Below are 40,870 nucleotides of genomic sequence, written 5' to 3'. Positions count from 1 at the left end.
ATCCCGCTACGGGCGTCGCCTCGCCGACAGCTCGAATATTTATATGTCGGCATTGTTCAACTTCAAGTCGCAGTTTACCAAAGGGTACGACTATTCCATCGATAACTGGCGCAATACACCTACATCAAATTTTTTCTCACCCGCTTATTTCACACTGGCACCCGGTTTCGAATACCGGAAGGGCAACAACCTGAGCATATTCCTGTCTCCGCTGGCAGGAAGGCTTACGCTTGTAGATACCGTTTACACCAATCGCTCACCACAAGGCGCATTTGGTGTGCCTTACGGTAAAAATAAACGGTTCGAATTCGGGGCTTATTTCTCTGCCCGGTATTATGTCGAGATCAGCAAGACCGTTTCGTTCCGTACACGTCTGGACCTGTACAGCAACTATCTGGCAAAAGATGTGCTGAACGACAGTGGTGTAGTGGTGCGCAAGGATAATCCCGGCAATATCACCGTGTTGTCGGACAACCTCTTCAGCTTTAAATTCAGCAAACACCTGAGCATGTCTGTGGGTGTTGTAATGGTTTATGACAATGCGCAGCCCTACAAGGATACCTACGTAGATGCATCGGGTGCCGTTCAGAAAAAAAAGGAACCGATATCCGGGTTGGGATGGCTGCAACTGCGCCAGAACCTGCAGTTCGGTATCCAGTACAAACTGCCTGCACGCGACAAAGAAGCGAAATAAATAATGTGTAGTCGCGTTCCCGAGCATTCAGTAATGCAGGGGCGTCATATTTGACGGATAGCCCGAAAAGCCGTACTTTCGGCACCCGGGCTATCCGTTTCCGTTATACAATGGCTGAAACCTACCAGATAAAATTACCCCAGTTTGAAGGGCCTTTCGATCTGCTCCTGTTCTTTATAGAACGGGATGAGCTGGACATATACAATATTCCCATTTTCAGCATTACCAAAGATTTTCTGGCATTTATCAATGACACCGAAAGTCTGGATATCGAACTGGCCAGTGAATTCATTCTGTTCATCTCTACGCTTATGCGCATCAAAGCAAAGATGCTGCTGCCGCGCAGGGAAGTGGATGCGCAGGGGAATGAGATCGACCCGCGGCAGGAACTCGTGGACAAACTCCTGGAATACAAACGCTATAAAGAAGCCTCTGCGGAAATGGCGCTTATGGAAGCCGAACGGCAACTGGCGCAAAAACGCGGTAATATCCGTGCCGAGCTGGAATCACTCAGTGAAGAATACAGCGAGGGGACAGAGATACAGACCGTTTCGCTGTTTAAGCTGATGTCTTCCTTCGAGCGGGCAATGAAGCGTTTCAACGATCGCAATAATAAGCCGCAGCACGTTGTTATCAAATATAACTACAGTCTCGAAGGACAGCGTGTTTACCTGCTCGATCGTATGCAGACAGATACCAGACTGGCATTCGAAACATTGTTCGCCAGTTGTGAAAACCGTATACATGCGATCTTCACATTCCTGGCAATGCTGGAATTGGTACAACAGAAATATTTCAACCTCCTTGTCGGCAATGGCCGCAACAATTTTATTATTGAATGGAACGCGCAGCGTGAGGAACAAATGCCTGCAGATACTCAGGAAGATACTGCCGGGCAGCCTGAAGAACCCGCAGGTGAATAATCCTGCCGTTCCGGTATTTTCTTTTTATAATGACTGACTCCAACAAGATCGTTTTCTTTGGTACACCCGGCTTTGCCGTCGCTTCACTCGATGCTTTGCTCCAGGCCGGTATGAACGTCGCTGCTGTGGTTACGGCACCCGATAAGCCTTCGGGAAGAGGGCTGCAGCTGACTACAACTGCAGTAAAAGACTATGCCGTCGCACATGGCATCCCGGTCTTGCAGCCGTTGAAGCTCAAAGACCCTGCATTCGTGGAAGCCTTGCAACAAATAGGAGCCGCACTGCACGTGGTTGTAGCGTTTCGTATGTTGCCCGAAATTGTCTGGAACATGCCGCCGATGGGTACCATCAACGTGCACGGTTCTCTGCTGCCGCAATACCGCGGTGCTGCGCCGATCAATTGGGCTATTATCAATGGTGAGCGGGAGACCGGCGTTACCACATTTAAACTCAAACACGAAATTGATACCGGGGATATTCTGTTGTCCGACAGTACACCCATTCTTCCGGACGATAATGCCGGCACCGTGCACGATCGCCTGATGCTTATGGGCGGTGCATTACTCGTGAAAACAGTCAAAGGTCTGTTCGACGGCACAATCAAGGAGCAACCGCAGCCTGCGGACGCCGGTACGCTGAAGCACGCTCCGAAACTCTTTAAGGAAAATATGCGCATCGACTGGAACCAGGGCAGCGAAGCCGTGCGGAACTTTGTGCGCGGACTGGCTCCTTATCCCGCAGCATATTGCGAGTTTCAGGGCAAGACCATGAAGGTGTTTACAGTTTCCCTGGCAGATTATCATGAAACGCCTGCTCCGGGGAGGTTTGTGGTAGATAATGGCCGAATACTGGCAGGAACTGCAGACGGCTGGCTGAGCATAGACGAATTACAGTTGGAAGGCAAGAAGCGCATGGACGCAGGTTCTTTCCTCCGGGGATACAAACCTGCGTGATCACCTCACAATTTTCCGTACCCATATGCGGTAGTCTCCGGCAGTATCCAGTGGCCGGTACTGAGCAATAAACTCAGGTTTCGGCTGTAAGTCTTCATTGTCAGAAAATACCAGGTAAGACTGACCGGAAAAGTGACACGGCAGGTAAGCCGTATTGATCCGGCTATTGCCATAAGCCATCCACATAAAAGATTCTTCCGACAGCCATACCTGACTGTTCGGCGGAAACTGGCGGGCGCGCTCTGTGATGACCTGTTTGTGCCTGTTCGTGTCCTGGTCGTACAAGCGTGTATCCGCCCATCGTCCGTAAAAAAGGAACATACCCCATAATACAGCAACACTGCATAGTGCGGACAGGAATCCGGAAAACCTGTTCCGTTCAATTTTTCCGATAGCTATTCCGATACAGATAAAGCAGGACAACGTGAGCAATTGCATTTGCAGGCCGAGTATCCTGCCATAGGGCAGATGTCCCAGCAGCCAGGAAAGAAGGATAACCGACAGCAGGTGACAGGCGGGTAGCAGCAGAAGGCTTCCTTTCAAAGCTTTCGTGTATAGCAGCCATATTCCGCACAGCAGTGCCGAAACTGAAAAGAGGATACACAGTGTAAACGTGGGCAGCGAAATACTGTGCTCGAAAGCGTAAACACCGAGGTGGCCGGGCATATTTTCCCATAGATGCGATCGCAAAGCCTCGTCCGGTTTTACGTATTTGTTGCCCGTAAGTGCCTGCACTCCGGAAACGCACATCACGGGTACATACACCAACGCAGATCCGATAGCCGACAAACAAAGGCTGTAAAGCAATGCGCGAGGGAAACGCCTGTACAATACCGCTCCGGCAAGGATATACAACACTTCAAAGCCGGTAATATACAGGAATGAAGGCGCAACGAACATTCCTGCAACATTCGAAACCGCGAGTATCCCGTACCATATTCCCTTATCCTCCTGTTTTCCTGTCGCATAAATGCGGTACAGGCTGTAAGTGGCGGCGAAGCCGAGCAGGAACAATAGCGAGTAACCGCGGGCCTGATGCCCGAAACCGGCAACCATAAAGACCATCATGCCTATCAGCGTACTCCAAAATGCAAGTGACCTGTCTTTAAGGTGCAGTAACAGAACCCCAAGCAACAGCCATGCGTGGACCAGGTAAAACAACATTGCCAGCACACGCGCTCCGTAAATGCGTTGTGTTAGCGAACCCGGAATCAGGTGCGCAAACAGATTGAAGCCGATATGGTTATTCGGAAGCGGGTACTGGGTAAGCGTATACAGCAGCGGTTGCCCTGAAAAGTTGAGTGCAGAAAACACCTCATCCGTTGCAAATGCTTCCGCGCATAGCCAGTAAAGCTGCGGCAGGAGCAGGGCCAGGGTGACACCTGTAAATAGTAAAAGGTTTCTGCGGACGATCTGCAGAAACGATTGTATGGTTTTGTGCCAGGAGGCGGCAGGGCATCTGCGCAGCAACAGGAAAAAGACCGGCAGCATTAGCAGGGTGGCGATACAAATGATATTACCCTGACGTTTCACATCCGCCGAAAGCACCTCAAAAGCGGGACTCTTCATGCGATAATAGCATGAACCTTTGCTGTCATACCATTGCAACAGTTTGCTGCGGTCCGTCACCAGGTACAGCATACAGCCCGCTGACAACACCACTCCCGAAAGCAGCAGCAGCAGGTTCGGGAGGCGCTTCATTAAACGGGACGGCAGGGGCATGTAGCAGTGGAAATTTGTTCAAATATAATACAGCGAAGCTTGCCGTTACAGCCGCGTATTAACCCCTAAAATCCCCTTTCTTATTGGGAAATTATTAACCCTTATTCTTTTACATTTGCTAACGGTGATTATTACCTTTAGAAACCATATGTTACACTTCATGAAGTACAAGGTTGGAATTCCTTTGTTGATCATTGCGGCCCTGGCTGCTTTTTTTTCTTTTAAATATATCAGCGAGGATGGTCCGGATACACAATCCAGAAAAATACTAATTCAGAATGCCGTTGTCGGGTTGATACGCGAAGGACATTTCGCTCCACGGCAGATCGACGATTCCTTTTCCAATTCGGTGTTCAACCGGCTTGTGGAAACAGCCGATTTTGAAAAGAAATTCTTTACAAAAGAAGACATTGACCAATTGTCGAAATACCGTTACCAGTTGGACGACCAGATCCGCGACTCCAAGTTCGACGCGTACGAGCTGTTCGCCGGTATCTACAAAAAACGTCTCGATCAGGTGACAGGCTTCTATAAAAAAGCTATTAAAGGAGATTTTACATTCGATACGCCCGATTCCATTCAACTGAATAATGAGAAGATCGATTTTGCAGCGAATGATGCAGCTCTGGAAGATCGCTGGGACAAATATGTAAAATACCGCGTGCTGGCCAAATACATGGAGCTGAAGAAAATTCAGACCGATGAAAAGAACCGCCGCGATACCGCTAAAGTAAAAGATACTACGGTATTCGTGGTGAAATCAGATGCCGATCTGCTGAAATCTGCAAAGGGAAAAGTGGATACGAATCTGCAGAAGTATTTCACCAAACTCGGCAAAGCAAGTGAGGAAGATCGTTTCGCGATGTACATCAATGCGATCACGCACGCCGAAGATCCGCACACCGATTTCTTTCCTCCACGTGAAAAAAAGGCATTTGACGTACAGATGTCAGGTGAATTTTACGGTATCGGTGCGCAGCTGAAACTGGAAGACGATAAAGTGAAGATCGCATCTATTGTTCCCGGAAGTCCCAGCTGGAAGCAGGGCGAACTGAAGGCCAACGACGAGATCATCAAAGTGGGGCAGGGCGCTGCCGAGCCGGAAGATGTACAGGGATATGAACTGGAAGATGTGGTGCAGAAAATCCGCGGTGAAAAAGGGACCGAAGTGCGCCTTACAGTGCGCCGCATAGACGGTTCGATTAAAGTGATCCCGATCATTCGCGGTAAAGTGGCGCTGGAAGAAACATTCGCGAAATCGGCACTGATCAATACCGGTAGCGGAAAAATAGGATATATCTACCTGAGTGAATTCTACAGCAATTTTACCAGTTCCGACGGACGCCGTTCTGCCGACGATATCGCCAAAGAAGTGGCCAAGCTCAAAGAACAGGGTGTGAAAGGGATTATACTTGATCTGCGTTATAACGGCGGCGGATCGTTATACGACGTTGTCGATATGTCCGGTATTTTTATTGGTGCCGGACCGGTGGTACAGGTAAAAACGAGCGAGGCCCAGCCGATGATACTGAAAAGCAAAACTCCTTCGGTGACCTACGACGGACCTTTCATCATCATGGTAAACCAGGGAAGCGCTTCCGCATCTGAGATCCTTGCCGCGGCCATGCAGGACTACAAACGTGCCGTGATTGTCGGTAATACCACATTTGGTAAGGGAACCGTTCAGAAGCAGATCCCGATCGACGAAGTGATCAATGATGCAACACGCCTCAAGATGGCGATCAACAAAGAACCGGAATTAGGATCGCTGAAACTAACGATTCAGAAGTTCTACCGAGTTACCGGAGGTTCCACACAATTAAAAGGCGTTACGCCCGATATCAGCATTCCGGATGTGTACAGCGATATCGAGATCGGCGAACGTAAAGACAAGGCAGCGCTTCCGTATGATGAGATTCAGCCGGCATCCATACCGCAGCCCGTGGTAGTGGAAGGCCGTCAGCTGACTACAGACGGTGTTCAGATGAGCCACGCGAAATGGGCAGCTTCTTTCGACCTGAAAAAACTGCAGGCGCTCAGTGCAAAACGTATTGCTGCCAGCAAAGCGTTTGATAACGTCCGTACCAACGCAGCCCGCCTCAAAAAGCTTGAGGAAGACAATGTGGTGTACCTGGATGAAACACATTTCAAAAAAGAACAGGAGGAAGCAAGCGCATTGGCGAAAAAAATTGAGGAGGCAGATAAAGCCGTTACGCAACTGGACATCAGTAATTTGCCTTCCGACCTCACAAGACTGAGCGCAGATACGGCAGCTATGGAGCGCAATAAAAATTGGATCCGCCTGCTTAAGAAAGATATCTCACTCGCTGAAACCGTGAACATTATGAAAGATATGCAGTCTAAATAATTGTAATTCATTTCGTTTTTTATCAGGCCCTCCGATGCTTTTTAACATTTGGAGGGCTTTTTTTAGGGTGATCTTAAGTAAATTTGCCGCGGTTTTTTCTCCAAGGGGAAAATATTTGTTCATTTTAAAAAGCAATGCGACCTAATGAAAAAGACATTACTAAGCACCTTGCTCGTCACCATCCTGGCTGTCGTCGGTACCAGCTGCAATTCTGCACACGAACTGATGGAGCCGAAATCCCTTGTGCTTGCAAAACCCAGACTCGAGAATCTCAACAGCGTGGAAGCAGGTAGCGTGGCTACCGGTAAAAAAGCTCCGGGAGAACGCAACTTCGTAACCTCCCTGAACAAATTCCTGAATATCAAATACGCCAATATGCTCGGCGTACTGCCTCAGGTACTTACCAACGATCTGTTATATGACTTTATAGACGAATGGTATGGCACGCGTTACCGTTTAGGCGGTACCGATAAAAGAGGAATTGATTGCAGTGCATTTGTACAACGCTTATACGAACGCGTATTCAACATCAGTCTGTTGCGTACCGCGGCGGAACAATTCCACCTGTGCCAGTCGATCTGGGACAAAGAAGAACTGCGTGAAGGCGACCTGGTATTTTTCAATATCCACAATAAACGCATTTCGCACGTGGGTATTTACCTGATCAACGACTACTTCGTGCACTCCTGCACCAGTTCAGGCGTAATGATCAGCCGCCTTACCGACGCATACTGGCGCCGCTATTACGCAGGAGCCGGACGTATTCCCAAGAAACTGGCGCTGACGGATAAAGACGCACCTCGTTTTTAATCGACTGATTTTTTTAAAGAAGCGGCTCCGGCCGCTTTTTTTCTGCCCTTTAACGCCTGCAGCGTTTTTTGTGCGCGGTTCCTGAATGCAGCACTGCATACCTCGTGGTCCAGTGCATGCCGGATAAGCTGCGCAAGCGACTCTTTCAACTCCGGATAACGGTTGCAGAGATGCTCCAGCACCGTCATCGAAAAGCAGCGTACCGCAATTGCCTCTTTGGGATCTTCCAGCCAGGAAAAGCATAATTCAAGCGCCATCTCTTCGCAATCAGCCGGAATCGCGACAAATTGCAGGATACGCACCACATTCCGCTTTACGGTGCCATCCACAGCGCCTTGGCAGCAGTATTCCAGCATACGGTGAACATAAGGCGGCATTTTTTCCGGATGGGCATCGGCATACATGCTTAAAACCCAGGCTGCCCGTTGTACGGTGCGTTTGTCCCCATGAAGGAACAGATCGAAAAGCTCTTTAAAGTGTTGCTCATCCGAGCCCGCAAAGCCTGCAATGGCCGCAGCCTGTTCCTTTGAGTGCTCTGATAATAAAGCTTTCTGAATATCCATACAGTAAAGAATGCAATTATAATCCGGCTCAAAGCTAAATAAAACAAATATTTTTTCCGGTCCCGGCGTACGGAGCACGTTTCCTATTTTCGCTGCCGTTATTTTAATTACAGATAAGATGAGTCAAATAGAATTTGCAAAGCCGGTTGCCGCAAAGCTGGGCCTGGATCCGAGGTCGGTAGAGATAGTGCTTCAGTTATTGGGAGAAGGGGCAACGATCCCGTTCATCGCGCGATACCGGAAGGACAAGACCGGGGGACTGGATGAACTGCAGATACAGCATATAGAAGAAGAGGCAAAGCAACAAAGCGCTTTTGCCGAGCGTAAAGCATTTATTGATAAGGCAATCACCGAGCAGGGAAAGATGACCGATGCGCTGCGCCAAAAGCTGGAGACTGCAGCTACCATCGCGGAACTGGAAGATATCTATCTGCCCTATAAACCGAAACGTAAAACCAAAGCGCAAACAGCGCGCGAAAACGGGCTCGAGCCATTGGCCGATCTGCTCTGGCAACAGGAATCCGCAGATGTGCTTGCTGAGGCGGGCCGATTCCTGAACGAACAGGTGAAGACACCCGAAGAAGCCCTGCAGGGTGCGCGCGACATCATCGCCGAGCGTGTGAATGAAGATGCTGCCATACGCGCGGCAATGCGCCATTTCTTTGAACAACAGGCTCGGGTAGTCGCGAAAGTAATGAACGATAAAGAAGCGGCAGCGGCGAAATTCAAAGATTATTTCGATTTCTCCGAACCCGTTTCCAAAATTCCTTCCCATCGTACACTCGCGATCCTGCGCGGCTTTATGGAAGGTTTTCTGAAAATGGAGATCGCACCGGAAGAGGAAAAAGCGCTGGAACTGCTTGAGTCGAAAGTAATCGTACAACACAATCCTGCCGCAGATCAGGTTAAACGCGCGGTAAAAGATGCGTACCGCCGCTTGCTGCAGCCGAGCCTGGAAAGTGAATTCCGGCTGGCGCTTAAAACCGCCGCTGATGAGGAAGCGATCAACGTGTTTGCACAGAACCTGCGCCAGTTGCTGCTCTCCTCACCTTTAGGCGGAAAGCGTATCCTGGCGATAGATCCGGGCTACCGCACCGGCTGTAAGGTTGTTTGCCTCGATGAAACAGGAGCTTTACTCACTACAGGACTGATTTATATCCATGAGAAAAACCATCGCCTCTCAGAGGCGGAGCATATTGTCCGCGGAATGCTGCACCAGCACCGCATAGAGGCTTTTGCTGTGGGCGACGGAACAGCAGGCCGCGAAACGGAAAGGTTCATAAAAGAACTCAGAACGGGGTTGCCTGTCTACCTCGTAAATGAGGACGGCGCCTCGGTATATTCCGCATCCGAAATAGCAAGGGAAGAATTCCCCGACCAGGACATTACCGTGCGTGGTTCGGTGAGCATCGGACGCCGGCTTATGGACCCGCTTGCGGAGCTCGTGAAGATCGACCCGAAAAGCATCGGTGTGGGGCAATACCAGCACGACGTGAATCAGGTGCGACTGAAAGAGCGTCTTGATCAGACAGTTGCCAGTTGCGTGAATGCTGTGGGTGTGAACCTGAATACGGCCAGTAAGCATTTGCTGAGTTATGTTTCCGGAATCGGTCCCTCAATAGCCGATAATATTGTACGCTACCGAAGCGAAAACGGCAGATTTCTTTCCCGTAAAGATCTGCTGAAAGTGCCGCGTCTCGGTGCCAGGGCTTTTGAGCAGTGCGCCGGATTCCTGAGGATCAAAGATGGCTCCGAACCGCTGGACGCAAGCGCCGTGCACCCGGAGGCCTACCATCTTGTGGCGCGCATGGCGGCCGATCTGAACGTGCCGGTTGCGGAACTGATCGGTAATGAAGCGTTGATCAGGCAGATCGTTCCCTCGAAATACTGCGATGATCAGGTAGGGTTGCTCACCGTACAGGATATCATTAAAGAACTGCGTAAGCCGGGACTCGATCCGCGCGGAGCAGCACAGTCATTTGAATTTGCAGACATATTTTCTATTGAAGATGTGCGTGAAGGCATGATCATTCCCGGTGTGGTCACCAATCTCACCCGCTTCGGTGCATTTGTAGACATCGGCGTGAAGCAGGACGGACTTGTTCACGTTTCGGAAATGGCGCATCATTACATATCAGACCCGTCGGAAGTATTGCAGCTGAATCAGCAGGTGACGGTAAAAGTGACGGAAGTGGATATTCCCAGAAAACGTATCGGACTTTCCATCCGCCAGGCAACGGAAGCTCCGGCCAAACCGAAGGGTAAAGCCGCTCCGAAAAAGAATCAGGAAGCTCCGTCCATGAATGATGCATTGAGTGCGCTGCGCAAGAAATTTGGCAAATAGGCGCACAATGAATCTGTTCATTTTTCGTTACCTTCGTAAAGATTAGTAATATTCAATTTCCTGCTATGAAAAAGACCGTTTTCGCTCTGTTGCTTTGCCTGGTCGCCGCATCGGTGTCGGCCCAGCAGATATATAACAGCAGTGGTCGTAAAGTTGCACGCAAACCGGCTAAAAAAACCGGCTTTGATGTGGGCAACCTGGTTGTCGGTGGCGACATCAGGCTGGGTATCGGTTCCGGTGTAAGTCTCGGACTCGCGCCTATCGCCGGGTATAAGTTCAACGACATCTTTTCGGCAGGCCTGCGCGTCGGTTATGGATACGACCGTATCAAATACGATTTCAACTACCTGCCTTCAGGCGCAACCACCAACATTTTCAGTACCAATTCTTATTGTGCCGGAATCTGGGGCCGCGTCAGCTTCCTGCAGAATTTTTTCGTGCACGTGGAAGGACAGTATAATTTTTACCAGCGCTATTACATCGACGGGCTCACCAGCGAAATTCTGAAGGAAAATGTGAGCGCACCCAGTCTGTTGCTCGGTTTGGGCATCAAACAGCCTATCAGTGACAGGGTGTCGTTCAATATCACCGGCGTGTACGACGTGCTCGGAGATCCCAATAGCTATTATTCCCAGATGAACGGAATTGAGATCCGTATGGGTGTGCTGGTAGGCTTCTAAAAAATCATTCTTATATGAGAGAGGCCTTTGATCCCTCGGGATATCAGGGGCCTCTTTTATTATAAATTGCTGTATTGCTGCATGTTGCTTTTTATTATTCTCGCTTATTTCGCTTTATTACTAGGGATCGCTTTCTACACATCGCGGCACTCCAACAACGAATCATTCTTTATCGGAAACCGTAAGTCTAACTGGCTGCTGGTTTCCTTCGGTATGATCGGTACTTCCCTTTCCGGGATGACCTTTATTTCCGTTCCCGGTACGGTGGGTAAAGGCGGACTCGAATATTTCCAGGTGGCGATCGGGTACTGGCTCGGTTATTTTATCGTAGCCTATGTATTGTTGCCGGTGTATTACCGCATGCAGCTCACTTCCATTTACACTTATCTGGAGGCACGACTCGGCATCAATGCCTACAAAACGGGTGCTCTGTTTTTCATTTTGTCGAGAACACTGGGAGCCACTTTACGATTGTATCTCGTCATCAAAGTACTGGAAGCATTTGTGTTGCAGGGAATGGGTATTTCGTTCGAACTTACCGCAATCGTGATACTCGCGCTGATCGTGCTGTATACCTTGCGTGGGGGGGTGAAGACCATTGTCTGGACCGATACCCTGCAGACAACTTTTATGCTGTCTGCCCTGGTGATTGTGGTGGTCTATATGCTGCGCGAAATGGGTCTGGACATCAGCTCGCTCTGGGCATCTATGAAGGAGCATAACTACACACATCTGTTTGTGACCGATTACCACAAGCCGGGATTTTTCCTGAAGCAGGTGATCGGTGGTGCATTTATCACTGTGGCAATGACCGGCCTCGACCAGGAAATGATGCAGAAAAATATCAGCGTAAGCAATCTGCGCGATGCAAAAAAGAACATGCTGCTGTTTGGCTTCGTACAAATGGTGGTAGTGTTTATTTTCCTGCTGCTGGGTGCTTTGCTCTATCTGTATGCCGGAAGCCGCGGTATGGATGCTGCGGGTGATGCACTGTTTCCCACGATCGCGGTGCAGTCTGGTCTGCCTTTTTTCATCACGGTGATCTTCCTCATTGGTCTGGTATCCGCATTATTCCCCAGTGCCGATGGCGCGCTCACCGCGCTGACGTCTTCCTTCTGTATTGATATTCTGGGACTGAAACGTCGTAATGACTGGGATGAACAGAAAAAAGCACAGGTACGTTATCGCGTACATTTCACATTCAGCGCAGTATTCCTGCTGTTTATTTTCTTTTTCAGAGAAGTGGACAATGGTTCGCTGATCGCGATCCTGCTGAAAGTAGCCGGGTTTACTTACGGTCCGCTCCTGGGTCTGTTTGCGTTTGGTATCCTCACCCGGCGGGTATTAAAGGGAAATACCGCTTTCGCACTTTGCCTTACTGCATTGCTGCTCACACTCGGACTTGATCTCCTGAACAATCCGGAGTTTTACAATAAAGATACTTCCGGCTATATCGCGCAATCGCTGATCAAAGCCTCAGCGCGCTATTGCGGGAACTATAAAATAGGAATAGAATTATTAATTATCAACGCAGCACTTACTTTCGGATTGCTGTATGCATGCTCAAAAAAGCCGGCAACCGTAGTGTAGCCGCACCATATATTTACTATGACGACATTCAAGAACGGACTGAAACTCAGAGACTGGACGGAAACAAAAGCACATTCCAGCTGGCAGATATTCAAGATCATGGCCGAATTTGTACAGGGTTTTGAAGACCTCGCAAAGATTGGTCCCTGTATTTCCATTTTCGGATCGGCACGTACCCATCCGGATCACAAATATTATACACTTACCACGGAAATTGCGCGCAAGCTGGCGGAAGAAGGCTTCGGCATTATTTCCGGCGGCGGACCCGGAATTATGGAGGCTGCGAACAACGGAGCCCGTCAGGCAAACGGACGTTCGGTGGGATTGAATATCTCCCTGCCTTTCGAGCAGATGCCTAATCCTTTTATTGATTCGGATAAAAGTCTGAACTTTGACTACTTCTTCGTGCGCAAGGTAATGTTCACCAAATATTCGCAGGGCTTCATTATGATGCCGGGCGGCTGGGGAACAATGGACGAATTTTTCGAAGTGGCCACGCTGATCCAGACACGTAAATTCACGCAGACGCCGATGATCTGTGTGGGCAGCGAGTACTGGAAAGGTCTGTTCGACTGGATGCGTGATACCATGTTGCACCAGGAACAGAATATCAGCGAAGGAGATCTGGAAATGATCAAAGTGATCGACTCCCCGGATGAGATCGTGGAATATATACGTGAGTTTTACACGCACCATAAACTGCAACCTAATTTCTAAACGGAAGTGACAACAGAACTGTTTGACGTAAGTCTGAACCGCTATGCCGAGCAGATGAGCTCGGATCAGCTGCCGGTGCTGGCCGCACTGGAGCGCGAAACACACATGCGTCACACACAGTCGGTGATGATCTCCGGCAATCTTCAGGGACAATTGCTGCAGCTGATCAGTCATCTGTGCCGTCCCCGGCGTGTGCTGGAGATCGGAACATATACCGGTTATTCGGCTTTGTGCCTGGCCCAGGGACTTACGGAGGACGGGGTGCTGCACACCGTGGAAATGGATGATGAAAAATGCGAGATCGTGGAAAAGTATATTGCTGAAGCCGGGATGGAGGGCAAAATAGTAACCCATTTCGGGGATGCGCGCCAGATTGTGCGCGAGCTCGATGAATCATGGGACATTGTGTTCATCGACGCGGACAAACCCAGTTACGGACTGTACTTCGACCTCGTGATCGAAAAAATGAAAAGTGGCGGCGTTATTATAGCCGATAATGTATTGTTTGAAGGTAAAGTACTTTTACCCGAAGAGAAGCAGGGCAAAAATGAAAAAGCCATGCACTTATTTAACCAGAAACTGAAAAATGACGACCGGGTAGCACAGGTAATGCTGCCCATTAGAGATGGTATTTCTGTAATAAGAAAATTGTGAACAACTCAGTTTTTATGAAAAAGAATTTTGTACTGATTTGCCTCATGGCATTGGGAATGCTTCCGGCGAAAGCCCAGAAGAAGTCGTTTGACGACAAAGTAAAAGATTATGTAAGCCAGTATTCTGCATGGGCTATCGAAGAGCAGCAGCGTGTGGGCATTCCGGCAGCCATTAAACTTGCCCAGGGGATATATGAGACTTCCGCCGGGGAAAGTGAACTGGCGGTAATGGCCAACAACCACTTCGGCATCAAGTGTAAGAAAGACTGGATGGGGGAGACGTTCGCTCACACCGACGACCTTCCCGATGAGTGTTTCCGTAAATATAAGTCGGCAAAAGAGTCGTATAAGGATCACTCCAACTACCTGAAGAATTCACCGCGTTACGCGCGTCTCTGGACGCTCAAAAAGACGGATTACAAAAGCTGGTGTACCGGGCTGAAGAGCTGCGGCTACGCCACGAACCCGCAGTATGCGCAACGACTGATCCACCTGATCGAAACCTACGATCTGCAGCTATACACATTCGCAGGCGAAGGACAACGCCAGAATGAAGTGATTCCGGTGAGCGAGCCGCCTGCTCCTGCGGATAAAACGATGGTGGAAACGGACCCGTTGATTTCGTCTGAAAAAACACTCACTCCGCCGCAGACACGCGATGACGGCTCTGTTATTTATAACAACCTGCGTGCCGTTTATTGCCTGAAAGGTGAAAACCTGCTGTCTGTAGCGATGAAATACAATATCCGCTATCCGCGTCTGCTGGAGATCAACGAATTGCCTGATGCTCCGCTTTCGAGGGATATGTTTATTTATCTGGAGCCGAAGCATAGCAAAGGTATTCATACCACACATGTTGTGCAGCGCGGAGAAACCATAGAAATGATCGCACAAAGCGAAGGCATGACTGCACGCCAGCTGCGCGCATTCAATCTGATGGACCAGAGCGAGCAACCGGAATCGGCTACCATACTGCAACTGCAATCTCAGGCCGGTGTGAAACCGGAGGTATATCGTATTGTAAACGGGGAAGTGGTGAAAACGGTAAGTATGCCTGCCCGGCTGGCGAATCCTGCCGCACAGGACAAAGCAGACTATGTGCCGACAAAAAAGGCGGCATCCTCCGAAGAATTTGAATTCGGCATGGGAGCGGTACCTCCGCCGATGGTGAACGAAACCAAACCGGCTGTGCAACCGGCTACCACCCCGGCACCGAAGCCGGTTTCTGCCGCTGCCCGTATGACAGCTCCCACAGATATGCCGGCTGCACGTGTGGAACGCAACCCGCTGAACACAGCCGCTCCTGCTGAAGTGAAAAAGGAAATACCTAAAGATAACAGCGCTATCAATCCTCAGACCGGTAAGCCTTACCTGGAAAGCGAATGGCGTGCCGAAAATGATCATGGCAGCCTGCCGCTTTCACTGGACGAAAATGCACCGGCTGCTACACGGCAGCCATTAAATAAGGTAAAGGAACAAAGTCCCGCTCCGGCAGAACCGGTGCAGGATGAATTGGCTGCATTGAAAGCGCGTCTGGATCAGAGCGTATATTCCCGCAGTTCCAGATCCAATATTAAGGTTACCAGTTCCGACTCTGCAGCGGTGTACAATGCCCCGCCTCCACCCACAGGCACAGTAGTTAATAGTCCCGTACGCAGCACCGTAAAGCCGGTGGGTGCCGACGACGCTAATGCGACTTACCATGTGGTGAAAACCGGGGAGACCGCCTATAGCATCGCGAAGCAGTACGGTATCAAAGTCCAGCAGCTGAACCAGATGAATGGTATCGATTTTCAGGGTATCAAGGTAGGACAGAAATTACGCGTTAAATAAAAAATAGTTTATATCAAAAGCGATGAGCGAAGAAAAATCATTGAATTTCCTGGAGGAGATTATTGAAAAGGATATTGCAGACGGAATACACGGAGGAAGGGTGCTTACCCGTTTCCCGCCTGAGCCGAACGGCTATCTGCATATCGGTCATGCCTCTTCCATATGCCTGAACTTCGGTCTGGCAAAAAAATATAAAGGTCTCTGTAATCTTCGTTTTGACGATACCAACCCGGTAACTGAAGAAACGGAATATGTGGAAAGCATTAAAGCGGATATCAAATGGCTCGGTTTTGAGTGGGCTGCTGAGTTGTATGCATCCGACTATTTTGAGCAGTTGTACGGATTTGCGGTTAAGCTTATAGAAAAAGGGCTTGCTTATGTGGATGACAGCTCCGCCGAACAGATGGCAGCAGAAAAAGGTGATATTGGCGTACCGGGTAAAGAAAGTATTTACCGTAGCCGCAGCGTGGCCGAAAACCTGCAATTGTTTGCGGATATGCGTGCCGGCAAGTATCCCGATGGTGCAAAAGTACTGCGTGCCAGAATTGATATGGCACATCCCAATCTCCTGTTGCGCGATCCGATCATCTACCGTATCAAACACGCACACCATCACCGCACCGGCGATCAGTGGTGCCTTTATCCGATGTACGATTTCGCACACGGGCAAAGCGACAGCATCGAGAAAATCACGCATTCGATCTGTACGCTGGAATTTATCCATCACCGCCCTTTGTATGACTGGTTCATCGAACAGCTGGAAATATTCCCTTCGCATCAGTATGAGTTTGCACGTCGCAGCGTAAGCTATATGATCACGAGCAAGCGTAAGCTGTTGCAACTGGTAAACGACAAATATGTAAGCGGTTGGGACGATCCGCGTATGCCCACCATCAGTGGTATGCGCCGGCGTGGCTATCCTGCCGCCGCTATCCGCAAGTTTTGCGATACCATCGGTGTCGGAAAGCGCGAAAACCTTGTGGACATAACCGTACTCGAATTCTGCGTACGCGAAGAACTCAACAAGACCGCACAACGCCGTATGGCCGTGCTGGACCCGGTAAAAGTGGTGATCACCAATTACCCGGAAGGCAAAACAGAACAACTTAATGCAGACAATAACACCGAGGATGAACATGCCGGTACACGCAGTATCAGTTTTGGTCGTGAGCTGTATATCGAGCGCGAAGACTTTATGGAAGAACCGGTGAAAAAGTATTTCCGTCTGGGTCCCGGTTTGTCTGTAAGGCTCAAACATGCGTATATCATTACGTGTAATGAGATCGTAAAAGACGCTGACGGCAATATCACCGAACTGCATTGCACCTATATTCCGGAAAGCAAAAGCGGGAGCGACACGAGCGGAGTGCATGTAAAAGGTGTGATCCACTGGGTGCATGCGGCGGATGCCGTTAAAGCTACCGTACGCATGTACGACCGGCTGTTTACGGTTGAGGATCCGGCAAATGCGGAAGGTGATTTTAAAGACCACATCAATACTTCCTCTCTTTCCGTACTGGATCAGGTATGGGTGGAGCCGGCCCTGCTGCAGGCTTCGGAAAACGAATCGTTCCAGTTCCTGCGTAAAGGTTATTTCAGTCTGGACAGGGATTCGCAGCCCGGTCACCTGGTATTCAACCAGACAGTGGGTCTGAAGGATACTTTTGCCAAAGAAGTGAAAAAATAATCACGGCTGCGGCTATGATGATCTTGCAGCGCCGGGGAACTTACCCGGCGCTGTTTATATAAGCGAAAAACCCTAAGTTCGTGGCCGGAAGAGTACCCCTAAGTAATATCACCCTTATTCATGAGTACAGTCACAGATAACCCAGGCCGTCGTGCAGGCCGCATTTCATTGCTTGCCTATTGTTTATGTGCCGCACTGATGGCATATGCCAGTCTGGTATTTTATCCGCGCTGGCAGAAAGCCGGTACGGAATCGAATCTGGCTTATGATACGGAAGGGTACTATTGGTATCTGCCTTCCGTGTTTATCTACCATAACCTGAAAAGCCAGCAATACCCGGCGGGTGTGCTGCACGAGATTCAGGCAACGCACAACCCGGAATTTGCCAATGGCTATCCGAACGAAAAGGGAGACGGTTATATACTGAAGTACACGAGTGGTATGGCCATACTGTATAGTCCGGCATTCTTTACCGGTCACATAATGGCGCACTTCCTCCATTATCCGCAGAACGGATTTTCACCACCTTATAAAATTGCTTTTCAATTGTGGGGGCTGCTGTTCGGATTGGCTGGATTGTATTTTTTTCGTCGGCTGATGCTGCATTTCTTCAGCGATGGGGTAGTGGCGGCCGGGCTTATTATTTTGGTACTGGGCACCAATTACCTGAATTATGCTGCGATCGATGTGGGCATGTCGCACACCTGGTTGTTCAGTTTATATGTATACCTCCTCTGGACGGCCTACTATTTTGCGCAGACGGGTAAATCCCGCTACCTGGTCTTATCGGGCATTCTATGCGGATTGATGACGCTTGTTCGTCCCACTGAGGTCATCTCCGTGCTGATTCCTTTATTGTGGGGCGTAAATACACGTGCCGCTTTTACCGAACGCATCCGTATGCTGTTGCGTCGTTGGCAGGCACTGCTGCTGACCGCTTTGCTGTTTTTGCTCATCGTAGGCGTTCAGCTCTTCTATTGGAAATATGTGTCCGGGCATTGGGTTCAGTACAGCTACCAGGATCAGGGATTCAATTTCCGCCGTCCGCATGCGATTGTGTATAGTTGGTCTTACCGGGCCGGCTGGCTGCGTTATTGCCCCATGATGGTGCTCAGCTATATCGGTATGCTGATCTATTTCCGTTCGGGCAGACATGTATGGATGGTATATGCGCTCGCAATCCTCAACTACTTTATCGTCTCCTCCTGGAATATCTGGGACTATGGTGGTTTTTCTGGCCGGGCAATGATACAGAGTTATCCGGTGTTGTTCTTTCCGCTGCTCTACCTGCTTGAGTATTGCCTGCAACGCAAATGGCTGACCGCGATATTGATCCCGGTGTTGCTGTTGTGCGGTTATGTCAATATCTGGTGGACGTACCAGGCGCACAAAGGAGAGGGGGTGATCGACCCGTTCACCACTTCCCGCGAATACTATTACAGGATGGTGGGGCGTTGGAGCGTTCCGCAGGAATACCACAAGCTTAAGGATACGCCGGAGCTGCTGGATGAGGCAGCTGTTGCGAAAGCAGACCATGTGTTCGTAGATAGCATGCAGCGAACGGTGTGTGTGGATAAGGAGCATTCCGACGACGGAGTTTCATTCCGTAAACTGAACAGGCTGCAGGGCTGTTCCTGGCTGCGGGTTACAGCCGGTTTTCATGTTACGGCTAAGGAATGGGATACCTGGAGTATGCCCCAGTATATTGTCGAATTCCGTAAGGACGGGCAGATTCAGAAGGTAAATATGATCCGCGTTTTCCGCTTCCTGAATGAAAACGATAATAAACCGCTGTTCATTGATGTGAAGATACCGGATGCCGCTTACGACGAAATATCCGTGCGCTTATGGAGTGCTGAGAGCGACAAGAAAGTATGCATGGACAATATTGTGCTTACCGGACTGAAGGGAGATCTAAAGAGCCTCTAGCATACGCTCTGTTTCGCTGACGGTATGTATGCGGACACGGAAAATCTTTTCCGGTAGCAGCCCTGCGGCGCGTTCAGGCCACTCGATGAACAGGTGTGCTTCTGCGTCATGCAGCAGATCTTCTATACCGCTTTGTATTGCCTCTTCTTCTCCTGAAAGCCGGTACCAGTCCATGTGGTACAAGGTTGAACTATTTCCGTTTTGCGGGTAATGATATTCATTTACCAATGCATAGGTGGGACTGCTTACGGCATCTTCCACCTGTATATGACGGCACAGCGCAGCAATGAGCGTGGTTTTCCCGGCCCCCATGTCGCCATCAAAAGTCCAAACGCGAATGTCTTTACCGCTTTGCCATAATGCAGCGGCAACCTCGTCTATCTGAGTTAAAGTGTATTGCTGGATCATGACCTATTTTTTCGGCGGGCGTTTTTTGGGTTTGCCATATTTCTCGCGCATTTTGTCCTTATGGCTGACCTTTACGTTCACCTTCAGGTTTTTGGCTTTCTTTTCGTGGAATGCGGCGCCGGCCCCCTCTCTGCTGGGCAGACGCAGTGCAATGTTGGGCACGAAACGTTTCGGGTTCTCTTCTTCGGTGAGTTCATCGGAAACCGTTACAGATTCCGGGAATGGTATTTCCGGGATAGGCTGTTTCATCAATGTCTCAATTGCAGCGCGATATGTTACATCCCATGGTGTGATAAAGCTGATAGCAATTCCTTTTTTATCCGCGCGACCGGTTCGGCCTATGCGATGGATGTATTGCTCCGGCTCGTCCGGAAGGTCGAAGTTGATTACATGCGAGACATCCGAGATGTCAATACCACGAGATACAATGTCTGTAGCGATCAGTACGCGCACCTTTCCCGATGCAAAATCATTCACAGCCTGGAAACGTTTATTCTGTTCCTTATTGCTGTGGATCACAGCTGTTGCTCCCGGAAACTGCGGCTCTATAGCTTCGGATACTGCATCCGCAAGTCGTTTGGTGCCGGTGAACACCACCACTTTGGACATGTGTCCGTCGCTTTGCAGCAGGTGTGTGAGCAGGTTGATCTTTGTATAAAAATTGGGTACTTCGTAAGCAGATTGTTCGATGAGTTCTACCGGCGTTCCTGCCGGAGCCGCCTCTACGCGCACGGGTTCGCGGAAATAGTCAGCCATCAGGGCCTCCACGTCTTCGGTGATAGTTGCCGAGAACAGCAGGTTCTGCACCTTGGGCGGTAATTGCTCCAGCAGGCTTTTTATCTGCGTGCGGAAGCCCAGGTTCAGCATTTCATCCATCTCGTCGATCACGAGCCTTTTGATGTGTTTCGTCTTAAGCGAACCGTTCAGTGCAAGATCCATGAGCCGGCCCGGTGTTCCGACGATCAGGTCGCAGCCGTTTTCGATTGCTGCTGCCTGCGGTTTCAGGTTCACTCCGCCATACACGCCCACCGTTACCACGCTCATGTAGGAGCAGAGTTTTTTTGCTTCCTGAACTACCTGTATCACAAGTTCGCGCGTAGGTACCACCACCAGGATCTGCGGATAAGGTTCCCTGGAAAATTTCCATTGGCGGAGGCAGGGAAGCAGGTACGCAAATGTTTTACCGGTTCCGGTTTGCGCAATACCGCATACATCCACGCCGGACATAGCCACCGGAAATACCTTCTCCTGAATCGGAGTAGGCGTTTCCATTCCCAGGTCGTCCAGCGCTTTCAGCAGCGAGCTGTTTAAGTTCAGATCTTGAAAAGTACCCATAAGCAAGGTGCGAAAATACAAAAAAGCGGCCGCAAGGATATTGCGGCCGCAGAACTATCTGATAAAGCAGGTTTTTAGAATTTGCCCATATCGTCGGCGCTGGGACCGTAAGTGCCCGGTATCGCGATATTATTCAGGCGCAGGAATACTCCCAGTTGCGCCCGGTGGTGTATATTCTGTGAGATCGAATGCCGGATCGTCTCATATTTGGTAAGCGTCATCAGCACCTGTTCGCCCATCTTCATCGTCCAGGTATTGTTGAGTATAAATTCGTCGTTCGTTTCGCTGAGCGCTGCTCTTCCGGATGCGTAATTCTCATCGAAAATACGCAGGAGGTCCTGTGCCGTTTCAGCGTGTGTGGGCTTGTAGCCACCGGCAAAATCCAGCACGTCTTCCTGTATTGCCATCGTGATCCATCCGGGTATTTCGGCAAGATGCACGGCTAGCTGACGAAAGCTCATGCTCTTTTCGTGGGGTTTCCAGTCGAATTTGTCATCCGGTACGAGGGCGAGCATTTTACGGGTGACGCCCGCTTCCATGTTGATCTCTTTCAGTAGTAAATCTACAATTTGCGTTGCCATAGAAAATAATTTACAATAGGTATATTTAATACTGTAATGCTACGAATAAATCCGGTTCTCCGGTTTTATTTTTTTATGAATCGGTTAACTAGCCCAGGCCGATCTGCTGATGCTGATAAGGGATCTCAATATCCAGGAAACCTTTTTTGACCAGCTTGTCCCGGAAATGCTGCTGCACGTCGTAGTCTCCGTGAACAAGGAATAACTTCTGTACCTCGCGGGCATCCTGGCAGGAAAGCCATTGGAACATGTCTTCGTAATCACCATGCGCACTCATGCTTTTGATAACACCCACTTCGGCATTCACCGGGAAACGCTTTCCGAAGATGCTCACCTCCTGCGCCCCCGCACTCAGGCGTCCGCCCAGAGATTCAGGTTCGCAGTAGCCCACGATCAGGATGGTGTTGCGCGGATGCTCTATAGAATGCAGGATATGGTGTTTTACACGTCCGGCTTCGGCCATGCCGGAAGCGGAAATGATCACGCAGGGTTGATTGCTTTCGTTCAGCGCGATCGATTCTTCTGCACTTTCGACGAATTCCAGTCCTTTGAAATCGAATACATCATCATCCTGCCGAAGCAATTTCTGTACAGCAGCATTGAAGCATTCCGGGTGGGATTTAATGATATTGGTCGCCTTGATCGAGAGAGGGCTGTCCACATAATACTTCAGCGGCGGCAGGCGGTGCTCCAGCTCCAGTCGGTTCAGGGCGTACAGCAGCTCCTGTGTACGGCCCACCGAAAATGCCGGTATGATCAGTTTCCCTTTTTTCTCGAGACAGGTATGTGTAATATAGTCGAGCAGGTCGTCCACCATCGGTTTTACGCTTTCGTGCAGACGGTCGCCGTAAGTGCTTTCGAGGATAATGTAATCTGCCTGCGGAAAGTTTTGCGGCGAGCGCAGCAACACATCGCGGTACCGGCCTACATCTCCGGAGAACGTAATGCGCCTTTCGCGGCCGTCTTCGCGGATCTTCAGGTTCACAGCTGCCGACCCAAGGATATGACCGGTATCCGTGTACAGCAGCTCCACGTCTTCATCTATCTGCGTCGGCTGATTATACGGGACTGTCACAAACAGGGGAAACACATTCTGCGCATCCTCTTCAGTGTACAATGGTTTTACGGGCTCGCGGTGCTCTTTGGCACGCTGCTTATTGATGTGCATCACATCGGCTTCCTGTATACGGGCCGAGTCCACCAGCATCACTTTCGCGAGATCTTCCGTTGCATCGGTGAGATAAATCGGGCCCTGGTAACCTTCGGCCACCAGCTTGGGCAGCAGACCTATATGGTCGATGTGCGCATGTGAGATAACCACGTAAGTGAGTTCGGTGGGGTCGAAGCCAAAATGCTGGTTCAGGGGTAATGTTTCTTTTCCCATTCCCTGGAACATACCGCAGTCCAGCAATATTGCCTTTCCGTTCTTTAAGCGTACGATATGTTTGGAACCGGTAACGGTACGGGCGGCACCGTGGAACGTAATCTTCATAAGTCTGTCAGTCTGGATTAATATCAGTAAAGTGCAAACAAGGTAGGAATTCTTTTGCAAACACTGTGGTTTTTACGGCTTTGCATACTTGCAGGTAAGTGAGGACTCATTTGCGGTAAATTCGAAAATTACCAGAAAGTAAAAGCTCAAATGGATATATTTGCGTTCAACCAAAAAAACTTGTACATGCAATTCCAGTTGATTCTGTTGCAGGCCACCGATACCGTAGCGCAGGCTGCCGCCGCTGTTCCCGAAGCTAAAGAGAAATTATCCCTGTTCGCCCTGTTGAAGGAAGGAGGTATACTGATGATACCGCTGTTGTTGTGTTCGGTTGCGATGGTGTACATCTTCGTTGAGCGCTTCTCTGCTATCCGGAAGGCGAATGTGCATGAGTCCAATTTCATGCTGCGTATCCGTGAACAGATACTGGCCGGTAATCTTCAGGGAGCGCGCTCCCTTGCAAAATCTTCCGCATCACCGATAGGCCGTATGATCGAAAAAGGAGTGAACCGCATCGGTAAACCGGTAGACAGTATCGAAAAGGCGATGGAAACAGCAGGCAAACTTGAGGTGTACCAGCTGGAACGTAATATGGCCGCACTGAACACGATTTCACGTATCGCACCGATGTTCGGATTCCTCGGAACGATAGCCGGTATGATCATCCTGTTCTTTAACATCCAGCATGAAGGCTTTTCGCTGGAGAGTATCGCAGGCGGTATCTATACCAAAATGGTGACCTCGGCAGTGGGACTCATCATCGGTTTGCTGAGTTATGTCGCGTATGATTACCTGAATACGCAGATCAATAAAATGGTGAATAAAATGGAGCTCGCAGCAGCGGAATTCATCGATATTCTGCAGGAACCTGCAAAAGCCTGATCGACACTTTTTTGCTAAATACTGGTAGAAACACTACCAGAAACGGATTATTCTTTTAACTTCGCGAAAATTTTTTTCCTAATGAACGTACACGAGTATCAAGCCAAAGAATTACTGAAACGTTATCAAGTTCCTACCCAGGAAGGAGTTGCCGTAGGCGACGCAGCTGCTGCTGTAGCTGCTTACCAGCAGATCGCGAGCCAGACGGGCAGTAAGTTTGCCGTAGTAAAAGCTCAGATTCACGCAGGTGGCCGTGGTAAAGGCCGTATGGTAGAAGTGCCGGAGCAAAGCGGCGTTTCCGTAGTGAAAAGTGCTGAAGATGTGGAACGTGTGGCGAAAAATATCCTCGGAAACACCCTGGTGACCATCCAGACAGGTGCTGCCGGTAAAAAAGTAAACAAGATTCTCGTTGCACAGGATATGTATTATGACGGTCCAAGCGACAGAAAAGAGTTCTATCTGTCTATTCTGCTGGATCGTACCAAGAAACAAAACGTGATCATGTACTCCACCGAAGGTGGTATGGATATCGAGGAAGTGGCACACAACACTCCTGAGAAAATCTTTAAAGAGTGGGTTGCGCCAAACATGGCCCTGCAGGGCTATCAGGCACGCAATATCGCGTTCAACCTGGGTCTCAGCGGTGAAGCGTTCAAGAACATGGTGAAATTCGTGACGAATCTGTACAATGCGTACATCGGTCTGGATTGCTCTATGCTGGAGATCAACCCCCTGTTCAAAAGCGCTGATGACAAGATCATCGCTGTTGACTGTAAAATGGACCTCGATGACAACGCTATGCTGCGTCACGCGGATCTGAAAGAAATGCGCGATAAGGCAGAAGAGGATCCTACGGAAGTAGAAGCCGGAGAGTACAACCTCAACTATGTGAAGCTCGACGGTAACGTGGGATGTATGGTAAACGGCGCCGGACTGGCAATGGCTACCATGGATATGATCAAACTGGCCGGTGGTGAACCTGCCAACTTCCTGGACGTGGGTGGTACTGCCAACGCACAGACAGTGGAAGCCGGTTTCCGTATCATCATGAAAGATCCGAACGTAAAAGCGATCCTGATCAACATTTTCGGTGGTATCGTACGTTGCGACCGCGTTGCATCCGGTGTGATCGAAGCTTACAAAAACCTGGGTAACATCTCTATTCCGATCATCGTTCGTCTGCAGGGTACCAATGCCGAAGTTGCAAAAGAACTGATCGAGAATTCAGGATTGAAAGTACAAAGTGCTATCCTGCTCAGCGAAGCTGCGCAACTCGTGCAGGACGCGATTGCAGGTAAATAATCCTTAAAGCGCTTATTAATATTATCGTCAACGGCCTCATCTGAGGCCGTTGTTTTTTTTATAACAGGTAGCGGGGAAGCAATCATATTGCGTTACCGGATACGTTTTTGCTGTAACGCCCTTTCAGGAACAGCATGATCAGGTCCATTGCGAGGGAAAAACTGTTCGTGATAATGATAGGCCAGTCTTTCAATACAATTCCGTACCAGCACCAGAGTCCGTTTCCGGCCATAAGGATAATAAACATCAGCGGAGACACATGTGCCACCTTTTTTGTTTTTATAGCTTTGAAGATCTGGGGGGCGGCAGCAATTGCGGTGAGTGTACCGGCAGTAACGCCAATAGCAAGTTTCAGGTTCATACGGCTTCGTTTTAAACAATCTGCCGGTGATGATGGTGTTGCCCCATTATAAGGTTCAGGGTTCGGCAATCTGAGAATGATAACATTTGCATTTCCAGGTCACTTCCGTATCAGAGTTTTTCTCATTGCGGGTGACCACAATCGTACTGATGCCATATACAGTGTTAAGCAGGGCCGAAACGACGGTAACGGATTGCGGGAATTTAGTCAGGTATTTAAGTTCATTTGCCTGTTCATTACTTAATTCCCGGAATACAAGCTTTATAAAATAGTCGCCGTTTCGTCGTCTTTGCAGGCTCAACAAAGTGTTATAGCGCTTATCAGAGATCTCCAATGTTTCAGGCACGTCTTTTAATATAGCAAGTGGCACTTTATTTATCGGATGGTGTGCTACAAAGTTTGTATAAGCTGTCCAGTGATCGGTTTTACTATTGATCCCGGCCGTTTATATAATTATGATTTGCGAAAAAACATAAACTGTTCCGGACGTCCGGGAATCTTTGTTTTGCTATTTTTGAATCACCCTATGAAACACTGTCTTTGTATATTGTTGGTGCACCTGTGCTGTTTGCCTGTGTTACGGGCGCAGGAAAGCGATACGGTCGGCAAACGCGTTCCGGATTTTCCCTGTTTCCGCTTTACGGTTCAGCCGCTGCAACTTATAGTGGGGGAAATATCGGCAAATGCAGACTGGGTATATAAGCGCAACAGCTTCGGTGTGATCGGCGCTTACCGGTCCAGGAAGCTGTCCGAAAACTATGCACCTGATATCGAATCCCCTTCTTATCTGCGCAATGATCTGAATGCTGTAAGCATAGGCTTCAGTTACAAACGTGTGTTCTCTGCCGATCGCCGCTGGTATTATGATGTGCAGGCATTCTATCGCCATTGGTGGAACTATAACGATTACAGTTATCCGGACGGAGCCGGTCAGACCGTGACAGGCAGACAGACAACCGATTACAATGTATATGCAATAAAAGCGCTTTTGGGCTATAAAGTTGTCATGGCGCGCCGGGGGAAAATACGGCCATGCCTGCTTGTATTCGCAGGTGTCGGCACACGTATCCGGACTTACACATATGAGGCAACAAGCACTACAGGCGGCGTCCCCGATCCCGAATACAGTTTTGGCTATGTAAGGAAGCTTGGCTCCGTACATTTCGGCATGCAGCTGGGTTTCGAGGTGTTCCGGAAAAATTAGGACAGGTTATCTTCCGAAACGGAACCATTTCTCAAGGGGATGGCGCTTACCCTTCAGCCACGCAGATACCATTTCCATGCCGGTAACGGAAAACGTGATGCCGTTTCCGCCGAATCCCAGCACAAAATAGCTGCCTTTAAAATGTTTGTGTGTGCCGATGTAGGGTAATCCGTCTTTGGTTTCTCCGAAAGTGCCGGCCCATGCAAAGTCCGGCCGGAAAGGGATATGCGGCAGGTATTTCGCAAAAGCAGCCGCCAGCTTCCGTTCTTTCTTATCCAGCAGCGCATTTCTTTTACGCGGATCGCGGAATTGCTCGTCTCCGCCGCCTATCAGGAAGCGTCCGTCATCCGTAGTTCTCATGTACAGGTAAGGGTCGGTGGTATTCCATACCAGCAGGTCCTTGTATTGCCCGCTGTGTTCCGGGTCCACTTCGGATACCACCGCATAGGTATTGATCAGATTCACAAAATGCTCCGGTATCATCGATGCACTTTCATAGCCGGTGCAGTAAATGATCTTCCCGGCCTTTACGACGGCACCGGTGCTCAGCAGCACGCTGTGCGACCGCGATCCGTATTGCACATCGGTCAGTGTTGTTTTGTCGTACACCCGTAGCCCTTTACGCACATTATAGGCGAGTAGTTCATGCGACAGTGCAAAAGCGTCCATGCTAGCCCCCTGTGCCGAAAGAATGCCTCCCTGTGTATCTTCGATACCATAGTGTTTACGGATCTCCGCAGCGCTCAGCCATTGCACTTCAAATCCCGCTTCCTTACGGGCTTCCAGTTCCAGCGTCAGCCATTCGATATCTTTTTTAAACGCAGCGAAATACAGAGAATCTTTCCTCCGGAAACCTGCTTCCGACCTGATTTTCTTACAGATCTTTTCCAGTTTGTCGATGGCATCTGAGCATGCCTGGTAACTGGCCACCGCGCCATCCTTTCCGATCATATCCTTCAGCTCGGAGAGAGGAGTGTCTATTTCATATTGCAGCATTGAGGTGGTAGCGGAGGAGCTGCCATTTGCGATTTCACGTTTGTCTATCAGCACCGTTTTATAGCCGTCTTCCATACATTGGTGCGCGATGAGGCTGCCCGTGATACCGCCACCCACCACCAGCACATCGCAACTGATGTTTTCGCGCAGGGAAGGGTAGGAGTGCATGATGCCGTTTTTGATCAGCCAGAAAGGCTCGTTTGACTTGAGGTCCATGAGTTTTTGTTTTTTAATGGGTATCTGGTTATCCTGCGACCGATCTTTATTATCGGCTGCAGTTCACCGCGAAAATAAATACCGCAATTGCGGTAAAGGCAGAGGTTATCCTAAAGTTTCAGCAATCAAAAGGGAAAACATTTTATTGTCCCGAAATCACCTGGCAATTCGATATTTCGCTGCTGATGTAACAGCAAAATCTATTCTTTATAAGTATTCATCGGAATAATATGCGTGAGGGAAATAGCTAACGATATGATTTTAAATCAGGTAAAAACGCGGTAGAAAAACTGAAAAAATATATTTAACAGTAAACTGTTGGGGCTATATTTGCTTAATCGTATCCAATGAAATCTTTGATATTCATGATGAGGGTCTGCCGTTCTGAGAGAGAGCGGGAAGACATAAAGCGAAGCAATGAACCGTATAGCTTACTTTAAAATTGTTTTATGAGCAAACCCTTCCTTTCCGAACAAGGAGCCGTTCGCTATCTGAAGCGACGGTAACCTGCAATGAATTTCGGCGTAGTGCCGGCGATCCTTTTTCCTTAACCCTTCAATTTTCTTTCAATGAGAAAACTTTTACTCATTGCTGTGCTGCTTATGACGGCATGGCTTTGTAACGGACAATTTCTGCCGGATACGGTAAAGCACGACATTTCCTGCGGCCTTAGCGGCGCATTCCTCCGGTCAATGGTACCGGATACCAGCACGCATAGTGCCGGTAGCGGGGCTTATATCATACCTACGGTTTTTAACCCTTTGGCTATAGATACCTGCGGACGCTTCCGCGTTTTTTATATGGACAGGCAGATTGCACTATCTGGTGGACCTTCTGACGGCTTTGCGCACCCTACCTGGGGTGCATCCCGCAGAAATGTGATGTGCCAGATGCTCACCTATCTGCAAGACAGAATAGATTTAAGCAACATATCCACCGGAGAGTATGTGCGCTTATATATCGACACATCTGCCAGTCCTAGCATCCCGGCCCCCAGTTCCCTGTATAGCACACTCTGTCTGGCAGCCCCTTTTCACTGGCCCGCAGCCAAACATGATACCGTGAATGGCTTTGTATTTGACTATATTACCTCAGGCATTGACCCGAACGCCTCGGGATACCACGGTTATCTGAAGATGAATTTTGACAAAGCCTATGTGCCCACTTCACCACCGGACAGCTTGGTATATAATAATGAGATGCGCAACCCCGGATGCAATGAGTTTGACCTGGCCACCGTGCTTGAGCACAATCTGCTGCATGTGTTCGGTTGGTTCTCCTGGATGGACAGGCTGCATACCGGCACGCTGGATACGCTTTACTCTAATTATGATACCTCCCTACACGGAACTCCTCCCCCCCGGTTGAGCACTAATCCATTTGGTTCTTTAGCACCTATTTATCCTGCTCCATCGCCCGGCTACGGGATGATTCCCTGGGCAAACGGGAAAATGCCGCCGGAAAACTACCCGGTTATTGAAAGCGACTGGTCGCACTGGGATACGCAATACTATACTTCCCGCATGTCTCCCGGAGAGTGGTACTATTATGTGATGACCTATGCCTTTGACCGCGGCAATAAACGGCGTGCGCTTTATAAGGGAGAGATCGAACACCTGCACACCATAGGCTATAACTATAATCCCGTCTTTGCGTTAGATAGCACGGCTAAAATTGCCAACCATATCCCCATTTCCGCAAAAATGGGATCAGATACCATGAACCGCCTGTTTTGGAACTGGCTGTGGAAGACGATGCCGGAAGAGTTCTTTCCTCCGGACTATGTGATCACTAACGACAGCGGCACCAGCGTAACGATCAACCTTTCCGGTAATCCAGACTTTGTGGATGCGGACAGCGATACGATCAGCATTGCCGAGGGGTCGGTAGTGAATATCCGCGGGTGCAGCAAGGGCAGCAACAATCATGGCTGCCTGGTGCTGTCCAATGCCAACCGTACGATAACCTACACGCCGCGGCATAACTTCTATGGCAAGGCGCAGTTCTGCTTCAACCTCCGCGATCCGCTCCAGGAAGGGGGATGTGTGTATTACACGATCGATGTAAAGAAAGGCAATAACGTGACGCTGACTGCAGACACAAACATGGTATTGAATGGGGATTTTGAAGAAGGCTCTGAGGTAAGGACAACGGACAGCAATAACTACCTGATCCGGATGTCTGCCGGTGAACGCGGCTTCATCGCCCACCATTACAGCGACAGCCATCCCTTCGATTTCTCTGCATTCTGGAGCGGTACTGCTATCCGCAACAGCCTGGACACCTGCGGTAGTGGCTACATAGGCTATGTACGATGGGGAAGTGAAAGGATTTCCTTTCCCGCATCAGTAGACCTTGCACTTGGAGCCAAATTCATTCACCCCGAGGCGAAGGGGGCAATCGGCAACCGTTATCAGCCAATGGCAGACACCCTGAACATTTATCTCGCTGATACCATGCGGCACTGCAACAGGTACAAGCTGGAATTCGATGCACGCCGTACCTTGATACCTTCTGCCGGTACCTTTGCCTATCCCTTGTACGACCAGTTCTGCATCGGCTTCTGGTCCGACACGATGTTTTCCTCCAATCTTGTCCCTTATTACTCCAGACCGCTGGCTGTTTTCAGCAGTGATAAGAACAGAGTTGATGAATGGACACACTTTGCCATTCCATTTACTTATTGCCGCGACACCACGGCCAATGTGCTGGCCCTGTACATCAAAGGTCTGTACACCAGCCCTCCGGCGCAGATCATTGACAATATCACATTAAAGCCGATGAGCGACCCGATCAGTTTCCATATTTTGGATAGCGCCAACGGAAGTTGCCAGCGCCGTCTGTTCCCTGATCTGCTGGAAACAGGATGCAGTGGCACCAGCTATGCCTGGCGGAAGTTGGGTGACACGACTGTCATCAGCACCAGCGCAAGTCTCGACATCAGCACCAAAACAGCGACTAAATATATACTTACTATCAGTGGCTCCTGTGGTGGCAGTTATAGCGATACATTTTCGGCTACAAAGCTTTGCCCCTGTTCGGTAGGAGCAGTACTGGGTGCAGCAAAGGATAGTGTACTGCCGTCCAGTCTATCCACTACATTGCTTCCGGGCAAGTACCACCTGACCTCCGACCTGAGTATCACCAGTTCCCTGACGTTTGACAATGCGGAGCTGCTTATCGAACCGGGTGTAAAGATCAGTGTGGCCAGTACGGCAGTGCTCACTTTGGACAGCTCCCACCTGTTTGTATGCCCCGATACCAACAAGCTCTGGAAAGGTATCGACCTGTTGAGCAGCGGCAGCAGTTCCGGACGCATTACGGTGAAAAGCCACAGCCTGATAGAAGATGCAGACACGGCCATCCGTGCGGTGAACCCTCGCACTCCTTCCTCCGGCTATATTGTGAGCATAGACAGTGCGGTGTTCAACCGCAACGTGGTGAGCCTGCTGATGAGCGGCTACACGGCTGTTACAACAGACACCGCTTACCCGGTGCTGGTACAGAATGCAGCCTTTGTGAGCCGTAAGTTCAGCAAAACAGGCAGTACCTACCCGTTGAGCTGGCCGGACTATTACAGCCTGCGGGCACCGATCAGCAATGGTTCCAAGCCTCCGTTTGCGGTGCACAATGATTATGACCCGGTGTATACCAAGAACACCAAATCACCTGTGGCAGGCATCATGCTGCGCGATGTGGGCACCTACTCCGGAGGTAAATACTATGGTCTGCGCATCGGTAATGTGGGCGGTACAAGCTATGATAGTGTATTGGCTAACCTGTTTGACAATACCAGCGCTGGTCTCTATGCGGAACGGTCGAACCTGGACTGCTGGAACAGCTATTTTATCAATATGCAGTATATCGAGACTTCGGCAACGGGCGGGTTCCCTCCACCTGCAAAGGTATATTACCGCGGATGTGGTATTTATGCAGCGGCAACGAGTACTGGTCAGTATCGCCTGTCGGTGATCCAACCGCCTACGGTGAATGGCAATGTGTCTAATAAATTCTTCAATTGCACCACAGGCGTTCAGACATCTGATTTCTACAATACGTTTATCAACAGGTGCCAGATGGCCAGCAGTAATACACTAAGCTCTAATGTCAGTTCCACAGGTGTTTATGTGCAAAATATTGCGCGCAGCTATGGCAGACTGGATGTGTCGGATAATACGATAGGCAATATACCTACGGCTATCTTTGTTTCCCAGAATGTACCTAATGCCAACCGTTCTACCAGCATCGAACGTAACAAGTTGAGCGCTACAAACCCCTGGATGGGCAGTGGAAGCACCAGTGGTCAGTACATGCAGCAGGGCATCAGTGTAAATGGAGTGTACAGTACAGCGGCACTTACACCGGCTGACACGGCAGTGATCAAGGACAATACGCTGAGCGGTGTGTACAATGGTATTGAAGTGAAAGGTATGTCGCTTATCCGTGCTTTGGTGGACAACAACACGATAGGTATGAAATTGAGCGACACCAGCAAAGTGCAATATGGTATCTACGTGGGCAGTACGCAAAAAGGCACGATCCAAAACAATACCCTGACTGGTGATGGCGGTACGGTGAGCAGCAAAAAGGCCAGAGCAGTGTATGCTGCTATGAATACCGATCTTCGGGTATGCGCGAACAGTACGACCAATATAGGCCGTGGATTCGACTTTGCCCTCATACGTCCGCAGACCGGCATCCGCTGGTATGGCAACAGCATGAACAATGGGATTTACGGATTTGTATTGGGAAGTGACGTCGGTAACCTGAATCCTGAGATCGACTTTATGATACTTGTGCCGCCTCTACATTACGGTGCAGGACTGAATACTTGGAGTGGATATGGTGCTGGTGCTTATAACACTTACTGTGAAAATATGAGAGATACTAGGCTGTCTAAATTATATTACAGAACAGGATTGGGGGCAGAAATACCAACTACTAACGGCAGTACGACAACTACCCCTGCTTATTATACCTACACACCGGGTACAAGTCTAATGAATACCGACTACACTTCCAGTTGTCTTGGCAGCAGCCATTTCCCCAGTCGTTATTACCCATTGTCCCGCCTTCGTTCGGTTGGGCCAAGCCTGGCCATGTTGGTATTGGCAGATAGCCTGGGTTACGGACAGGACGGTAAACCCACACAATGGATGGCGCAGCTCTCACTGTATGAAGCAGGGCTGATCGACCCAAGCCTTTCGGACAGCTTTCCCACCTTTGCCACGTTTATGACCCAGGCAGCAGGCAGCCGCTTCGGTTGGGTGACTTCGGTGCAGCAGGCATTGGCTAATGGTGATGTGGAAACAGCAGCAGACCTGATCAGCTACCAACCTTCGGCTACAGGCTTTATACCGATAGATACAGACGTGTCCATCAGTGACTATGCGGAGGCCGACACGGTAGTGGACAACTATGCCGCTTACTTCAACTATTACCTGTCCTACCTTACCGGTACTTTTACCGATACGACAGGCCTGCAGCTGCTCGCGCTCAAATGTCCGTCAGTGGATGGGGCAGCGGTATTTATGGCGCGTACCCTGTTGGGGATTGTAAACGGTGTGCATGTAGTGTATGACGATGACGGCTGTAACCGGAGCAATGCCAGCAGCTATTACCGTATCGGGGACAACCAGGAGGCGACTGGATCTACAGCTTACAGTCTGTATCCGAATCCGAACGGAGGCAGCTTTAGCCTGGTTCAATCGGTGCCCAATGCCGAGACGGTTCCGGTAAAAGTGTACAATGCTTTGGGTATGGTTGTTTACGCATCAAATCTTACCTTTAATAATGGAAGGAGCGATATTCGTCTGACGAATGCGATTCCGGGCGTATACCTTGTTTGTATCGGTAACGGTCAGAGTACCTGTTTACGTTTTGTAGTTCATTAAACTGCTGTCATGAGAACACTACTCATCTGCATCATACTTTTGGTCTGTGCTTTGCCTTCCGGCAGGGCACAGACTAATTATGTACGTAACCCCTCCTTTGAAAGATACGATACCTGCCCGTATCAACTTGATCAATTAATCTTTGCAAATTATTGGAGAGGGGTGATTGACTCAAATACAATTAATACAGGAGGCGAGTTTTATCACAACTGTGCAAATATAAATTTAGATCACATTTGCCATGTTCCCTACAACACTAACTTTTATCAAAATGCGCGCACTGGAGGAGGTTTGGCCGCATGCGTCTTATACTATGACAAAACTGTGCCGTATCCGGCACCCCCTCTGCCAGTAAACTATCGAGATTACTCTCAAGTTCACTTGCATAAATCACTAACACCAAGTAAAGTCTACTGCGTAACCTTTTATATTAATCTTACCGAAGCCTCAGGTTATGCCCACAATAAAATTGGAGCTTATCTAGATGATGGGAGCATCAATACAATTCCGCTTCCTGCCGGATCTGAAGTCACGTCAGTAACTCCGCAAGTTTATACAAATAGTGTAGTGGATGACACGATGAACTGGACAAAAATAGAGGGTACTTTTACCGCAACCGGGAACGAGATATATATTAGTTTGGGGAATTTTGCGAAGAATTCTGACTTAATAATTCATGCATCAGGTTTCGGATTACCTCAATATTCATATTATCTCTTCGACGATGTAAGCGTTGTAGAAAGCGACTTGCCAGCTGTTGCCGGGTCAGACACCTGGGTGGAGGCAGGCAAGACCGTTAAAGTAGGTCGTGTGGGTGATACTACCGCTGAAGCACTTGACTGCAAGTGGTATCATCAGGGAAGCCTGATTGACAGCGGTGCGATTATCTCCGTACCGGGCAATGCAACAGTGGGAGCAACGGACACTTATATCGTGGTGCAAACTGTCTGCGGACTGTCTAAGAGCGATACGGTGCTGGTGCGTACTGTGCCTTTAGGCGTACAGGAGTGGGATATGAAGCATTCGATAACGATCTTTCCAAACCCTGCACACGGATTTATTCACATTCAGTGTATAAGCGATTTGCAAAGTGTGCGCGTTTTTGATTTGAGCGGACGTGTGGTGATACAGCAACCAGCCTTAAAAGGTAACAGTACTTCACTTGATTTACCACAAGGCCTGTACATTGTAGAAATACAAACCGCCGACGGTGCTACCGAAAGGCAAAGGGTGCTGGTGGATTAGCTGACCTTTCTTATACTTTCGTTCATTAACCTGCTGTCATGAGAACACTACTCATCTGCATCATATTATTTGTCTGTGCTTTGCCTTCTGGCAGGGCACAGACAAATTATGTTCGTAATCCCTCCTTTGAACGGTATGATACTTGTCCGTACACAGCAGATCAGTTAATTTTCGCTATTTACTGGCGTGGGATTATTGATTCTAATACAATAGATATTGGAGGCGAATATTATAACTACTGTGCAAATCGAAGTCCCGATCATATTTGTCATGTTCCCGACAACACAAATTTTTATCAAAATGCACATTTGGGATATGGGTTAATTGGATGCCATATTTATTACGATAAAACTTTACCCTCCCCTGGTCCCACTCTCCCCTTTAATTATAGAGATTATGCACAGGTTAGTCTTCACAGAACTTTAGTTGCCGGGAAAAACTATTGTGTTACTTTCTATGCGAATCTCGCCGAATGGTCAGGTTATGCTCACAATAAAATCGGTGCTTTTCTGGACAATGGCAACATTAATAAAATTCCGCTTCCTGCTGGATCGGAAGTTACCTCTGTCACACCACAAGTTTTTATCAATACTGTTGTAGACGATACAATGAACTGGACTAAAATTGAAGGAACTTTTACTGCGAACGGTGATGAGCTCTTTATCACCTTAGGGAACTTTTCTAAAAACTCCGACGTTACGACTATTGTCACAGATTACTATCATCTTTCTTCCCAATATTCTTACTATCTATTCGACGACGTAAGTGTAGTAGAAAGCGACCTGGCAGCAGTAGCGGGGCCAGACACCTGGGTGGAGACAGGCAAGACCGTTCAGGTGGGTCGTGTTGGAGATACTACCGCCGAGGCACTGGACTGCAAGTGGTATCATCGGGGAAGCCTGATAGACAGCGGAGCGATCATTTCCGTACCGGCCAATGCAACTGTGGGAGCAACGGACACTTACATCGTGGTACAAACTGTCTGCGGACTGGCCAAAAACGATACAGTATTGGTACGAACTGTGCCTTTGGGCATACAGGAATGGGATATGAAGCATGCGATAACGATCTTCCCCAATCCCGCCCACGGTTCTATTCACATTCAGTCTATAAGCTATCTGCAAAGTGCGCGCGCTTTTGACCTAAGCGGGCGTGTGGTGGTGCAGCAACCGGCCTTAAAAGGTAACAGTACTTCACTTGATTTACCGCCGGGAGTTTACATTGTAGAGGTGCAAACTACCGACGGTGCTACAGAAAGGCAAAGGGTGATGGTGGAGTAAGTCTATCTTTATGCTGTCCTTGCCGTTCATTAACCTGCGGAAATGAGAACACTCGTCATCGTTATTATGCTGTTTGCCTTCGGGCAAGGCAAATAAATCAGGTGCGTAACATCCCTTTTCTCAATTATTTCCTGCTGCTGTCACACGATCATTAAATTATTTGCGTTAGTATTGCAGCCTTGCGATGAGATCATTATGGCTGCTTTGGGGCCGGATCTCCGCCTCCTGTACTCCGTATTGTTACCAGTCACGCAATAAGGCCTTATTGCCTGTTTACCGTCTTTCAGTGAAATCCAACCAATAGCAATACGTCCACGCATAAGGATATTCCGGTTACTCCATACGCTTGTACCACCATTGCTGCCGAATAAAGGATGAAGCATTGATTCATTCACAAATAAAAAGACGAGCATGAAAAATGCACAAAAGGATACGGGGCATCTGCGCAACTGTACCGCTTTCGAACAACTGGTATTGGTCTGCTCCTCTATAGGCAACCGCTACCGTCCTTCCAATCCTTCCCTTGCGCTGGCCGCCATCAGCGACCTGAGCACTAAAGCCAGTCAGTCTGTTAACGATGTGATGTCGGCGCTCAACAATTATTACATGGCGGTAGACCAGCGTTCCAAACGTTTCGGCGAACTGCCCAAAATGGCCACGCGCGTACTCAGCTACTTCCGCAGTTGCGGCGCTTCCGCAGCAAGTGTGAGCAATGTATTGGCGTACAACCGCAAATTGCAGGGAGCACAAGGGAAGACAACGACCGAAGCTCCGGCCCAGGGTGCGGAACCTGTAGCTCCCGCACCGGTGCGCAGCACTTCCCAGCGTTCCTTCGATCAGCAGGCGCAACATTTTCTGTCGATGGTGGATATACTCGTAAAAGAATCGTCCTACCAGCCGCTGGAAGAGGAACTGTCCGTGTCCGGCCTGTCTGCCCTGCACCAGCAATTACTGCAATCCAGCCTCGCAGTGGCAGACGCGGAACGCCTGCTGGCGGCAGCCCGCGATAAGCGCAATCAGTTGCTGTATGCGGAAGGTACCGGTATCGCAAGTCTGAGCGCCTTCATCCGGGCTTATATACGTGCGGCTTTCGGACAGAACTCGCATGAATATCAGCAGGCAAAGATTCCGGTAATCAAAAAGCAACGTACGTAGTCTTATATCCCCTAAAAAACGGGCTGACCTTTCCGGTCAGCCCGTTTTTTACTTTTGACACAGTTACAGATTCCTTTATTCATCGATTTTTATCCTTTTCCCGGAGCTCTTCATCCGGCTCTCAGAAGCCTTAACGCATTTCCCTGAACTATTCATCCATTTCTCGGAAGCTTTAGTGCGTTTCTCAATGCTCTTCATCCGTCTCTCGGGAGCCTTAGCGAATTTCGCGGAGCGGTTCATCTGTCTCTCAGAAATCTTGGTGCGTTTCCCGGAGTCGTTCATCTGTATCTCAGTGGCCTTAGCGCATTGTCCGGAGCTCTTCATCCCGTTCTCAGAGCTTATAGCCCTGACTATTCCGGACTACTTCAGATATCCCATGTATGCATCCGGTACGCCGCATCCCAGAAAGCAAATTCCATGCGTGCGGCACAGATAAACGCTTCGTTCATCCGCGTTCGTACGGAAGGACTACTTTGTTCCGCGACACGATCGCAGCAGTCGATGGCTCGTCGCACAGAGCGCATGAAGTCTTCACCCGCATACGTGTCGATCCAGCGCTGGTAGGGATTGCCCTTACTGCTATGCCCTGCATAGATATGCGCACCTACTTCGGCATAGATCCTGAAGCAGGGCAGGGTGGCAGCCATGCTCACCTCCACCGGGTCCAGCGCGGCCGTGCTGCGCAAAAAATGCGTGTAATGGTGACAGACCGGCTGCATCACTCCTTTTTCGCTTACGCCAAAATCGGCGAAATACGATGCATGCAACGCCTGCTCCACCACAATAGCGGTTTCGGCAAAACGCGTATAGGTAAGCACATCGCTTACGTCTGCGGCCTTCGCCGCCGTAAGCGCCAGCACCCGTCCGAACTGTTCCAGGTACCGGGCGTCCTGGGCTATATAGAAGCGGAACTTTGCGGGTGGCAGAGTTCCTTCTGAAAGTTCTTTGATAAACGGCATTTCCAGTATCCTGTTGTATATATCAGCCGTGTCCTGCCATATGGTGTCAGACCATCTCATGTTTGATCAGCGTTTGAGGTGCAAAAAAATGATTCAAAGGGCCATTGCCTTTACCGGTGCGCACATCGCTGCCTGCTGCTATCGCCTGCGTTACATACTCCTGTGCGAGACCGAACGCAACTGTTAGCTGTTCTCCCCTGGCCAGGAAGGCGGCAATGGCCGAAGACAGCGTGCAGCCGGAGCCATGTGTGTTGCGGGTGGCATATTTTACCGAACTGTAAGTGTGCCGGTTCCCGGCTGCATCCAGCAGCAGTGAACTGATGACGTCACGCTCGAGGTGACCGCCTTTAAGCAGTACATTCGGACAACCGATGGTCAGGATACGTTGTGCTGCGGGCAGCATATCTTCCGGCTCGCGCACCTCCATCTCCGCGAGGATCGCGGCTTCGTCCATGTTCGGGGTCACCAGCGTGGCAATCGGGAAAAGGCGCTCGCGAATGGTTCGGATCGTTGCTTCTTCGATCAGGCGATGACCGCTTGTGGATACCATCACCGGGTCGAACACAACAGGCAGCTGAGGGTAGGGAAGTAATGCGTCCGCTATGGCGGCTGCCAGTTCCGGTGTATGCACCATTCCGATCTTAATGGCCGCCGGCGGTATGTCTTCCATTACGGCGGCTATCTGTTCGGATACGGCTGATACGGGTATCGGATAGATATTGCGCACGCCCTGCGTGTTCTGCACCGGTAATGCAGTGAGCACGGTAGTGGCATAGCATCCCAGTGCGGAAATCGTTTTGATATCGGCCTGGATGCCTGCGCCACCGCTGCCGTCGAAACCGGCTATGCTGAGTACGGAAGGATAAGTGTACGTTGTCATTTGCTGATTTCATTTTTTAAGTCTGCCGCGGCCCGCTGCGGATCTGCCGCACCGCATATCGCGGATACCACGGCGATACAATCGGCCCCGGCCTGTAATACCTGCCGCACGTTGTGCAATTGCATATTCCCGATCGCTACCAGCGGTTTATCCGTAAGGCTGCGGATCTGAGCGATGCCTTCCAGCCCCCACTCAGTGAGCGTATTGGTTTTGGTAGCGGAGCGGAATACAGGGCTGATACCGAGATAGTCCGCCGCCAGCGCTTTATCGCTGTACACCTGTTCGGTCGCTTCCACCGAATAACCGATGATACGGTTGCGGAACGCTTCCTGGCTGCGCAGGAATACCGGGCTTGCGTCTTCATTACCGACATGCACGCCGGCCGCCTGCATATGTGCCGCCAGTCCCGCATGGTCATTGATGATAAGCGGTATGCCATACAGGCCGCAGAGCGCTTTCATACGGATGGATAGGTCCAGCAGGTAGCCCTCGTCTGCACTTTTTTCACGCAGCTGCACGATGTCTGCACCGCCCAGTATGGCCTGCTCTGTTACGCGCAGTATATCCCTGCCTGCACAGTCGTCCTCCGAAATCACGAGGTAAAGCCGGTAAGGAAACGATTCAGTGTTACGCATGGGAACTGATATTGAGCCGTTGAAGAAAAGTCGCTTCGTCAAGCGTATATAGCGCGTCGAGCAGTTGTGCCTGCAATGATCCCGGTCCGTTGCTGGCGGCAGCGGCGAGCTCTCCGGCAATCGCCAGCATGCTCATGGCTGCTGCCGTAGCTGTGAGCGGTTCGTCGGACACACCGAGGAAAGCACCGCATAACGCTGACGCCGTACATCCGAGTCCGGTTACCTTAGTCATCATCGGATCGCCATTGCGGAGATATAGCGTATCGCTGCCATTGGTAATGATATCTGTTGCACCTGATATGCATACCGCGGAGCCATAAGTCGCAGCTAAACTATACGCAGCACCCTGCGCTTCATTGCTTGCTGCTGTACTGTCCACTCCCTTGGTGCCGGCATTGCTGATGCCGGAAAGCGCCATGATCTCAGAAGCATTTCCGCGGATAAGTGACGGCCGGTATCCGAGTAATGCGGCACATACCTCGTTGCGGAAATTGCTGGCGCCGGCTCCTACCGGGTCCAGCACCCAGGGTTTGCCGGCGGCATTGGCTTCGCGCGCGGCGGTGTACATACAGTCCGACC

At 49.7% G+C, this 40,870-nt stretch carries 32 protein-coding genes and 1 pseudogene (1 of these 33 cut by a window edge); 20 read left to right on the top strand and 13 right to left on the bottom strand.

The features are described 5' to 3' along the window. From ABD846_RS09945 to fmt, 3 genes and pseudogenes are all read left to right on the top strand, one after another. Window positions 1–694: pseudogene (locus ABD846_RS09945) on the top strand (hypothetical protein); the annotation flags it as partial. Between the two features lie 110 nt (window positions 695–804). After that, window positions 805–1,617, top strand: a complete 813-nt coding sequence (locus ABD846_RS09940) for a segregation and condensation protein A (RefSeq protein ID WP_344826062.1) — start codon at window positions 805–807, stop codon at window positions 1,615–1,617. 29 nt (window positions 1,618–1,646) lie between these two features. Next, window positions 1,647–2,570 (top strand): methionyl-tRNA formyltransferase, encoded by a 924-nt coding sequence (fmt, locus tag ABD846_RS09935; protein WP_344826059.1) that lies wholly within the window; start codon window positions 1,647–1,649, stop codon window positions 2,568–2,570. Here the strand turns inward: fmt and ABD846_RS09930 are convergent, their stop codons facing one another. Beyond that, complete coding sequence (locus ABD846_RS09930; RefSeq protein WP_344826056.1) at window positions 2,571–4,292, bottom strand: hypothetical protein; 1,722 nt, start codon at window positions 4,290–4,292, stop codon at window positions 2,571–2,573. 160 nt (window positions 4,293–4,452) lie between these two features. Between ABD846_RS09930 and ABD846_RS09925 the strand changes: the two genes are divergently transcribed. Beyond that, window positions 4,453–6,660 carry a carboxy terminal-processing peptidase gene (locus ABD846_RS09925; RefSeq protein WP_344826053.1) on the top strand — a complete coding sequence of 736 codons (2,208 nt, stop codon included), beginning with the start codon at window positions 4,453–4,455 and terminating at the stop codon, window positions 6,658–6,660. A 144-nt stretch (window positions 6,661–6,804) separates the two neighbouring features. Beyond that, window positions 6,805–7,470, top strand: a complete 666-nt coding sequence (locus ABD846_RS09920; RefSeq protein ID WP_344826050.1) for a C40 family peptidase — start codon at window positions 6,805–6,807, stop codon at window positions 7,468–7,470. On the opposite strand, the gene ABD846_RS09915 is transcribed toward ABD846_RS09920, so the two are convergent. Continuing rightward, window positions 7,467–8,033, bottom strand: coding sequence for a hypothetical protein (locus ABD846_RS09915; RefSeq protein WP_344826047.1), 567 nt, complete (start codon window positions 8,031–8,033; stop codon window positions 7,467–7,469). The two genes, ABD846_RS09920 and ABD846_RS09915, sit on opposite strands and share 4 nt — an antisense overlap. 118 nt (window positions 8,034–8,151) lie before the next feature. On the opposite strand from ABD846_RS09915, the gene ABD846_RS09910 reads away from it, so the two are divergent. The 8 genes from ABD846_RS09910 (at window position 8,152) to ABD846_RS09875 (ending at window position 19,466) form a co-directional block, all read left to right on the top strand. Further along, entirely contained in the window at window positions 8,152–10,377 is a 2,226-nt protein-coding gene (locus ABD846_RS09910; protein WP_344826045.1) for a Tex family protein, read from the top strand. Between the two features lie 65 nt (window positions 10,378–10,442). Continuing rightward, window positions 10,443–11,057 (top strand): hypothetical protein, encoded by a 615-nt coding sequence (locus tag ABD846_RS09905; RefSeq protein ID WP_344826043.1) that lies wholly within the window; start codon window positions 10,443–10,445, stop codon window positions 11,055–11,057. Between the two features lie 81 nt (window positions 11,058–11,138). Continuing rightward, window positions 11,139–12,647: a sodium:solute symporter gene (locus tag ABD846_RS09900; RefSeq protein WP_344826041.1), complete on the top strand. Its 1,509-nt coding sequence runs from the start codon at window positions 11,139–11,141 to the stop codon at window positions 12,645–12,647. A gap of 18 nt (window positions 12,648–12,665) precedes the next feature. After that, window positions 12,666–13,364 carry an LOG family protein gene (locus ABD846_RS09895; protein ID WP_344826038.1) on the top strand — a complete coding sequence of 233 codons (699 nt, stop codon included), beginning with the start codon at window positions 12,666–12,668 and terminating at the stop codon, window positions 13,362–13,364. A gap of 6 nt (window positions 13,365–13,370) precedes the next feature. Beyond that, entirely contained in the window at window positions 13,371–14,018 is a 648-nt protein-coding gene (locus ABD846_RS09890; protein WP_344826035.1) for an O-methyltransferase, read from the top strand. A 14-nt stretch (window positions 14,019–14,032) separates the two neighbouring features. Continuing rightward, window positions 14,033–15,850: a glucosaminidase domain-containing protein gene (locus ABD846_RS09885; protein ID WP_344826032.1), complete on the top strand. Its 1,818-nt coding sequence runs from the start codon at window positions 14,033–14,035 to the stop codon at window positions 15,848–15,850. Between the two features lie 22 nt (window positions 15,851–15,872). Beyond that, window positions 15,873–17,537 (top strand): glutamine--tRNA ligase/YqeY domain fusion protein, encoded by a 1,665-nt coding sequence (locus tag ABD846_RS09880; protein ID WP_344826028.1) that lies wholly within the window; start codon window positions 15,873–15,875, stop codon window positions 17,535–17,537. A gap of 120 nt (window positions 17,538–17,657) precedes the next feature. After that, window positions 17,658–19,466, top strand: a complete 1,809-nt coding sequence (locus ABD846_RS09875; RefSeq protein ID WP_344826025.1) for a hypothetical protein — start codon at window positions 17,658–17,660, stop codon at window positions 19,464–19,466. Here the strand turns inward: ABD846_RS09875 and tsaE are convergent. From tsaE to ABD846_RS09855, 4 genes are all read right to left on the bottom strand, one after another. Further along, on the bottom strand, window positions 19,452–19,874 hold the full coding sequence (gene tsaE / locus ABD846_RS09870) for a tRNA (adenosine(37)-N6)-threonylcarbamoyltransferase complex ATPase subunit type 1 TsaE (RefSeq protein ID WP_344826022.1): 423 nt from the start codon (window positions 19,872–19,874) through the stop codon (window positions 19,452–19,454). The genes ABD846_RS09875 and tsaE overlap by 15 nt on opposite strands. 3 nt (window positions 19,875–19,877) lie before the next feature. Beyond that, window positions 19,878–21,209, bottom strand: coding sequence for a DEAD/DEAH box helicase (locus ABD846_RS09865; RefSeq protein WP_344826019.1), 1,332 nt, complete (start codon window positions 21,207–21,209; stop codon window positions 19,878–19,880). 74 nt (window positions 21,210–21,283) lie between these two features. Further along, entirely contained in the window at window positions 21,284–21,790 is a 507-nt protein-coding gene (locus ABD846_RS09860; RefSeq protein WP_344826016.1) for a DinB family protein, read from the bottom strand. Window positions 21,791–21,878: 88 nt separating this feature from the next. After that, window positions 21,879–23,282, bottom strand: coding sequence for an MBL fold metallo-hydrolase (locus ABD846_RS09855; protein ID WP_344826013.1), 1,404 nt, complete (start codon window positions 23,280–23,282; stop codon window positions 21,879–21,881). Between the two features lie 186 nt (window positions 23,283–23,468). On the opposite strand from ABD846_RS09855, the gene ABD846_RS09850 reads away from it, so the two are divergent. Beyond that, window positions 23,469–24,164: a MotA/TolQ/ExbB proton channel family protein gene (locus ABD846_RS09850; protein ID WP_344826010.1), complete on the top strand. Its 696-nt coding sequence runs from the start codon at window positions 23,469–23,471 to the stop codon at window positions 24,162–24,164. Between the two features lie 81 nt (window positions 24,165–24,245). Continuing rightward, window positions 24,246–25,466 (top strand): ADP-forming succinate--CoA ligase subunit beta, encoded by a 1,221-nt coding sequence (gene sucC, locus ABD846_RS09845; RefSeq protein WP_344826007.1) that lies wholly within the window; start codon window positions 24,246–24,248, stop codon window positions 25,464–25,466. An 82-nt stretch (window positions 25,467–25,548) separates the two neighbouring features. Here sucC and ABD846_RS09840 read toward each other — a convergent pair whose 3' ends face one another. Further along, window positions 25,549–25,827, bottom strand: coding sequence for a SemiSWEET family sugar transporter (locus ABD846_RS09840; protein ID WP_344826004.1), 279 nt, complete (start codon window positions 25,825–25,827; stop codon window positions 25,549–25,551). A 55-nt stretch (window positions 25,828–25,882) separates the two neighbouring features. Next, a complete protein-coding gene (locus tag ABD846_RS09835; RefSeq protein WP_344826000.1) occupies window positions 25,883–26,173 on the bottom strand; it encodes a hypothetical protein in 291 nt (96 codons plus the stop codon). Window positions 26,174–26,353: 180 nt separating this feature from the next. Between ABD846_RS09835 and ABD846_RS09830 the strand changes: the two genes are divergently transcribed. After that, window positions 26,354–27,031: a hypothetical protein gene (locus tag ABD846_RS09830; RefSeq protein WP_344825997.1), complete on the top strand. Its 678-nt coding sequence runs from the start codon at window positions 26,354–26,356 to the stop codon at window positions 27,029–27,031. A gap of 6 nt (window positions 27,032–27,037) precedes the next feature. Here ABD846_RS09830 and ABD846_RS09825 read toward each other — a convergent pair whose 3' ends face one another. After that, complete coding sequence (locus tag ABD846_RS09825; RefSeq protein ID WP_344825994.1) at window positions 27,038–28,243, bottom strand: NAD(P)/FAD-dependent oxidoreductase; 1,206 nt, start codon at window positions 28,241–28,243, stop codon at window positions 27,038–27,040. A 569-nt stretch (window positions 28,244–28,812) separates the two neighbouring features. Between ABD846_RS09825 and ABD846_RS09820 the strand changes: the two genes are divergently transcribed. The 4 genes from ABD846_RS09820 (at window position 28,813) to ABD846_RS09805 (ending at window position 37,817) form a co-directional block, all read left to right on the top strand. Then, window positions 28,813–34,137 carry a T9SS type A sorting domain-containing protein gene (locus ABD846_RS09820; protein WP_344825991.1) on the top strand — a complete coding sequence of 1,775 codons (5,325 nt, stop codon included), beginning with the start codon at window positions 28,813–28,815 and terminating at the stop codon, window positions 34,135–34,137. Window positions 34,138–34,146: 9 nt separating this feature from the next. Continuing rightward, window positions 34,147–35,382, top strand: a complete 1,236-nt coding sequence (locus tag ABD846_RS09815; RefSeq protein ID WP_344825988.1) for a T9SS type A sorting domain-containing protein — start codon at window positions 34,147–34,149, stop codon at window positions 35,380–35,382. A gap of 608 nt (window positions 35,383–35,990) precedes the next feature. After that, window positions 35,991–36,662, top strand: coding sequence for a T9SS type A sorting domain-containing protein (locus ABD846_RS09810; protein WP_344825985.1), 672 nt, complete (start codon window positions 35,991–35,993; stop codon window positions 36,660–36,662). A 411-nt stretch (window positions 36,663–37,073) separates the two neighbouring features. Beyond that, on the top strand, window positions 37,074–37,817 hold the full coding sequence (locus ABD846_RS09805; protein ID WP_344825982.1) for a hypothetical protein: 744 nt from the start codon (window positions 37,074–37,076) through the stop codon (window positions 37,815–37,817). 365 nt (window positions 37,818–38,182) lie between these two features. On the opposite strand, the gene tenA is transcribed toward ABD846_RS09805, so the two are convergent. The 4 genes in view from tenA to thiM are tightly spaced (each overlapping or abutting the next) and all read right to left on the bottom strand, a layout consistent with a single transcriptional unit that may run on beyond the window. Further along, the gene (gene tenA, locus ABD846_RS09800) at window positions 38,183–38,836 is read right to left on the bottom strand and encodes a thiaminase II (protein ID WP_344825978.1); all 654 of its coding nucleotides are present in this window, start codon (window positions 38,834–38,836) and stop codon (window positions 38,183–38,185) included. After that, window positions 38,823–39,656 (bottom strand): bifunctional hydroxymethylpyrimidine kinase/phosphomethylpyrimidine kinase, encoded by an 834-nt coding sequence (thiD, locus tag ABD846_RS09795; protein ID WP_344825976.1) that lies wholly within the window; start codon window positions 39,654–39,656, stop codon window positions 38,823–38,825. Before thiD ends, tenA begins: the two co-directional genes overlap by 14 nt. Continuing rightward, complete coding sequence (gene thiE / locus ABD846_RS09790; protein WP_344825972.1) at window positions 39,653–40,291, bottom strand: thiamine phosphate synthase; 639 nt, start codon at window positions 40,289–40,291, stop codon at window positions 39,653–39,655. Before thiE ends, thiD begins: the two co-directional genes overlap by 4 nt. After that, on the bottom strand, window positions 40,284–40,870 hold the 3' portion of the coding sequence (gene thiM, locus ABD846_RS09785; RefSeq protein ID WP_344825969.1) for a hydroxyethylthiazole kinase. 214 nt of this gene lie beyond the right edge of the window; 587 of the gene's 801 nt are visible here — the last part of the coding sequence; its start codon lies off the right edge, out of view; its stop codon occupies window positions 40,284–40,286. The genes thiE and thiM overlap by 8 nt, the downstream gene beginning before the upstream one ends.

This window comes from Rurimicrobium arvi, from assembly GCF_039540495.1.
Taxonomy (GTDB): domain Bacteria; phylum Bacteroidota; class Bacteroidia; order Chitinophagales; family Chitinophagaceae; genus Rurimicrobium; species Rurimicrobium arvi.
The sequence above is the reverse complement of the archived record's forward strand: the minus strand, read 5'-3'. Positions and strand labels throughout refer to the sequence as shown.

What these genes read in the sequence shown, in the direction of transcription:
- ABD846_RS09940 (WP_344826062.1), top strand. Translation starts at nt 805, where the DNA reads ATGGCTGAAACCTACCAGATAAAATTACCCCAGTTTGAAGGGCCTTTC.
- fmt (WP_344826059.1), top strand. Translation starts at nt 1,647, where the DNA reads ATGACTGACTCCAACAAGATCGTTTTCTTTGGTACACCCGGCTTTGCC.
- ABD846_RS09930 (WP_344826056.1), bottom strand. Translation starts at nt 4,292, where the DNA reads ATGCCCCTGCCGTCCCGTTTAATGAAGCGCCTCCCGAACCTGCTGCTG.
- ABD846_RS09925 (WP_344826053.1), top strand. Translation starts at nt 4,453, where the DNA reads ATGAAGTACAAGGTTGGAATTCCTTTGTTGATCATTGCGGCCCTGGCT.
- ABD846_RS09920 (WP_344826050.1), top strand. Translation starts at nt 6,805, where the DNA reads ATGAAAAAGACATTACTAAGCACCTTGCTCGTCACCATCCTGGCTGTC.
- ABD846_RS09915 (WP_344826047.1), bottom strand. Translation starts at nt 8,033, where the DNA reads ATGGATATTCAGAAAGCTTTATTATCAGAGCACTCAAAGGAACAGGCT.
- ABD846_RS09910 (WP_344826045.1), top strand. Translation starts at nt 8,152, where the DNA reads ATGAGTCAAATAGAATTTGCAAAGCCGGTTGCCGCAAAGCTGGGCCTG.
- ABD846_RS09905 (WP_344826043.1), top strand. Translation starts at nt 10,443, where the DNA reads ATGAAAAAGACCGTTTTCGCTCTGTTGCTTTGCCTGGTCGCCGCATCG.
- ABD846_RS09900 (WP_344826041.1), top strand. Translation starts at nt 11,139, where the DNA reads ATGTTGCTTTTTATTATTCTCGCTTATTTCGCTTTATTACTAGGGATC.
- ABD846_RS09895 (WP_344826038.1), top strand. Translation starts at nt 12,666, where the DNA reads ATGACGACATTCAAGAACGGACTGAAACTCAGAGACTGGACGGAAACA.
- ABD846_RS09885 (WP_344826032.1), top strand. Translation starts at nt 14,033, where the DNA reads ATGAAAAAGAATTTTGTACTGATTTGCCTCATGGCATTGGGAATGCTT.
- ABD846_RS09880 (WP_344826028.1), top strand. Translation starts at nt 15,873, where the DNA reads ATGAGCGAAGAAAAATCATTGAATTTCCTGGAGGAGATTATTGAAAAG.
- ABD846_RS09875 (WP_344826025.1), top strand. Translation starts at nt 17,658, where the DNA reads ATGAGTACAGTCACAGATAACCCAGGCCGTCGTGCAGGCCGCATTTCA.
- tsaE (WP_344826022.1), bottom strand. Translation starts at nt 19,874, where the DNA reads ATGATCCAGCAATACACTTTAACTCAGATAGACGAGGTTGCCGCTGCA.
- ABD846_RS09865 (WP_344826019.1), bottom strand. Translation starts at nt 21,209, where the DNA reads ATGGGTACTTTTCAAGATCTGAACTTAAACAGCTCGCTGCTGAAAGCG.
- ABD846_RS09860 (WP_344826016.1), bottom strand. Translation starts at nt 21,790, where the DNA reads ATGGCAACGCAAATTGTAGATTTACTACTGAAAGAGATCAACATGGAA.
- ABD846_RS09855 (WP_344826013.1), bottom strand. Translation starts at nt 23,282, where the DNA reads ATGAAGATTACGTTCCACGGTGCCGCCCGTACCGTTACCGGTTCCAAA.
- ABD846_RS09850 (WP_344826010.1), top strand. Translation starts at nt 23,469, where the DNA reads ATGCAATTCCAGTTGATTCTGTTGCAGGCCACCGATACCGTAGCGCAG.
- sucC (WP_344826007.1), top strand. Translation starts at nt 24,246, where the DNA reads ATGAACGTACACGAGTATCAAGCCAAAGAATTACTGAAACGTTATCAA.
- ABD846_RS09840 (WP_344826004.1), bottom strand. Translation starts at nt 25,827, where the DNA reads ATGAACCTGAAACTTGCTATTGGCGTTACTGCCGGTACACTCACCGCA.
- ABD846_RS09830 (WP_344825997.1), top strand. Translation starts at nt 26,354, where the DNA reads ATGAAACACTGTCTTTGTATATTGTTGGTGCACCTGTGCTGTTTGCCT.
- ABD846_RS09825 (WP_344825994.1), bottom strand. Translation starts at nt 28,243, where the DNA reads ATGGACCTCAAGTCAAACGAGCCTTTCTGGCTGATCAAAAACGGCATC.
- ABD846_RS09820 (WP_344825991.1), top strand. Translation starts at nt 28,813, where the DNA reads ATGAGAAAACTTTTACTCATTGCTGTGCTGCTTATGACGGCATGGCTT.
- ABD846_RS09815 (WP_344825988.1), top strand. Translation starts at nt 34,147, where the DNA reads ATGAGAACACTACTCATCTGCATCATACTTTTGGTCTGTGCTTTGCCT.
- ABD846_RS09810 (WP_344825985.1), top strand. Translation starts at nt 35,991, where the DNA reads ATGAACTGGACTAAAATTGAAGGAACTTTTACTGCGAACGGTGATGAG.
- ABD846_RS09805 (WP_344825982.1), top strand. Translation starts at nt 37,074, where the DNA reads ATGAAAAATGCACAAAAGGATACGGGGCATCTGCGCAACTGTACCGCT.
- tenA (WP_344825978.1), bottom strand. Translation starts at nt 38,836, where the DNA reads ATGAGATGGTCTGACACCATATGGCAGGACACGGCTGATATATACAAC.
- thiD (WP_344825976.1), bottom strand. Translation starts at nt 39,656, where the DNA reads ATGACAACGTACACTTATCCTTCCGTACTCAGCATAGCCGGTTTCGAC.
- thiE (WP_344825972.1), bottom strand. Translation starts at nt 40,291, where the DNA reads ATGCGTAACACTGAATCGTTTCCTTACCGGCTTTACCTCGTGATTTCG.